Origin of the sequence: Mycolicibacterium canariasense (assembly GCF_002101555.1) — a bacterium.
Lineage (GTDB): Bacteria > Actinomycetota > Actinomycetes > Mycobacteriales > Mycobacteriaceae > Mycobacterium > Mycobacterium canariasense.
Genome location: NZ_LQOL01000087.1, coordinates 1 through 51557, shown reverse-complemented (window position 1 = coordinate 51557; position 51557 = coordinate 1). Strand labels below are relative to the sequence as shown.

General features: G+C 66.8%; 49 protein-coding genes and 1 pseudogene. 24 read left to right on the top strand and 26 right to left on the bottom strand.

Annotated features, from left to right (window positions below; genetic code table 11):
- Positions 1-149: 149 nt before the first annotated feature.
- Positions 150-965 carry a carbon-nitrogen hydrolase family protein gene (locus AWB94_RS30045; protein ID WP_084395346.1) on the top strand — a complete coding sequence of 272 codons (816 nt, stop codon included), beginning with the start codon at positions 150-152 and terminating at the stop codon, positions 963-965.
- A gap of 242 nt (positions 966-1207) precedes the next feature.
- Here AWB94_RS30045 and AWB94_RS30040 read toward each other — a convergent pair whose 3' ends face one another.
- Both AWB94_RS30040 and AWB94_RS30035 read right to left on the bottom strand, forming a co-directional pair.
- Positions 1208-1939 (bottom strand): creatininase family protein, encoded by a 732-nt coding sequence (locus AWB94_RS30040; RefSeq protein ID WP_062658370.1) that lies wholly within the window; start codon positions 1937-1939, stop codon positions 1208-1210.
- 141 nt (positions 1940-2080) lie between these two features.
- Positions 2081-3574 carry an amino acid permease gene (locus AWB94_RS30035; protein WP_165605367.1) on the bottom strand — a complete coding sequence of 498 codons (1494 nt, stop codon included), beginning with the start codon at positions 3572-3574 and terminating at the stop codon, positions 2081-2083.
- Between the two features lie 362 nt (positions 3575-3936).
- Between AWB94_RS30035 and AWB94_RS30030 the strand changes: the two genes are divergently transcribed.
- The 3 genes from AWB94_RS30030 (at position 3937) to AWB94_RS30020 (ending at position 8336) form a co-directional block, all read left to right on the top strand.
- A complete protein-coding gene (locus AWB94_RS30030; protein WP_062658372.1) occupies positions 3937-5349 on the top strand; it encodes a glutamine synthetase family protein in 1413 nt (470 codons plus the stop codon).
- Between the two features lie 55 nt (positions 5350-5404).
- Positions 5405-7267, top strand: a complete 1863-nt coding sequence (locus tag AWB94_RS30025) for a helix-turn-helix domain-containing protein (RefSeq protein ID WP_062658373.1) — start codon at positions 5405-5407, stop codon at positions 7265-7267.
- A gap of 169 nt (positions 7268-7436) precedes the next feature.
- On the top strand, positions 7437-8336 hold the full coding sequence (locus tag AWB94_RS30020) for an aminoglycoside phosphotransferase family protein (RefSeq protein WP_062658413.1): 900 nt from the start codon (positions 7437-7439) through the stop codon (positions 8334-8336).
- Between the two features lie 76 nt (positions 8337-8412).
- On the opposite strand, the gene AWB94_RS30015 is transcribed toward AWB94_RS30020, so the two are convergent.
- From AWB94_RS30015 to AWB94_RS29985, 7 genes are all read right to left on the bottom strand, one after another.
- Complete coding sequence (locus tag AWB94_RS30015; RefSeq protein WP_201029582.1) at positions 8413-9186, bottom strand: GNAT family N-acetyltransferase; 774 nt, start codon at positions 9184-9186, stop codon at positions 8413-8415.
- 343 nt (positions 9187-9529) lie between these two features.
- On the bottom strand, positions 9530-9865 hold the full coding sequence (locus AWB94_RS30010; protein WP_062658375.1) for an Imm51 family immunity protein: 336 nt from the start codon (positions 9863-9865) through the stop codon (positions 9530-9532).
- 114 nt (positions 9866-9979) lie between these two features.
- On the bottom strand, positions 9980-11122 hold the full coding sequence (locus tag AWB94_RS30005) for a leucine-rich repeat domain-containing protein (protein WP_062658376.1): 1143 nt from the start codon (positions 11120-11122) through the stop codon (positions 9980-9982).
- Positions 11123-11225: 103 nt separating this feature from the next.
- Positions 11226-13214, bottom strand: a complete 1989-nt coding sequence (locus AWB94_RS30000; protein WP_084395348.1) for a GIY-YIG nuclease family protein — start codon at positions 13212-13214, stop codon at positions 11226-11228.
- Positions 13215-13578: 364 nt separating this feature from the next.
- Positions 13579-14307, bottom strand: coding sequence for an MBL fold metallo-hydrolase (locus AWB94_RS29995; RefSeq protein ID WP_062658378.1), 729 nt, complete (start codon positions 14305-14307; stop codon positions 13579-13581).
- On the bottom strand, positions 14304-15215 hold the full coding sequence (locus AWB94_RS29990; RefSeq protein WP_064961350.1) for an alpha/beta fold hydrolase: 912 nt from the start codon (positions 15213-15215) through the stop codon (positions 14304-14306). Before AWB94_RS29990 ends, AWB94_RS29995 begins: the two co-directional genes overlap by 4 nt.
- Positions 15212-15895: an HD domain-containing protein gene (locus tag AWB94_RS29985; RefSeq protein WP_062658379.1), complete on the bottom strand. Its 684-nt coding sequence runs from the start codon at positions 15893-15895 to the stop codon at positions 15212-15214. Before AWB94_RS29985 ends, AWB94_RS29990 begins: the two co-directional genes overlap by 4 nt.
- A 100-nt stretch (positions 15896-15995) precedes the next feature.
- Here AWB94_RS29985 and AWB94_RS29980 point away from each other — a divergent pair, with 100 nt between their 5' ends.
- On the top strand, positions 15996-16955 hold the full coding sequence (locus AWB94_RS29980) for a GlxA family transcriptional regulator (protein ID WP_062658380.1): 960 nt from the start codon (positions 15996-15998) through the stop codon (positions 16953-16955).
- Positions 16956-17094: 139 nt separating this feature from the next.
- Here the strand turns inward: AWB94_RS29980 and AWB94_RS29975 are convergent, their stop codons facing one another.
- From AWB94_RS29975 to AWB94_RS29960, 4 genes are all read right to left on the bottom strand, one after another.
- Entirely contained in the window at positions 17095-17604 is a 510-nt protein-coding gene (locus AWB94_RS29975; protein WP_064961351.1) for an NUDIX domain-containing protein, read from the bottom strand.
- A gap of 9 nt (positions 17605-17613) precedes the next feature.
- Positions 17614-18147, bottom strand: coding sequence for an orotate phosphoribosyltransferase (pyrE, locus tag AWB94_RS29970; protein ID WP_062658414.1), 534 nt, complete (start codon positions 18145-18147; stop codon positions 17614-17616).
- 142 nt (positions 18148-18289) lie between these two features.
- Positions 18290-19417: an FAD-dependent oxidoreductase gene (locus tag AWB94_RS29965; protein ID WP_062658382.1), complete on the bottom strand. Its 1128-nt coding sequence runs from the start codon at positions 19415-19417 to the stop codon at positions 18290-18292.
- Between the two features lie 224 nt (positions 19418-19641).
- Positions 19642-20559, bottom strand: a complete 918-nt coding sequence (locus AWB94_RS29960) for an HAD family hydrolase (protein ID WP_165605368.1) — start codon at positions 20557-20559, stop codon at positions 19642-19644.
- Between the two features lie 202 nt (positions 20560-20761).
- Here AWB94_RS29960 and AWB94_RS29955 point away from each other — a divergent pair, with 202 nt between their 5' ends.
- On the top strand, positions 20762-22009 hold the full coding sequence (locus AWB94_RS29955; protein ID WP_062658383.1) for a KasA/KasB family beta-ketoacyl-ACP synthase: 1248 nt from the start codon (positions 20762-20764) through the stop codon (positions 22007-22009).
- A gap of 31 nt (positions 22010-22040) precedes the next feature.
- Here AWB94_RS29955 and AWB94_RS29950 read toward each other — a convergent pair whose 3' ends face one another.
- Positions 22041-23873: a fatty acyl-AMP ligase gene (locus tag AWB94_RS29950; protein ID WP_062658384.1), complete on the bottom strand. Its 1833-nt coding sequence runs from the start codon at positions 23871-23873 to the stop codon at positions 22041-22043.
- 383 nt (positions 23874-24256) lie between these two features.
- Here AWB94_RS29950 and AWB94_RS29945 point away from each other — a divergent pair, with 383 nt between their 5' ends.
- The gene (locus AWB94_RS29945) at positions 24257-24706 is read left to right on the top strand and encodes an STAS domain-containing protein (RefSeq protein WP_062658385.1); all 450 of its coding nucleotides are present in this window, start codon (positions 24257-24259) and stop codon (positions 24704-24706) included.
- Between the two features lie 7 nt (positions 24707-24713).
- On the opposite strand, the gene AWB94_RS29940 is transcribed toward AWB94_RS29945, so the two are convergent.
- The 4 genes and pseudogenes from AWB94_RS29940 to AWB94_RS29925 all read right to left on the bottom strand — a co-directional run.
- Positions 24714-25391, bottom strand: a complete 678-nt coding sequence (locus tag AWB94_RS29940; protein WP_234811936.1) for a PAS and ANTAR domain-containing protein — start codon at positions 25389-25391, stop codon at positions 24714-24716.
- Positions 25392-25477: 86 nt separating this feature from the next.
- Positions 25478-27319: a CheR family methyltransferase gene (locus AWB94_RS29935; RefSeq protein ID WP_062658386.1), complete on the bottom strand. Its 1842-nt coding sequence runs from the start codon at positions 27317-27319 to the stop codon at positions 25478-25480.
- A gap of 46 nt (positions 27320-27365) precedes the next feature.
- Positions 27366-28121: an STAS domain-containing protein gene (locus tag AWB94_RS29930; protein WP_062658387.1), complete on the bottom strand. Its 756-nt coding sequence runs from the start codon at positions 28119-28121 to the stop codon at positions 27366-27368.
- Between the two features lie 44 nt (positions 28122-28165).
- Positions 28166-28774, bottom strand: a pseudogene (locus AWB94_RS29925) (chemotaxis protein CheB); the annotation flags it as partial.
- 310 nt (positions 28775-29084) lie between these two features.
- On the opposite strand from AWB94_RS29925, the gene AWB94_RS29920 reads away from it, so the two are divergent.
- The 5 genes from AWB94_RS29920 (at position 29085) to katG (ending at position 33857) form a co-directional block, all read left to right on the top strand.
- Positions 29085-29990 (top strand): helix-turn-helix transcriptional regulator, encoded by a 906-nt coding sequence (locus tag AWB94_RS29920; RefSeq protein ID WP_062658389.1) that lies wholly within the window; start codon positions 29085-29087, stop codon positions 29988-29990.
- A gap of 15 nt (positions 29991-30005) precedes the next feature.
- Entirely contained in the window at positions 30006-30722 is a 717-nt protein-coding gene (locus AWB94_RS29915; RefSeq protein WP_062658390.1) for a GAF and ANTAR domain-containing protein, read from the top strand.
- Positions 30723-30793: 71 nt separating this feature from the next.
- Positions 30794-31075 carry a GlsB/YeaQ/YmgE family stress response membrane protein gene (locus AWB94_RS29910; RefSeq protein WP_024455462.1) on the top strand — a complete coding sequence of 94 codons (282 nt, stop codon included), beginning with the start codon at positions 30794-30796 and terminating at the stop codon, positions 31073-31075.
- 148 nt (positions 31076-31223) lie between these two features.
- Complete coding sequence (locus AWB94_RS29905) at positions 31224-31628, top strand: Fur family transcriptional regulator (protein ID WP_062658417.1); 405 nt, start codon at positions 31224-31226, stop codon at positions 31626-31628.
- Positions 31629-31667: 39 nt separating this feature from the next.
- Positions 31668-33857 carry a catalase/peroxidase HPI gene (gene katG, locus AWB94_RS29900; RefSeq protein ID WP_062658391.1) on the top strand — a complete coding sequence of 730 codons (2190 nt, stop codon included), beginning with the start codon at positions 31668-31670 and terminating at the stop codon, positions 33855-33857.
- Between the two features lie 84 nt (positions 33858-33941).
- Here the strand turns inward: katG and AWB94_RS29895 are convergent, their stop codons facing one another.
- The gene (locus AWB94_RS29895) at positions 33942-34820 is read right to left on the bottom strand and encodes an SDR family oxidoreductase (RefSeq protein WP_062658392.1); all 879 of its coding nucleotides are present in this window, start codon (positions 34818-34820) and stop codon (positions 33942-33944) included.
- Positions 34821-34903: 83 nt separating this feature from the next.
- On the opposite strand from AWB94_RS29895, the gene AWB94_RS29890 reads away from it, so the two are divergent.
- Both AWB94_RS29890 and AWB94_RS29885 read left to right on the top strand, forming a co-directional pair.
- Entirely contained in the window at positions 34904-35470 is a 567-nt protein-coding gene (locus tag AWB94_RS29890; protein ID WP_062658393.1) for a TetR family transcriptional regulator, read from the top strand.
- Positions 35471-35509: 39 nt separating this feature from the next.
- Positions 35510-35872 carry a hypothetical protein gene (locus tag AWB94_RS29885; RefSeq protein ID WP_064961352.1) on the top strand — a complete coding sequence of 121 codons (363 nt, stop codon included), beginning with the start codon at positions 35510-35512 and terminating at the stop codon, positions 35870-35872.
- Between the two features lie 81 nt (positions 35873-35953).
- Here AWB94_RS29885 and AWB94_RS29880 read toward each other — a convergent pair whose 3' ends face one another.
- Complete coding sequence (locus AWB94_RS29880; protein ID WP_062658395.1) at positions 35954-36892, bottom strand: DUF808 domain-containing protein; 939 nt, start codon at positions 36890-36892, stop codon at positions 35954-35956.
- A 98-nt stretch (positions 36893-36990) separates the two neighbouring features.
- Between AWB94_RS29880 and AWB94_RS29875 the strand changes: the two genes are divergently transcribed.
- From AWB94_RS29875 to AWB94_RS29865, 3 genes are read left to right on the top strand one after another with little or no spacing between them, the layout of a single operon-like run.
- Positions 36991-37608, top strand: coding sequence for a TetR family transcriptional regulator (locus tag AWB94_RS29875; protein ID WP_062658418.1), 618 nt, complete (start codon positions 36991-36993; stop codon positions 37606-37608).
- Positions 37605-38267 carry an enoyl-CoA hydratase-related protein gene (locus AWB94_RS29870; RefSeq protein WP_062658396.1) on the top strand — a complete coding sequence of 221 codons (663 nt, stop codon included), beginning with the start codon at positions 37605-37607 and terminating at the stop codon, positions 38265-38267. Before AWB94_RS29875 ends, AWB94_RS29870 begins: the two co-directional genes overlap by 4 nt.
- 49 nt (positions 38268-38316) lie before the next feature.
- Complete coding sequence (locus AWB94_RS29865; protein ID WP_062658397.1) at positions 38317-38817, top strand: pyridoxamine 5'-phosphate oxidase family protein; 501 nt, start codon at positions 38317-38319, stop codon at positions 38815-38817.
- Between the two features lie 3 nt (positions 38818-38820).
- Here the strand turns inward: AWB94_RS29865 and AWB94_RS29860 are convergent, their stop codons facing one another.
- Together AWB94_RS29860 and AWB94_RS29855 are read right to left on the bottom strand one after the other, a co-directional pair.
- Positions 38821-39078, bottom strand: a complete 258-nt coding sequence (locus tag AWB94_RS29860; RefSeq protein WP_062658398.1) for a GNAT family N-acetyltransferase — start codon at positions 39076-39078, stop codon at positions 38821-38823.
- Positions 39068-40024 (bottom strand): pirin family protein, encoded by a 957-nt coding sequence (locus AWB94_RS29855; protein ID WP_062658399.1) that lies wholly within the window; start codon positions 40022-40024, stop codon positions 39068-39070. The genes AWB94_RS29860 and AWB94_RS29855 overlap by 11 nt, the downstream gene beginning before the upstream one ends.
- A gap of 277 nt (positions 40025-40301) precedes the next feature.
- On the opposite strand from AWB94_RS29855, the gene AWB94_RS29850 reads away from it, so the two are divergent.
- A complete protein-coding gene (locus tag AWB94_RS29850; RefSeq protein WP_062658400.1) occupies positions 40302-40748 on the top strand; it encodes a hypothetical protein in 447 nt (148 codons plus the stop codon).
- Positions 40749-40846: 98 nt separating this feature from the next.
- Here AWB94_RS29850 and AWB94_RS29845 read toward each other — a convergent pair whose 3' ends face one another.
- A complete protein-coding gene (locus AWB94_RS29845) occupies positions 40847-41137 on the bottom strand; it encodes a WhiB family transcriptional regulator (protein ID WP_024455448.1) in 291 nt (96 codons plus the stop codon).
- A gap of 328 nt (positions 41138-41465) precedes the next feature.
- On the opposite strand from AWB94_RS29845, the gene AWB94_RS29840 reads away from it, so the two are divergent.
- A complete protein-coding gene (locus tag AWB94_RS29840; RefSeq protein ID WP_062658419.1) occupies positions 41466-42143 on the top strand; it encodes a helix-turn-helix domain-containing protein in 678 nt (225 codons plus the stop codon).
- Positions 42144-42150: 7 nt separating this feature from the next.
- Here the strand turns inward: AWB94_RS29840 and AWB94_RS29835 are convergent, their stop codons facing one another.
- Entirely contained in the window at positions 42151-43500 is a 1350-nt protein-coding gene (locus AWB94_RS29835) for a MinD/ParA family ATP-binding protein (protein ID WP_062658401.1), read from the bottom strand.
- Positions 43501-43843: 343 nt separating this feature from the next.
- Between AWB94_RS29835 and AWB94_RS29830 the strand changes: the two genes are divergently transcribed.
- From AWB94_RS29830 to eccD, 4 genes are read left to right on the top strand one after another with little or no spacing between them, the layout of a single operon-like run.
- Positions 43844-45046, top strand: a complete 1203-nt coding sequence (locus AWB94_RS29830) for an EspA/EspE family type VII secretion system effector (protein WP_131805367.1) — start codon at positions 43844-43846, stop codon at positions 45044-45046.
- A 6-nt stretch (positions 45047-45052) separates the two neighbouring features.
- Positions 45053-45373 carry a type VII secretion target gene (locus tag AWB94_RS29825; RefSeq protein ID WP_062658403.1) on the top strand — a complete coding sequence of 107 codons (321 nt, stop codon included), beginning with the start codon at positions 45053-45055 and terminating at the stop codon, positions 45371-45373.
- Positions 45373-47094, top strand: a complete 1722-nt coding sequence (locus tag AWB94_RS29820) for an ESX secretion-associated protein EspG (RefSeq protein ID WP_109762448.1) — start codon at positions 45373-45375, stop codon at positions 47092-47094. Before AWB94_RS29825 ends, AWB94_RS29820 begins: the two co-directional genes overlap by 1 nt.
- Positions 47091-48635 (top strand): type VII secretion integral membrane protein EccD, encoded by a 1545-nt coding sequence (gene eccD / locus AWB94_RS29815; RefSeq protein WP_084395351.1) that lies wholly within the window; start codon positions 47091-47093, stop codon positions 48633-48635. Before AWB94_RS29820 ends, eccD begins: the two co-directional genes overlap by 4 nt.
- Here eccD and AWB94_RS29810 read toward each other — a convergent pair.
- Both AWB94_RS29810 and AWB94_RS29805 read right to left on the bottom strand, forming a co-directional pair.
- On the bottom strand, positions 48632-49198 hold the full coding sequence (locus tag AWB94_RS29810; protein WP_062658405.1) for an orotate phosphoribosyltransferase: 567 nt from the start codon (positions 49196-49198) through the stop codon (positions 48632-48634). The genes eccD and AWB94_RS29810 overlap by 4 nt on opposite strands.
- 32 nt (positions 49199-49230) lie before the next feature.
- On the bottom strand, positions 49231-50076 hold the full coding sequence (locus AWB94_RS29805; RefSeq protein WP_234811934.1) for a HugZ family pyridoxamine 5'-phosphate oxidase: 846 nt from the start codon (positions 50074-50076) through the stop codon (positions 49231-49233).
- 63 nt (positions 50077-50139) lie between these two features.
- Here AWB94_RS29805 and AWB94_RS29800 point away from each other — a divergent pair, with 63 nt between their 5' ends.
- Complete coding sequence (locus AWB94_RS29800) at positions 50140-51354, top strand: maltokinase N-terminal cap-like domain-containing protein (protein WP_062658406.1); 1215 nt, start codon at positions 50140-50142, stop codon at positions 51352-51354.
- The last annotated feature ends 203 nt before the right edge of the window (positions 51355-51557 follow it).

Genomic DNA, 51557 nt, shown 5'->3' with positions numbered 1-51557 from the left:
ACTACGCTCAACGACAGAGACCAGCCGCCGGCTGAGTTCTCACATCAGGAAGTCTCCGGACTCGCCGGGGCGACTCACTATTAGAAACCCAACAACTCGCCTAGGGCGACGCCACGACCGACGCTCCAAAAGATGCAACACTGCAACGGGTGAAGATCGCCGCGTACCAGGGCCCATATCTGCCGTTCGGGTCAATGGACGCCGTGGAGCTGATAAGAGAGCAACTAACCCAGTGTGAGCGCGTCGGCGTCGAGCTCTTGTGCTGTCCAGAAGCAATTCTCGGCGGACTGGCTCACGAATCCGACGGCCAAAGTCCTCACGATGTTGCAGTGAGCGTTAAGGAACTTCGCCGACTGCTCGCGCCATTGACGTCGTCACCGGTCGCCACCGTCGTCGGCTTCACTGAACACGCCGACGACGGTCAGCTGTACAGCTCTGCGGCCTTCCTAGCCGATGGCGCGGTGCAGGCCATCTATCGTAAGGTCTATCCGGGCTACCGGACTGTCATCCGCGCCGGGACACAGTTGTCGGTCTTTACCTTCCGGGGCGCCGTCATGGGCATCATGATCTGCAACGACCTCTGGTACGTCGAACCGGCGCGGATCCTCGCCAGCAAGGGAGCAGCGGTCATTCTCGTTCCCACCAACAGTGGACATCTACGGAATGCACTGCTGGACAACCGGTTTCGGAACAGGAGTGAAACCCTTCCCGTAGCGCGAGCGGTCGACAACACGGTGTCGGTGGTCGTCGCCGACATCGCCGGTGAACAGCAGGGACGCGCCGCATTGGGCAGCAGCAGGATCATTGACCCCGACGGCGCACTGCTCTGTGCAGCCAATCCCCGTGAGGTCGGGCTTATCGCCGCCACCATCGATACCCACTCACGACCCTTCGATCGACGTGGCTGGGATGGTCACACCAACGCGGCTGTCCACCGCCAGTACACGTCCCTAGTCATCCGCTAAACGATGAGGTTGGGATCGACCCGAGGTCTAAGACCACCGTGTCCGCAGCCCGCGAATGCCGTGGAGAGTTTGTCGGTCCGCACGTTCATCGAAATCGCCGTGGAGTCTGCGCCACCAATCAATGCGGACCGGCCCGGAGCAGGCCCGTATTGCGCTGTCTGTGCCAGGAAAGAGTGGGGAAACTGGCGAGACCAAAACTGCGACCAGTGCTGCGGCCGGACGTGGCGCTTTCCCTCAACACCTCAACCCAGCGGCTCCGTCTCGGCGCGCGCACGAATCAACAGGTCGGCGATGCCGTCCACGATCGCGGTGAAGAGAGCCTCACCCGAGGGGGCAGACGCCTCGGTCGGACGTCCTACTACACCGCTGACAGTCACATCGGGCATCGCATACGTCAGCACCCGGCCGACCGTGCGGTCAACTTCGTCGACGGCGCGGTCCAGATGCACGAGCTCGGGAGACAGGTGCAGCACCATCGAGGTTTCGGCCTCGTTGGCGTGCGGATCGTCAGCGTCTCCTAGGTATCCTTGCGTCGCTCGCGGTGTGATGTCGTACAGCGAGACGAACCGGGTTCGCATTTCGGGCAACTCGTATCGAAGGGCAAGTAGGCTGCTCTGGCACGGCGGACCGTTCGTCGCATGGGAATTGACGACTACAAACTTTCGGAACCCCGATGCATAAACCCATCTGCCGATGTCGTTCAGCAGCTCGGTCATCGTCGACACCGATAGTGACAGTGTCCCCGGCCAGTGGTCGGTATGTCCCAATGAGCATCCGTAGGTGACCACGGGAAGGGCGACCGCGTCCGTGCGTTGGATGGCCGATGCGACCGCACGGTCAGCAAGCAGGGCGTCGGTCCCGGTGGGTAGATGCGGCCCGTGTTGTTCTACTGCGCCTACGGGTAGCACCGCGACTGCACCCGACTGCGCCGCTGCGCTGACTGCGTCGCGAGTAAGTTCTGACCACTGCGGCATAAGTTGTCCTTCGTGTTCATGCAGCCTCCGCACCCGCCAAGCCGCCAGCCGACGGTGGGTGTGGTGGCCGGATCCTGTGGATACTCAGGGAGGGGTCCAAGCAGTACCGAGTGCGGGAACCGGTCACCAAGCGAGGCCGGGTTAGTTGGGATGTCCTGCGACGCTGGCCGTCTCGATCCTGTTGATCGCTTGACGCCCCTCGCGTCCGGCGAACAAGTAGTAGACGCCGGCCAAGACCACGACGAGAAGGACAAATAGCACGCTGGAGTACTTGTTGTACCAAACATCTTCGCCGCGCGGCCATGCCAGATTGATCGTCAGCGCAGTTCCCAGGACAGCGGCGAGCACGTTGACCGGTAGCGAGAACGCTCCCAAGCTCCACACCGGGGTCCAACGGCCACGAAGCCGCTGGAACAGTTGAGCCCAGACGACCAGGATGTAGCAGAGGAAGAGCCCGGTCAGGCACGCCGTGGTGATCGCCGCCAACGCGTCGATGAAGACGATGATCGCACAGGCGATCACTCCGACCATAACCGTTGACACATGGGGGATCTGGGTTCTAGCAGGAACTTTGGCCAAGCTGGTGGAGAATGGTACGCGACGGTCGCGGGCCAACGAGAACACGATCCGCGCGGTGAGCGCCTGGTTTGTCATGGCGCACACGAACACGGCGATGATGATGATTGCGGCGATCAACTTGTAGAACGCGCCCCCGGTGTTGCCCTCGATGATTGCCTGCAGGGGATTCGCCGAGGCGACGATGTCGTCGACGTTCCCCGGGATGGCAAGCACCGTCGCGATCAAGAAGATGATACCTACGGCGAAGGTGGTCACTATCGACGAAATACCGGCGCGTGGGATGACTTTGGCAGCGTCTTTTGTCTCTTCCGCCATGTCGGTGGCCATCTCCAAACCGGTCCAGGCCCAGGAGCCGAACAGCATGGCAGCAGCGAACGCGGGGAGCATCGACGTGTCCGGCGGAAGCCCCTGTGACTCAACAAGAACCGTGACGGGCTGATTGCCGAAGCCGGCGATCAGCAAGACGATGATGAGGACGACCATTCCGCCGACCTCGGCGACGGCACCGATAGTCGCTACCGCTGAGGCGATCATGACACCAATAAGGTTCAACACCGTGCATGCCAGTATGAGGATGATTGCGGCCAACTGTTGCTGAGTAGGAGTCAACTCCACATCGAACAGCGAGGCAACGAAAGGAGATATGCCGTAAGCGACGGCGCTGACGAGCGCAATCTGAGACGCCGCGTACAACCACCCCGTGAGGTAACCGGTGCGCGGTCCGACCAGCCGGGCGGCCCACTGGTATAGCGCTCCGGCCAACGGCATTGTGGAGCCCAACTCGGCGAACATCAAGGTAACCAACAGCATGACGATGAAGCCGATCAGCCAGGTCCAGACAAGAAGACCCGTTCCCCCGGTGGTGATGCCGAACGCGAACAGCGTGAACACCGCGGTCGCAACGGATGACGTCGAGATGTTCACCGCAGTGGCACGCGCCAGACCCATGGTGCGCCGCAGCACCTCTTGGTAGCCGAACCCTTCGAGCTGATCGCGATCCTCGCGTTCAGCAGATTCATCACGCGAGGCACGCTCGCTCTCCGGAGTTACGCTCATAACCAACCTCATTTAGTCGCTCGATCGCCATCATGGTGTTGTCGTCATCGACAGCGGGCCGCGGGAGTCGTGGGCTACCGCGAGGCGGAGTTGGCCGGCGGAACAGATGCATCCCGCCGCCCGGTGAGCAACGTAGCGACTGCACGTCGTGCGCCACCAGAGGTGCCGGGAAAGTATGGGCAACATGCACGCTGCCAAGGACCCCACGCGGGGTTACCTTTGACCAACGGCCGGCAAGCTCGTGATCTTGGCTTATACGTGATCGCGTACCCACATGAGTTCACTTGATGGTGAGCCGGACGTGGGTTCAGCACACGACGACGTGACCCTTCCGCATGAGATCGACCAAAGGAACCGGAGCAATGACCAACACGCAGACCCACGTCGATCGAATGGACGGAAACCAAGTGGGTCGGCCAACCGACGCGCGTATTGAGCAAGTACGCGAGATGTTCGACCGGCACAAGATCCGTACCGTGCAGTTCGGGATTCCCGACATCGACGGGTTGATCCGAGGAAAGTTCGTTCCCGCAGAATTCTTCCTGGAATCGATCGCCCGGCGTGGATCCACAATTCCCAACATCATCTTCGGCTGGGACATGGAAGACACCCTCATGGACTGTTTCAGCTTCTCTGGCTGGCAGACTGGCTACTCCGATGTTGTGTTGATGCCCGATCTATCCACGATCAGGCCTATTCCGTGGGAGTCCGGGCAAGCCTTCGTCCTCTGCGACGTGGTCAATACCGATGGATCTGCAGTGGACGTCTCTCCGCGTACGATCCTCAAGCGGCAGGTCGAGCGCGCTGCGAAGCTCGGGTATAGCTTCACCGCCGGTTATGAACTCGAATTCTATTTGTACCGTGAGACTTCCGAATCCGCAGCCGAGAAGGGTTACCAGAACCTCCGCCCTGCGACACCGGGAATCGCGACGTTCAGTCTGCATCGGGCGGCCGCGCTCGAAGACGTGGTGGGCGCGATACGTGAGGGCATGCGAGCATGCGACATCCCAGTACTCGCCTCCAACACCGAGTATGGTGCCGGCCAGGTCGAGATCAACATCGAGCACAGCGATGTGTTGACCACCGCAGACCGTGTCGCCATCTACAAAAACGGTGTCCGGCGTATCGCCGAGCAGCATGGCCTGCTGGCGTCGTTCATGGCAAAGGTGGCCACCGAGTCGGCAGGCTCCAGCGCGCATATTCACCAAAGCGTGCAACACGCTTCTGATCCGAATCGTAACGCCATGTGGGGAGGGAGCGGCCCGTCACCGACCATGTGGCAGATCCTGGCTGGGCAGCTGGAATCGATGCGTGAGTTCACGATCCTCTACTGTCCTACCGTCAACAGCTACAAACGCCGAGTCCCAGGATCGTGGTCACCGGTATCGGCTGCGTGGGGTGAGGACAACCGCACCGCTGCACTGCGTGTCATCGCCAACGAAGAGGGCGCATGCCGTATGGAGAACCGCCTGCCGGGTGCCGACGCCAACCCTTACCTGGCCCTATCTGCATGCGTCGCAAGCGCTTTGCACGGGATTGAGAACAAGCTTGAGCCGCCGGCCGCCGTCGTCGGCAATGCATACGATCAACCAGGCACCGAACTCCCGAGTTCCCTGTCTGAAGCGATCAGGGAGTTCGAGAACGGGACGATCGCCCGGCAGGCCTTCGGCGACGTGTTCGTCGACCATTTCGCAGCGTCCCGGCGCTGGGAGCGTGACCGACACCGTCAAGCGGTGGGCGACTGGGAACTCAAGCGCTACTTCGAGCGGGTCTAGGCCAATGCATGCGGCTCGCAACCCCAGACCTCGGGTTGTAGGTATACGATCGGCCATGGCGCAGAATGCGATGGCCCAGATCGAGTTGCAGGCCCTGCAGAAGATCGCCCGAGTCATGGCCTCTTCACAGGACCTCGGTATGGTCCTGCAACTCATCGCCGAGGCAATCGCTGGTGATCGGTCAGACCGGGATGTCTACATCTACGTCTTCGACGCAGACACCAACGAACTGGTTCTGACTGGGGCTACCGAGAGCCCGGCTGCTCGTCAGGTCGGAATACTGCGCGTTGCCTACGGTGCGGGCGTGACCGGCTGGGTGGCGGCCTCTCGTCAGAGCTACCTGGTCGCCGACAAGCCAGGCAACGACCCGCATTTCCTGGCGTACCCGGACATCGGAGAAGAACGGTACGGCGCGATCTTCTCAGTGCCGATCGTGTCGCGAGAGGATGACCTCCTCGGGTGCATAACCGTGTGGGCCACCAGTGGGCACCGATTCGACGCCGCCGAAGTGCCCTTCGTGGAACGCGTCTCCGCACTTGTGGCCGGCACGTTCGAAACAGCCCTCCTACTCGAGACCCACCGTCACCAGACCCGGGTATCGGACGGCCTTGGCGAACTTGCGTCGATGGTCGCCTCTGGAACGCCTACCGCACCCACTCTTGAATTTGCCACCGAACTTGCCCGAATCGCGGTACGCGCCGACATCGCGGTCTCGCTCGTCACCGATCCGTCGGGGGCCGATCGTATGTATCTCGCCGTGCCGTCGCCGAACGAGCCGCACCCGCGCGGCCTTGCCCAGACCGCCCGCAAGATCCTGCTCGATATCGAGCAGGACATCCGCAACGGGAGGCTGAGCTGGCACGGTGCAACCGAGAAGGTTGGCCGTGCCCTCGACCGGATTGCCGGCGCGGTCGTGACCGCACCCGTGCGAGTCGGTTCTGACGACCTGGGGATGGTGGCGTGCTATCGCATCGAGGCTTCGCGGTTCACCACTCAGGAGGCCGCGACGGTGACAACGATCGCCAATCACGCGGCGATGGCCCTCAAACTCGCGCTGCTGTCCGACGAACTGTCGGAACGTAACAGCCTGAACTGGTTTCTGCGCGACTTGTCGTCGGGGCGAGTTGGCGCCGACGAATTGCGCAGGCGCGCAGCGGCGATCGGAATCGATGCTGGTACCGGCTATGTATTCGTAGTGGGAAGCGTTGCCGCCCAATCTGTCAGTGGTGTCGATGTAGGATCACTGTCTCTGGGCTCAAGCCTCAAAGATCTTCTCACGCAAATACAGGAGTTGCCGGTTGACACCCACTGGGCGATCACGCCGTATCAAACGGTTGCGGTGATCCCGTGGACCGGTGATGAAGACTCGATCGACGCCCTGCGGCTACCATTGCTCGAGGTTTGCGCGAGGGTCCGCGCCTCCACGGGTACTGCACTGACTTTCGGGGTGTCACGACCCGTGGCAGCCCTCGATGACTTTTGCGGTGCGCTTGCCGAAGCCCGAGAGGCTATGGCGATCGGCGCCAGCCTCAGCAACCCGAGCGGGGTGTTCACCCTCGATGACGTCGGCCACCACCTGCTGCTCAGCCGGGTCTCTGGTGTGGGTTCAGTCCGTGACCGCTATGCAACCGCGATCGCGCGTATCGCCGAGTACGACAGGGTCAAAGGTACCGAGTTGCTTGAGACGCTTGCTGTCTTCCTACACTTCCGCAGCCAGAGTGCCGCATCCCGCGAACTGTTCGTGCATCGCAATACGCTCAATCAACGACTCACTCGAGCAACCTCTTTGAGCGGTTTCGACGTGCTGGACTCCTCGGAGTGGTTTCCGCTTCAACTCGCGCTGAAAGTTCATCAGGCGCGCGTCGGCGTCACCCCGATCGATCGACGAAACTCCACCGAAAACCGACGAATACGGTGATCCGGCGCCGCCGGTCGGCGGATCGCGACGTGCCCCGGCAGGGATGAGGTGCCACTTCCCCAAGTCGAGTGACCACGGTGTCGACTGGGCCATCTTCTGTACCGCTTGAACTCCAAGATGAAAATGAGTTGTTCACGCGGCAACGGTGTGTCACGCTGCCGCGGTGGAGATGCATCCCGATCAACTGACGGTCTCGCCGTTGGTAGTCGGGAAACTCATCGCTGAACAGTTCCCGCAGTGGGCGGGTCTCCCCATCCAGTCGATATCAGGTGCTGGCACGGTCAACGCCGTATTCCGAGTCGGTGGGCACGTCGTGGCCCGGTTCCCGCTGGAACCTAGCGATGGCATCGAAGCAGTGCGCCATGAGCTCGAGCTTGAGGCGGCTGCAGCAGCCGAGCTCAGAGGGCGCACCCCTGTTGCGACCCCGGTCGCGCTCGGGATCGGTGAACCCGGCTTTGGCTATCCGCTGCCATGGTCTGTCTTCACCTGGCTACCAGGCCAACCCGCCACCGCAGATAGCTGCTCTCAATCCGATTCCTTCGCAACGGATCTGGGGGCGTTCATTCTGGCCGTGCGCGCTATCGACACCCGCGGCCGAACCTACGATGGCAACGGACGCGGTGGGGACTTGGGCTCCTACGACGGGTGGATCGAGCTGTGCCTCGCCAACTGCGAAGGCCTGCTCGACGTCGCGAACTTGCGCGCGATCTGGGATCAGGTGCGTGTCCTACCTCGCGGCAACACTCCGGACGTGATGAACCATGGCGACCTCATTCCTCCCAATATCCTCACCGCCGATGACCACCTCATCGGGGTTCTCGACGTCGGCGGCTTCAAGGCCGCCGACCCCGCGTTGGACCTCGTCAGCGCCTGGCACCTGCTCGATGCCCCTCGACGTGAACTGCTTCGAAACCACCTCGGCTGTGACGAAGACGAGTGGCAACGCGGACGCGGATGGGCGTTCCAGCAGGCCATGGGCGCTGTCTGGTACTACGTCGACAGCAACCCCGCCATGAGCACGAATTCCCGTCGCACCCTCGAACGAATCCAGGCCGACATCGAGGCCTAACAGCGCCGGCCTCTCGGCCAAGCGAGACAGCGACGGATCCACGTCTACCGCTGACGAACTCCCCGGCACGCCCGTATCAGCGACGGAACTCGTAGGGAACCGTGTCCGTAATGTGTGTGAAGCCATACCGTTCCAGGATCTGTCGAGAGTCCGAGGTTGAATCGCTGTAGATGAGGGTCTTCCCCTCTCGCAGTGCCGAACGTGCGCGTGCGGCGGTCAGGGCGCGGTAGATGCCTCTTCCGCGCCACTCCGGACGCGTCGCGCCACCCCAGATTCCGGCAAACACGGTGCCGGGGACCGGATTCAACCGTCCAGCGCTGATAACTTCTCCGGCGGTCTCGGCGATCCAATACTCCGTCTCGTGGTCGCCGTCGACCTCCGCGAGTAGCTGCTCAAGGTGCGGCGGTTCACCGAAAACTTCTGACTGCATCTGAGCCATGCGCCGTATGTCACGTTCGGAATTGATTCGGCGCAGAAGGACTCCCTCGGGGACCGGAACTTCCACGGCCAGTGACTCCGCTGTGCCCACCATCACCGACTCCGCCACGCCGGGCACGAAACCGTGCTCAGTCAGCGCCGCCTCCAGGTCGGGGGCGTCGTCGTGACTTCTCGTCTTCCACTCCACCTCCACGACTTCAGGGTCGGACTCGAAGTGGGTGAGGGCACTTGCTACGAGTGATCTCGTGGAAGCGCTATCGGCGCCGGAAAGATCGCGATAGGTGACAAATCCACGACCCTCAGCGAAAGTCGCCAACCACAAAGGCCCGATCCGGGACACCGTGTGGGCACCCAGCATCTCCGCGCCTGTACGCAGCGAACCGTCATAGGCCACAAGGAAATCACCTGTCACCCACCGCAACCTACGGGCACGTCAGGGGTATTGCCAGGCATTTACCGACCAGTCGACAACATCGAGACCCTCATCGCAGCCCAAATTCGGAGGGGTGAAGGCCGGTAATCATGCTCCTCTCCCGACCAAGGCCATGATGTCTGACTAGTGCGCTTGTCCAGCTGGAGGTCGGGGTGGCGGTGACCTGCTCCCGAAGGAACGGGACGAGCAACTTGCTGACGCGTTCTGGCGCCCGAGGTGTGGCCAGTGTCCTGCTCCGTCGATCAGGTGGACGCTGGCGTTGGGCAGTGACTCGCGGTTACGGTCTGCGAATTTCGCTTGCGATGTCTCTTGGTAACGGCCGTTACGCGAAGAGGTCGTTCCCCGCGGCGTCCATGAGTGTGGCGATGGTGTCGGGGTTGTTGACCGCGGGGAGCATGAGGGCGTGCAGCTGGATGAGGCTGTCGCGGTCTCCGTAAGCGGCGAATGTTCCGGCCTCGGGATCGAATTCGATGGCGTCGGCTAAGGCTGGTTGGTGCTGACGTATCAGGTATCGGGCGACCGCAGTCCAAAAATGGCCGTTGGGGATGTGGCCGGCATCGTCCACGACATCCTCGACGGGCAGATACTCATCTGCGTTGAGCAGCAGTACGTAGTCGACGTCTTCGCTGTCGCCCTTGAAGAGTTCGAATGGTTCCATGAGCTCGGCGCTCCTTGTCTCCGGTGGCGGATGGTCGCATCCGGTTTGAGTCGTATTCCGCTGCGGCGCAGGGGGTTTCGTCAGCTGCTCCAGACGGCCTCGGGGCGGCCTGGATCAGCTGGTGTGCGCTGAGGGCAGCCCGCCGGTGTGGTGGTAGAGGGCGGCACGATAGTTGATGTAGGCGCTGTCGTAGCGCTTGCCAGGAAAGGGTGGGTTGGGGAACTGTTCGGCGACAGCGGTATAGACGGCGGTGGATTCACCGGGGGTCAGCGATGTCAGTGTGGGGTGGCCCAGGAATGGTGCGAAGGACTGGTTGGTGAAGGCTTTGGAGTAGGCCCACAGCCAGGTGAGGTTAGGCGCGGCGGCGAGACCGCTGATATCGACCAACGATTTCATCGATTCGATCGCCACAACCTGTAGGTGGGTGAGCCGGGACAGGTCGGGCAGGGCCGTGATATTGGGCAGCCCGCTCAATTCCAGGGCCCGCAGTCCGGTGCAGTCACTCAGTACTGCGAGGTCGGTGTCGGTGAGCTGCCGCCACTGCCCGATGTCGAGGAACTGCAGTTGGGGCAGGGTGGCCAGCGCTGAGAGGTCTGGTGGTTTCCCGGACCCGAGGGTGACTCGCTGGATGTTTGGTAGCCCGGTCAGGATGTCGAGGGTCGGCATTGCGGTGTTGTTGACGCTGATCCAGCGCAGCTCGCGTAGTTCGGCGAGCACGTCGAAGTCTTTTCCTCGGCCGATCGCTAAGACCCGCAGGTGAGGAAACCGACGCAACACGCTCAGGGAATGTTTGCGCTGCGTGGACCACGCTAGCCACTGCAGCTGATCGGAGAGGCAGTGCAATCCCTCAATGCTGGTCGCTCGCTCCGCGAAATTCAGTGCGGTGATGAACGGGACATGCTGGAGGAAGTCCAGGTCGGTACGGGGAATGAACGTGGTGTTCAGCCCGGTGATGTCGTGGGCGGCCATGAACGCCCCCAGCTGTTCCCACTGCGCCTCGGACAGGTCCGCGCGGGAGTCCAGCCGGGCACTGCGTGTGATCCCGCCGATCGCGTTCTGGTTGATGGAGATGTCGCAGCCGGGGAAACCCAGCTCGGCATCGAATTCATCGCGCACCTCCCGACTGGCAGCCTGGATCTGCGCGCGGCGGGATGCCGCTGTTGTCGATGCCTTCTCGAACCAGGCCAGCAGCGCATCGGGGTCATCGATGATCGCGCTGAGATCGTCCCCGTCCCCGTAGATGTCGTTGAGGCTCATCAGTGAAACCTACCTACATGCGTTCCGGGCATGTCCCGCCCGCCACACGATGATTCGTGGCGGGGTGACGCGTCCCGGGTTCGTCGTGGCATCAGGGGACAGCTCAGCCTTTCGGTTTGGGATGGTTTTGGCGGCTTTTGCTTCTCTTGGGTTTCTTATTTCTCTTGTTGTCCGAGGACTTGTGTGAGCTGCCGTTGTTGCTCTCCGATGACGAGGACCGGCTGCTCTGCTGGTTGGCCTCGCGTGCGCTGCTTTGGGCGTCCTGGCGCTGCTGGTCGGTGCTCTGCCGGGTACTGGCCTGCTGGATTTGGCGTTGATCAGCCGGCGAGGATGGACGCTGGTACTGCTGCAAGTGCGCATCGCGGGCCGCGTCGTAGACGCCGGCATTCCGATTCGTATCGCGGTACACCTTCTTCCTGTTGAGACCGACGCCGTTGTAGTTCTCATTCGGATTGGTCTTCGTGGTGTAGGTGTTGTGCCGATCGATCTCGTGTTGTTCGAGCCCGTTGAGCGCATCGGGGTCATCGGTGCGGTGCAGCACGTAGGCGCGATCACCAGCAGCGGGGTCGTAGCGCGCCGTGCCGGGCTTTGTGCTGGGTTTGAGACTGTCGCTGATGTGCTGGTTGAGCCGCTCATCGACATGGATCGACTGCCCCACGTACTTCGGCTCACCCTTGGCGTTGTAGATGACGTACACCCCGCCTTTGGGTTCAGGAGTGATCGCGTTGCAACCACACGGGCCTGCTGTTTCCGGGGAGGTCGCGACCGGAAGATCCGACGTTTTCGCCGGTGGCGCGTTAGGCGCTTTGGGGGTGTCGACGCCGGGCAGCGGTGGTTTGGCTGCTGTTGGTGCGGCGGTGATGTCGTTGGCCAGTTGCGTGGGTGGGGTGGGGGCCTCAGTGGCGGTGTCGATGACCTTCTTGGCGGCGTTGGCCACGTCGTCGGCGTGGGTGGCCAGTTCTTCGGTGGCCTTCTCGGCGACCTCTTTGACCGCGGCCTTGGCCGCACCTTGCGGGGTGACCATGGAGGCCACGCCCAGCACGTTCGACACGACACCGAGGGCTTGGTTGTCGGGGTTGAGGGCGGCGGCGAAATCCACACCCGCGGAGGCGATGTTGACCCCTGCCGAGGCGATCATCGCCGCCCCAGCCGGCCCACCGACACCGGTCAGTGCCATCGCGACCCCACCGACGAGCATCGCTGATTCCAGGGGGTGGGCTTTGACGATCCGGCCTACTGTCTGTGCCCCGGACACCGTGGCCGATGCTGCGGTGGATACCGCGGTACCGACCGCGCTGGCCGCACTGGAGATGGTGGAGGTGATCGAGTCGAACAATCCTGCCGGCACCGGGCCGCCGAGATGCAAGGGTGGGTCCACATAGACCGGCCATGCGGTGTCGGGGCGGGGGTCGAACACCTCAGCCAACAGATACAGCTGCGGGGCGACCCTCTTCACCACATACGACGACGGCACCAGTTTGCCTGTCGCATCACGGGTCTCGGCGGGGGAGAACATGCCGACGGTTTCGGCGGTCGGGGTGGCGCGGTTGATGGTCAGGTAGCCGTTGGTGTGGGCCAGCATCACCGTGTCGGCGGGGGTGCGCACGAAGGTGGTGACCATCCGCACCCCAGCAGGGCCTGCGATGCGGGCCACGGTGCGGGTGCCGGTGCCGGTGTTTTCGGCCAGGAAGTCAAATCCGGCGCCGGTGTCGGGGTAGACCAGCTGCCCACCTGTGGTGGTCTGGGCGGCGCCCAAACCAGCCGGGAGGACCACCTGCACCGGCCCGGCCGCGGTGTTCGAGGTCAACCCGGCCACCGGATCGGCCGGCAAACCCGATGACCGCTGCGCAGGTGTCAACGCCGAGGCAGGGATGGCCGTCGTGGTTGATCCGGTGAATGCCGCTAGCGCGGCGTCGGCAAACCGCTGTGCCGGCGAGGTAACCGATGCGCTGGCAGTCTCTGAGCGGCCAGAGTCGGTCAACCAGTGCTGCCCGCCGACGGTCAACGCGACCGTGACGACCAGCGCCACCGCCACCGGCCACCACCGACGTACAGCCCACCACGACCGGTCACCCGGCAGAAAATCCCCCACGACCCAATTCCCCCTACGTCATCAACATCGCCCGCCAGCTACGACGGGCATCTGAAAGGGGTAGTCGGGAACCAACACCAAAACCGAACGGTGATCTAGCTCACAGCAATCAATCCGTGTTGGTTGAAGGTGTGTTCACCGGCGGATGCAAACCCGCAAAGCATGGCCTTAAACAGCGGAAACGCTGGGCGCATTTACCTGACCCGCGCGTCATCGCCGCATGTCAGGCAACATTTCGTGCGCTAGGTCGAAGCGCTTCACGTACCGTTCCGCTCGCTCGACCGAGCAACAACCACGCGGCCCACCGATCAAGCAGAAGGACGTCATGGCCCACTGAGTCACGATTCGTTCCGCGCTCGCTGGTTTAGGCCGATTGCTTGCGAGGTTTTGTTCGCCGAGTGCGCTGGCGGTCAAGCCAGCGTTGGACGTTGCCGGCGGACATCGGGCCGCCGTGTCCGATGTGCAGCGTGTGCGGACCCAGGTTCAACGCAGCCTGCAAGCTGTCGAGAGCCTGGTCGGGGTCGTCATGAAACGGAGGATTGGAGGGTCGGTACTGCAGCAGGCCCAGGAAGCCCCCGGTCAGCATGTCACCGGCGATCAGGTCACCCTGGTCGAGCAGAACTGACACCGATCCCGGGGTGTGTCCGGGCGTATGGATTATGCGACCGTCGATGCCGTGCTCGGCGAGCGCGTACGCACCTGTCAGCAGTAGATCTGGCTGCAGAGGTCGGGTGACTTCGTTCGGTGGGGGAGTGCGGGTGAAGATGTGCCCGAAGACACCGATGGGCTGGCGTTTTGAGCGGTCGGAGTGTCCCGCCTGATACGTGGCCAGGTCGGCTTCGTGCGCTGCAACCGGAACACTGGTGCGGGCCTGGAGTTCCGCAGCAGCGCCGAAGTGGTCTACATGGCCGTGGGTAACGATGATCATCGCGAGATCAGTGGGATCGACACCGGCGTCGGTAATGCCCTTCCAGATGCGGTCGCCGCTGCTGGGCATGCCGCAGTCGACCAGGATAGGACGTCGCCCAATCAATAGGTACGTGTTGACGAGGTGGTCACCGAGGACTGGAATCTTGACGATCTGCGTTGTCATTTGGCGTAGCTCCCGTGTGCATCAACGGTTTTCAGGTCAGCAGGTGTCCTCGCGGGCGACTTCATCGCTTCCGGGGCGAAGGTCCTCGGGTGAGCCGCTGCGTGCCGTGGACGGAGACTGACTCGATGGGAAGCCAATTGGTCGGCAAGCGCCCGGGGCGCTTCCAGGGGGACCAGATGACCAGAATCGACGAGAACGTATGTGCGCGCCGGCGCGACGAACGGCTCGAGATGCTCGCGTAGAACCCCGACAGGTTCCACGCGGTCCTTGCTGCCGGCGATCACGACGGTGTCGACGCAGATCCGCCCTGCTGCCGTGGTGATGTCCTCGGCAATACCGCGTAGGGGCCATTCCGTCCGGGCCGCCGCCGTACCGGCCAGGCTGTCTTCGATGACTGCTGCACGCAACGCGGCCGTCAGTGCGTGTGCGGTCAGAACGTGATCGACGGCGCTGGCCACTGTTTCCGGGTTGTCGTAGGCGTGGGCGAGCTGCCGCTGGAACTGCGGCGTGATCGTGGGCGGCGGTTCGGGCGGCGCGGGTGCGACCAGGACCAAACCCGTAACTGCCGTCAGGTTTTCGGCCGCGACGAGTTGGGCAACTTTTCCGCCCATCGAATGCCCAACGAGTACGACGGCGGTGTCGAGTGCATTCACGACGGCGATTGCGTCTTTGGCCAGCTGCGCCAGGTCGAACGGTCCGGGCAAGGCGTTGGAGCGTCCCCAGCCGCGGTGGTCGTAGGACGCCACTGGCGTGCGCGGGTCGAGGTGAGCAAGCACCGGTTCCCACGTCCGGGCGCTGCCTCCCCAGTAGTGCAGAAACAACAGCGTCGGCCCCTGGCCAGACCGATGGTGCACCGTCAGCGATCCACCTGCCACCGGCACCCGCAGTTCGTCGAATGCGGAAGTCATGACTGGCTCTCGCTCACCGCGACGGGATGGTCGTTCCAGCCGGCTGCCTCGACGAGGTCCGGCCAGGTCAGCGATGACTGTGCGGGATACATCAATTCGTGCAGATGCGCGGGGAAGCTCATCGGCGGAGCCTTGGCCGGATTCCGATGTGCCTGCTCGGCGAGGACGGAGGCGAGGGCGTAGCCAAGGTCGTGGCGTGGCCACGCGGCGTGCACGCGGTCGGCGAACCCGGCCGGCAACTGGTGACGGTGAGTGCCCACGATGTCGGTCCCGATGCCCAGTTGCGCCAAGGCGGCGATGGGTCCGAACCGGTGAGCCAGGCCGACGCTGGTGTGCAATGCGATCGCCGTCCATGCAGTGTCGATCGCTGCGGCGTCTACTCCGTGGTCGTCGAGGAACTTCGCGGCAGCGTCTGCGCCGTCGACCTCGAACCGTTGACCGGTGTTTGCGTACTCGGTGGCGCCGAGGTCGTGCAGAACGCACGTGAGGAAGAGCAGCTCGTCGTCGTGATCAGAACTCTCTTCGAGCGCTGACAGTTCGCGTGCGAACAGGTAGCTGCGGACGGCGTGGTTGTAGATGAATTCGGGGGAGACGTCGTACGTCAGCTGGCGGGCGGCAGCGGCGGTCGGAGAATCAGGTAGTCCAAATCGTGCGGTGAGGGCATCGTCGGGGGTGGTCATTGGTCTGGTCCTTCGTCGAATGAGCGATATCCATCAACTGTGCGGCGGCGGCAGCACTCGCACTAGTGGCCAGATAGACAGGTATCGTTAAGATCTGGCCATGATCGTTGGCGTGCTGGGTTGCGAGCAGGTGTTGGGCTTCGAGCTCATGGTTCCCGGGCAGGTCTTTGGGATGGCCAACGCATCGTTGGCGGAGACCGGTCAAGACGCGCGGTATGACGTGCGTGTCTGTGCCGCCGGAGGATCCACCACTACCACCCTGGAGTGGGGCGCCGTCGAGATCCGTACGCCGTTTGGCCTTGACGAGGTGGTGGCGGCGGACGTCGTGATCGTTCCCGGGAAGCAGGACTTCCTCGTACCACCTCACCCAGACGTGATCGCTGCCTTGCGTGCGGCCTACGCCGCCGGGGCTCGTATCGGATCCATTTGTGTTGGAGCATTCGTCCTTGCCGCCAGCGGATTGCTGGACGGACGGACTATCACCACACACTGGCAGTGGGCCGACTCGCTGGCACGGCGGTATCCCGCCGTCACGGTCGATCCCTCCGCGATGTTCGTCGACGACGGACGAATCTTGACCTCAGCGGGCGTGGCTGCGGGCCTCGATCTGTGTTTGCATCTCGTCAGGCAGGACGGTGGGCCCGGTCTGGCAGATCGAACCGCGCGGCGCCTCGTCTTGCCGAGTTGGCGCGAAGGTGGTCAGGCGCCCTACATCGAATCGACTCGGCCGGAAGATGATTCACTACAGGCAATCGTCGAGTGGATGGAGGAGAATGCACTCGAGCCACTGGACCTGGGCAGCATCGCTCGGCATGCGTCGACGAGCGTACGCAGCCTCAACCGTCATTTTCGAGCGCGTCTTGGTATCACGCCGACCCAGCTTCTGCTGCAGATGCGCATCGATCGCGCGCGCCGCTTACTGGAGTCCACCCACCTGCCGATGGACCGGATCGCCGAGCAATCCGGCTTCGCAACGCAGGCGTCGCTGCGCTACCACTTCGTCCGCAGCGTCGGTATCCCGCCCCAGACCTACCGCACCACTTACCACGAAAGTCGATGAGCGCGAACGGGTTACTGTCTGAAACCGTTCGCGCCCAACGACATTCGAACGACCAGCGCTGGGATGGCTCAGATTACTACTTCCGGCGAGGACGAATCCTCGCAGGTCAGGAGGCAACCACACTGGGGGGCAGTCCCAATCACAGGCCCACCCTTACCGGCGTCGGCGGCGGCCCGACGGTCAGCAGTGACGACAGAAGAGTGGGCAGAGCTCGTGGAGAGAAGAGGACGCCGTGGTGGTGGGCGGTCGTGATGTCGGCCAGCGACCACCATCGCTGGGTGAGTATGCCCTCAGCGTCGGGATGACCCGCTGCGTCGGTATCGACGCCACTCTCCGGTTCGAAGGCGGCGACTCGAATCAAGAAGTAGAAGTTGACGACGCCGGTGTAGCCGTGGGGCTGCATCTCGGACAGCTCCGCAGTCTGCACCCACACCAACTGAGCTCCATGACTGGGATCAAGGACAAAGCCGGTTTCTTCGAACAGTTCGCGACGCAGAGTATCGGCCGGTTCCTCGCCGGTCTCAATTCCCCCTCCGGGGCCAACCCACACGGACCGTCCGACACTGATGCGATGCTCCAGCAACAAGATTCGATTGTTCTCGTCAATCAAAAGGCCTCGACACGATCGACGAAGAGCCGGGTCATGCATCCACTAACGTTACCGTGGGCGGGCCGCGTCCAAATCCGTGCGAGTGAGTACAGCGTGAACGGCAAGGTCCACATCAACGAGGGCAGAGGGTGACCCGTCGCTGCGATCGATGGCGCACACGACAGACGTGACGTGCGCGCCCTGGGCGCGGAGCGACAACGCGGCCTGTCGAACCGCGCCTCCGGTCGTGATCACGTCTTCGATCAGCGTGACCGTTCGTCCGACGATGTCGACCACTCCCTCGGCTACGCGGCGGGTGCCGTACTCCTTCGCTTGCTTCCGGACGAAAAGTGCAGGTAAACCCGTCATTTGGCTGACCACGGTCGCCAGCGGGACTCCGCCCAGTTCCAGACCACCGACGAGGTCGGTCCCAGCCGGAAGTAAAGAGACCATCGCCGCCGCCACCCGATTGAGTAGCTTCGGGTCCGACTCGAAGAGGTACTTGTCGAAATACTCCTCCGACGTCAGCCCTGATCGCAGGGTGAACGTCCCCGACAGACGGCAAGCAGCGTCAATATCGGCGGCCAATTCACTTGTATTCACCGTGCCATCGTCGCACCGGCGGTGAGCGATACTCCAGTCCAACGCCCCCACGCCGTGAGAACCGCGGGCCGATACGCGTTACCCCAAGGACAGGATCCAAGCCGTTCTGCTGCCGCCTAGTTGGTCTGGCCCTTCTTACCGTCTACGTGAGCAGCCCGGCGAACAGGTCGACGGCACTGCGCGGCGCGTCAGGCCCGAAGAACTGCTGCAGGTTACTTGCACTCCGTTGGGCCACCTCAGCACTGCGCGGGAAGAGCGCGTCCTCATACGCAGACAGCGCTTCCTCGATATGACCAGGGTGCGCGACGATCTCCGCGGCCAGCGCCGCGCCGTCGAACATCGCGAGATTGGCACCCTCCCCGGCGAACGGTGACATCAGATGTGCAGCATCGCCGATCAACGTCACACCGGGTACCCGCTCCCAGCGATGCGTTATGGGTAACGCGTAGATGGGGCGCAGCACGGGATCGCTGATGTTGTCGAACGCCAGCGCGGTCAGCGCGGGAGCCCAGTTCTCGAAGCGCCGCTTGATCATTGCCCGCATGCCCGATGGGTCACCGGTGTCGACAGATGTCATCAGCTCGAGCGGTGCGTTGATGGCGACGTAGCCGCTGAGCGTGCCGTCGGCGTTGTGGTGGGCCAGGATGCCCTGCCCGGGCGCCACCGCCATGAGCGTGCCGCGCCCGATGAGTGCGGCGCCTTCGCGGGACAGCAGTTGCCCGGGAGCAGAACCAACCTTGACGAAGCAGGTGCCGGTGTAGACCGGAGCGACACTCGAGACGCTTCGTCGCACTTTCGACCAGGCGCCGTCAGCTCCCACGACGAGATCCGCGGTAATCGAGGATCCGCCGACGAAGTTCACCTGGGGGCGCCGCCCCGGAGTGGTGATCACGCCGATCGCCTTGCGTCCCCAGCGGATCGTGCCCTCAGGGAGCGAGGCAATCAACATGCTGCGCAGCTCGCCGCGGTCCACCTCGGGCCGGGTCCCCAGGGGGCTGCCCGGCCAGTCGAACACGATGGTGCCAGCGCGATCGGTAATGCGCTTGGCGTCGTGTCCCGGTCGGATGAGGGCTCGGAACCCGTCGAACACACCGGCGTCGCGCAATGCTGCCTGCCCTGTGTGGGAATGGATGTCGAGCAGGTCACCCTGGGTACGCGCTGCGGCCGATTCTTCAGCCTCGTACACGGTGGTGGTGACGCCTTGACGGTGCAACGTGCAGGCCAGTACCAGGCCTCCCAGCCCGGCTCCGACAATGGCTATCGATGACATTCAGCGCTCCTCTTTCACGGCTCGACAGGCATCGAGCCACTCATGAAAAGACGCTGGGCAGCTGAGATCGACGGCCTCAGCACCGTATCGACGACCGGTGACCGGCCGCTTTTCGCGACGCCATCACGATACCGGATTTTTCAGGCAGAGACGCGAACTGAACCGGCGCCTTCTTCAGAAGCGAGACACGATGGGCGCTTGAGTAATTCCGCTGCAGGAGGCCCTCACCGAAACCACTGCGACAGGGCGATGGCCAGTCCGTCCTCGATGCCTGGAGGACAGACTTGGTCGGCGGCCGCCCGCACCTGAGCCGGCGAGTGGCCCATGGCCACTCCGTGGGCCGCCCAGGCGAGCATTTCCAAGTCGTTGACGCCATCACCGACGGCCAGCGTCTCCGAAGCCAGTACTCCCAAATTCGCGCGCAGACGTTCCAGCATCGCCGCCTTGCTCACGCCTGCGGCAGTCAGATCAGCCAGCGGCTCATCTGAATAACAGCAGCACCGGACTCCGGGGATGTCTACGTTCGCCAAGGCAGCAGCCAAAGCCGATCCGCTACGCCCGGGCCAATGCACGGCCAGCCGCGTGGTGGACGCGGCCGCCAATTCGTCGTCACCAACCAACTCCACTAGCCCGAAATGCATGTCCGCGTCGTCAACCCGGTCGGTAGCCAGCACGCCCAAGCCGGGGCGCTCGGCCACGAAGACAGCACCCGGCAGTCGCGTGCGCAAAATTGCAATGGGGTCGCGTAGATCGAATATCACCTGCTCGACGACTCGCCCGGTGCCAGCGTCGATGAGAACCGCCCCATTGGAGCAGATGGCGAAGCCCGCACAGATATCGAGTTCACGTAGAAACGGCAGAGTCGCCGGAGAAAGCCGGCCTGTGCACAGCACCAAATGCGTTCCCGACCCGACGACGGCGCGCACAGCCGCTCGGGTGGCTGAGCTGATCGTTTCGTGTGCATCGGGATTGGTGTCCGACGCGCTGTGCAAAGTGCCGTCGATGTCAAGGGCCACCATCTGCGGGCGGCCCGAGGCAAAGATCACCGCTGCCAGCCTGGCGTCACTAACCCATGATGCTGCGCCGCCGGGCACCGTGTCATCTTCACACTCACCGGGCGAACCTGCCGCATCGTCCGTCAAGCGACGGATCTTCGTCCGACCGCCGCCAGAGCCTGGGTGCCACCTGTGGATCTGCGCTAACGTCAACTTCGACGTGCGATAGCGGGTGTCGAACCTGCCGAGGACGTAGATGCGGTCCAGCCCCGTGGCCGCTCCGTCGCAGCTCGGCATCCGCTGTGATCGGGTTTCGGTTCAGCCGACCCACCGGCCTGGGGAGAGCAACGTGGCGTTGAATGCAAACGTCCGATTTCACGATGTCGTGGTGACCGGCTTCGCCTCCACGACGGCGATCGCCGCCGACGCCGAGCAGACCTGGACGGCGTTGTTGGCCGGCGGCAGCGGTATCGAGAAGCTGGACTATCCGTTCATCGAGCAATTCGGGCTGCCGGTGCACATCGGCGGACCGTTGCGCGAAGACATCGCCAGCCAGGTCAACCGCGTGGAGGCCCGCAGGATGACCCGCGTGACCCAGATGGCGACGCTGCTGAGCCGCCGTGCCTGGACCCACGCGGGCGCCCCGGAGATCGACGCCCGCCGGCTGTCGGTGGCGATCGGTCAGGGCTATGGCACCACCCACGACATGGTCGAGTTGTACGACGACTGGCAGGTCCGCGGCATGCGCGCCGCTTCGCCCCTGACCGTTCAGATGCACATGCCCAACGCGGCCGCGGCGGCCGTGGGGCTGGAACGGAAGGCGAAGGCCGGTGTCATCACCCCGATGGTGGGTGATGCCTCGGGTACGGCGGCCATCGGGGAAGGCTGGCGCCTGCTGGCGCTCGGCGAGGCGGACATGGCGATCTGCGGGGGAGTGGAAAGCGGTATCGAGGCAACGCCGTTGGCGGCCTTCATTAACGCCGGGTGGCTCTCGACCCGCAACGACGATCCGGAGGGGGCGTGTCGGCCCTTCGACCGCGATCGGGACGGGACGGTGCTCAGCGAGGGCGGTGCGCTGCTGGTGATCGAGACCGAGGAACACGCGAAATCCCGTGGGGCGCAGATCTTTGCACGCGTCTTGGGCTATGGCCTCAGCTTCGATCCGTCCGAGCAGGGCACCTCCGACCCGACGGGTGAATCAGAGGGCGAGGCGATCCAGCGCGCGCTGCGCTCGGCCGGCTTGGCGCCCGCCGATGTCGACCACGTCAACGCACACGCGACGGGCACCCGGGACGGCGACCGATCGGAAGCCGCCGCCATCCGATCGGTGTTCGGAGCCCATCATCCGGCCGTCTACGCCCCGAAGGCGGCGTTCGGGCAGTCCATGGGCGCCGCCGGCGCCATCGAGGCGATCGTGACGGTACAGACCTTGCGCGACAGCGTGATTCCGCCGACGCGCAACCTGCACCAGCTCGACCCGGAATTCGATCTGGACGTCGTCTCCGGGGAGCCGCGCCGGGGTGACTATCGCTGTGCGGTCAGCACGTCGTTCGGCATCGGTGCCGTGAACGCCGCAGTGGTGTTCGGCCGGTACTGAGCCCGGTCGTTGCGATACTCCCGCAGGCGATTCAGCGGTCGAACTTACCGGCCAGATACTCGGCGCGGCATGCGTTGCGGGCCAGCTTGCCCGATGTGGTGCGCGGGATGACCCCGGCGGCGACCATCCGGATGTCGGCCGCGCGGACCTGGTGTCGCCGTGCCACCGCGGCCCGGATCGCGTCGACGATGGGCCCGGGTTCGGCGCGTCCCGACCCGGCGGCGCGCTCGGCGACGACGACCAACTCCTCACCGGACACCCCGGGCACCGAGAACGCCGCGACATAGCCGGAACGCACCGCGGGTGAGGAGGCGCTGACCGTGGTCTCGATATCGGTGGGGTAGTGGTTGCGGCCGTCCACGATGATCATGTCCTTGATCCGGCCGGTGAGGTACAGCTCCCCGTCCAGATAGACACCGAGATCGCCAGTGGCAAGCCACAATCCGTTGTCCACCACACCGTCGGCGTGGCTGCCGTCGCGCAGGCGGGTCTGCAGCTTGTTGCCGAACACGCGCAGGGTCTCATCGGCCCGGCCGAAGTAGCCGCGCCCGACGTTGTTGCCGTGCAACCAGATCTCGCCGACCACACCGTCGGGCTGCTCCTCGCCGTCGGCGTTGGCGATCACCGCCCACTGGTTGGGGATCGGCTGCCCGCACGAGACATGCGCGACGGCACCTTCGGCGTCGGCGTCGACCACCACCGCGCGGCCTTCGTTGAGCTCACCGCGGTCCAGGTACACCGCGGCGGCCGCGGCCGACGGCGCGATGCTGGCCACCGACAGGGTTGCCTCGGCCATGCCGTAGGACGGTTTGATCGCCGTCACCGGCAGCCCGTACGGGGCGAAGGCCGCCGTGAACTTCTCGATCGAGGACATGGTCACCGGCTCGGAGCCGTTGAGCAGTGTCACCACGTTGGAAAGGTCCAGCTCGTCGCCTTGCGGCGGCAGCCCTCGCTCGGCGGCCAGCTCGAACGCGAAGTTGGGCGCGGCGGCCAGGGTGCGCCCGTGGGCCGACTCGCTGCCCAGGGCCTTGATCCATCGATACGGGCGGCGGACGAAGGCCATCGGGTCCATCAAGGTGATGTGCGCGCCGCACAACGCCGGGAACATGATCATGATCAGGCCCATGTCGTGATACAGCGGCAGCCAGCTCACGCTGCGGATGCTCATGTCCAGATCGCCGGCCAGGATCATCTGCAGCACGTTGGTACAGACATTGCGGTGGGTGATCTCCACGCCGGCCGGGGTGCGGGTGGATCCCGAGGTGTACTGCAGGTAGGCGATGTCGTCGGTCTCCAGCTCGACCGGGGTGAAGGTGTGGGCGACGGCATCGGGTACCGCGTCCACGGCGATCATCCGGGGCCGCTCGGCGGCCGGCAGCGTGCGCAGGAAGTTGCGCACCGCCTCGGAGCCGGCGGTGGTGGTCAGCACGACGGTGGGTTTCGCGTCGGCCAGGACGGCGGCCAGCCGCTCGGCATGCCCGGCCAGGCTCGGCGCGAACAGCGGCACCGCGACGTTGCCGGCATGGATCGCCGCGAAGAACGCCGCCACGTAGTCGACGCCCTGCGGGGCGAGGATGGCGACGCGGTCGCCGCGTGCGGTGACCTGCTGCAGCCGCGCGCCCACCGCACCGACCTTCGCCCAAAGCGCGTTCCAGCTGAGCTCGACAACCCGGCCGTCGGCGTCCTGGGAGTAGTCGAGGAACCGGTACGACGGGGCGTCCCCGTAGATGGCGCGGTTGCGGTCCAGGAAGGAGGTCAGCGTGACGCCGTCGGGTATGACGATGGTGCCGTCGGCGCGCACGTAACCCTCAATGCTCGCCGCGGCGTTTTCAACGATGTTGCCACTCAAGGCTTCCCGACCCATAGCACAAATATAGTAGCAGCGCTAACTATTCGGAGAATCGTGGAGTCATGGGAGTTCTCACTCCGATGCTCATCTGTGACATGTACCGCATGCGCAGCCAGACTACCGGCGCGCGGTTTCGTTTGTCGGACACGTCGGGGCCGGGCGGTCGAGGCGTGCCGGGCAGGCAAACGATCGAATGGTGCGGGATCGGTATGCCTACCAGCTCAGCGCCCGAACCCGCGGATGTCCGCAAACCGAACACTGACCACGGACATTAGCGATCTGTGGTCCACGTCACTACCATGGGGGCGGTTGAGCCAACAGCTTGCTTGAGAGCACTCGACGTGCGGACCGGCGGCTGAGTCACGGCCCGGGCGTCGCCGAAAGTCAGGGAGTGGCACATGGCACTGACGCGAACAACGGACAACGGACGCCGCCGCGGCCCCGTCCGCGCGGACACCGTCCTCACCATCGACACCCAGTGGTACGACCCCGCCGTGACGGTGGTGACCGTCGGCGGTGTCGTCGACGCCGCCAACGTCGACGGCCTGATCGACACGGTGCTGGACCGGGCGATGCTGTGCTGTTCGATGATCGTGGACATGCGGGGTGTCCGGTACCTTGCGGTCTCCGGGTTCGAGGCGCTGCGCCTGCTCGACGCCCGCTGCGCGCTCGCCGACACCCGGTGGACGGTGATTCCGTCTCCGGCGGTCCGGCGTTTGCTGCGCCGCTTCGACCCGACCGGCCAGGTGCCCACCACCGCGTCCCTCGAGCAAGCGTTCGCCGCGGCCGAACTGCATGTGCCCATCGTTCAGTTCGCCGGCGCGGACGATGACAACAGAACCGCCTGAGTCGACCTCAGTTCTGCGCGGCAGATTCGTCGGTGATCGCACCGGCCCGCCGCGGCCGGCCGGCGGCAGTGAGCCAATCGTCGAAAACCGTTGCGGCGGTGTCGGTCAGCAGCGGGGCGCCGAAGGCCTCGGCCTGCTCCACCAGCCGCGCGGCGAGGTCGCGCAACTTGACGTTGGAGTTCTGCGACACCGTGGTCAACACGCGGAAGGCCTGCTCCGGCGTCAGCCCGTAACGGAGCATCAGCATGCCGACGGCCTGATTGATGGCCGCCCGGCGGCGGGTGATCACCGCAAGTTCGGCGGTGACCTCCTGCTGGATGTCGGCCTGGAAGCCATCGGTGATGTCCACATAGAAACCGGCAGTGCCGGCGTGGGTGCCGTCCGGCCCGACGATCCGGTCACCGACGACCACGACCAGCCTGGTGCGGCCTGCCGTATCCACGATGCGGTGCCTGCTGCTGAACGCGGCCCCGTGCCGGCGCACGTTCTCCAACAACTCGGCCACGGTCGTGCGATCGTCGGGATGCTTGTGCGCCAGCATCAATTCGGTCGTCGGCGTCACGGTGCCCGGTTGATATCCGTGCATCACCGCCACCTCGTCGGACCACTCCCAGGTGTCGGAAGCGGCGAGGTAACGAAAGCTGCCCGCATGGGGCATCCGGTTTGCCGGCCCGTCGTCGACCACGGCTCACGGTAAAACGGACAGCGGCTCCGAGACGAACCAGGCGCGACGGCTTTTCGCTCCGCGGATAGCGCCGTACGCCGGGCGCACTACTCGAGGACATCCATGAGCAGCAGCGCGCCGCGCACACCGTCCCCCGCCGTGCGGAACGGTGAGCATGTCACCCGCACGCGGGTAGGCCGCCCGCGCCGGTTGATCGCGTCCAGGACCACCTCACCCGTACTGTCCGGGTCCACGAATGCGGTGCCGACCAACGGTCGCACCTCGTGCACCGGCAGCCCGATGTCCAGGGCAGTCAACACCACGCCGGCCGTCTCGTCGGCGCGCACACCCCAGAGCTCCTCGCAGCCGCGGTTCCACACCACGACACGCATCTCGCGGTCCACCACCACCACGCCGAGCCGGATCGAGTTGACCATGGCCTCCATGAACGTGCGGGCGTCGTCCAGCTCCAGGCTGCGCTCACGCAGCGTGTCGTTGATGGTGTGCAGCTCATCGTTGATGGACTGCAGCTCCTCGTTCATGGTCTCGAGTTCTTCGTTGGTCGACTGCAGCTCCTCGTTCGTGGTTTCCAGTTCTTCGACGGTGGACTGCAGTTCTTCGTTGGTGGTCTCGAGTTCTTCGTTGGTGGACTGCAGCTCCTCATAGGCGGTTTCCAGCTGCCGGTTGGTCTGCACCACCGTGTCCAACAAGGCCCGCGTCGCGGTCACGTCGAAGAACACCACCGAGACACCCAACAACCCGTTGTCGGCGTCGACCAGCGGGTTCACGTGGATCTCGAACCACACGGTGTCCGTCCCGGGGCGCTGCCACTCGACATCCTGGATCCGGGCCGAGCGCCGGTCGACCTTGGCTTGCTCGATATATGTCTGGAGCTCCACCGGACGGTACGCGACTTCCAGATCCCGCAGCAGACGGCCGACATCGCGGCCCGACAGCCCGAAGAAGGTTTCGGCCTGCTGGTTGATCATGGCGACCGTGTCATCGCCGGTGACCACGATCTGGGGCACCGGGCTGGCTCGAAAAGCCAGATCCCGCACCGTTGTCAGCCCCTTCAGTTCGCCGTGCCGCTCGTAGAGCGCGGCCGCCGGATCGAACCGCTCCGGTCCCTGGTGTGAGCCGACGGACTTACGGAAGATGCGGTTCTTCAGGTCGAACGGGGTGAAGCGGTCACTGTGGCTCATCAGCATCTCGGCGTGACCGAGGAACAGCGTGCCCTTGGGGGCCAGCGCAAAGTGCAGGCGGGCGAGCACATTGCGCTGCGTCTCCGCGTTCAGGTACATCAGTGTGTTGCGGCACACCAGCAGGTCGACCCGGGAGATGGGGGCGTCGCGGACCAGATCGTTGCGGCCGAAGATCACGGCGCGGCGCAGGTCCTTGTGGAATACGTAGTGGCCGTTGACCTGATCGAAGTATTTGACCAGCAGATCCGGCGGTACCGACTCGATCGCCCGCACTTGGTAAGAGGCAGCCCGGGCCTCGCTGAGTGCGTGCTCGTCGACATCGGTGGCGTAGATCTTGACTCGCTGGCGGAAGGCCTGGTGACCGAGCGCCTCGGCCAGCAGCATGGCCAGGGTGTAAGCCTCCTGACCGGAGGCACAGCCTGCGCTCCACACGCGGATGAGGTCGTCGGGCCCCCGCTCGGCGAGCAGCTGTGGGATGACGTCCTCCTGCAGGCGCTGCCAGGCCTGCGGGTCGCGGAAAAAGGCCGTCACGTTGATCAAGATGGTGTTGAACAATGCCGCGAACTCGTCGGAACTCGCCTGCAGCACATCGAGATACTCGTCGAACGTGGACGAGCCGGCCTGATCCATCCGGTGTCTGACCCGGCGCATCAGGGAGGCGCGTTTGTAACCGGTGAAGTCGAAGCCGCGGGAATCGCGCAGGTAGCGAAGCAGGGCCTCGAACGAGTCGTCGGTACGGGCTTCCATCGGCGTGCCGTTCGGTCGGTTGGCTGTACCGGAACACTACCCGCGGCTACAACACGTTCTCGGGACCTATGACGGCCCACACCGTCTTCCCGGACAGGGTCGGGATGGAACCCCAGGTTCGGCTCAGCGCCGCTACCACCGCCAACCCGGACACCGGACTGGTCCCGGCGCGCGGGTGCTCCGTGCGCTGCGCCGGGGTCGGGCTAGCGTCCTCGACGGCCACGGTGATCCGGTCACCGTCACATTCCAAGATGAGCGCCGGCTCCGAATCGGTGTGCAGCAGTACGTTTTCCACCAATTCCGAGGCGATGGTCGCGGCCAACGGGATCATGGCTGCGCGAGACCAGGACGTCAGCCAGGCCTCGACAAGTCGGCGGGCCCGCGCTGAGCTGCTCATGACCGCCGGCAGCTGAGCCCTGGCCCGCTGCCTGCGCCGGTGCTCGTCGGCATCGTAGGCGGTGCGGGCACCGTGCACCGTGCGGTACACCGGTACGTAGCGGGTGATCCCGTTGCGCCGCAGCGTGTCGCGGACATCGGTGTCGGCGCAGACGAGCACGATCGGGATGTCCGGCCAGGTGCTGACATGCCAGCGGGCGCTGGTGAACACCGACCACGCGGACTCGGCGGGCACCCGCAGCGCGTCGACGTCGACGATCACGACGGGCGGCTCGTCCAGGGCTGCCTTGATGACGACATCGCGCAACTCGCGGTAGGTGGATCCGTCCAACGTTCCGGCGCAGGCCAGCGTGTAGTCACCGCGCCCACCGGCGGTGGGTCCGTGGATGCGCAGCGATCCGGTCATCGGTCCGGAGGCGGGTCGAGGCGGATGCGCTGCACCGTGCTGTGGTCGGGGCCGATGGCCGGTCGGCCGATGTCGCGGTGGGATGACTGAGCGAGCAATGCGCCGATGTCGCCGGCGTCGGCCTGGTGGTCGAGGGCGCCGGCGGCCAGCGCGGTGGCCGGCATGGCCGGGAAGGCAGCGTCGTCCGGCGATTGGGCGATGGTGGTGCCGCCGCGTGACCGGATCGCCTTGAGCCCCAGGACGCCGTCGTCGAGCACCCCGGACAACAGAACCCCGATGGCGTCGACGCCGAATTCCAGTGCAGCCGAACGGAACAACGCGTTGATGGCGGGTCGGTGGCCGTTCTCGGCAGGGCCGCGGCCGAGCACCGTCAGATGGTCGTGCACCAACAGGTGCCGGCCGGGAGTGCAGACGTGGATGCATCGCGGGAGAAGCGGACCGCCGTCGGTGGCGGTGACGGCCGGTAGTGGACCGGCCCGGTCCAGGATGCGCGCCAGCACGCTCGGTGCGCCCGCCGGCATGTGCAGCACCACCAGGACCGCGAACGGGAGGTCGGCGGGTAGCTTGGCGGCCATCTGGGTCAGCGCCTCGACGCCACCGGCCGAGGCGCCCACCGCTACCACGCCCTGCAGTTGGCCGTGGTCGGCGATCATGCGCACCCGCTCCTTGCGACAGTGTCCATACTCTCGTTCCCGGTTTGCCGGCGTGACGGCGAAATGCCTGTCCCGCGAACCGGTCCAACCACGGCGTACCCGGTGCTGCGGAGGCAAAACCAGACGCGCCGCAGTGGGCGGTATGCTGACTCGGTCCGGCTGAGCAAAAGCCGTCCCGGTTCCGTTCGCCTCGCGCGGGCGCAGGACCGGTGTCAACTGGCCCAGACTTGTCAGAGCGGACTGAAACGTGAACGGGATTTCCGGCGTCAGTGCCATCGGAGCGGCACCGCCGCCTACGGGCAGGCGGACGGTGCCGACCTTGATCGCCGCCGAGCAGGTCCAGATCCACGACATCCACGACGGTTCCCTGCGTGTCGAGGGTCCGCCCCCCGGGCACGGGTTGCGGCATCAGCGCAGTACCGCTCCCGGGTTCGCCGTCGACGAGATCACCGTGCAGCGCCGCGCCCGTATCGTTGCCGCGCCCCGGGCCGGGGTGATGATCGGGAACCTGCTCGACGGTGCCGGCCGACTATCCGGCGGTGCCGCGGTACAGCTCGGCCGGCCGATGCTCGGGCATGCCGGTCGGGGCTGGTCGTTACAGGTGGATACCGGCACGGTGCAGGTGATCACCGTAGAGGAATGGTTGCTGCAGCGGACGGCGGACGAGCACCTCTCCCGGCGCGGGGAAATACTGCGCGCACTGGAGGCCGCCCCGGCCACGCCGGCGCTCACCGAAGCCTGGACGCGCACGGTCAACTACGTCGTCGAGATGCTGGTCGGGGGTGGTCCGCATCCGGTGGTGGACGCCTCGGGCCGGGCCCTGGCGGCGGCGGCACTCTCCTGTTTCGCGCCGGCCGATTCGGCCGACGTACCCGCGCTGCACGATCCCGGTCTGCCGATGCCGTTGCGGCGCGCACTGTATTTCATCGCCGAGAATGCGCGTGACGAGATCGGCGTGCAGGAGATCGCCGGAGCGGTGCACCTGTCACCGCGCGCCGTGCAGTACCTGTTCCGCAAGCACCTCGGCGAGACGCCGACCGAACACCTGCGCCGATTCCGGCTGCAGCGAGCCCATCTCGACCTGACGGCCGCCCATCGGGGTAGCACGACGGTGTCCGAGGTGGCCCGGCGGTGGGGATTCAGCCATACCGGACGCTTCGCGGTGCTCTATCGCGAGACTTACGGTGTCAGTCCGCACGTGACGTTGCGCGGTTAGTGAAAGGGTGTGCAGATGACGCACAGCTACGACGACGCGCTGGCTGCTGCCATGGCCGATCTGGCGGGTAACGCCGTGGACGGGCGCAAGCCGGTCGCCGAGACGCTGTCGGAGCTGACCGAGGCCGCGGTCGCCATGATCGACGGCGTCGACTGTGCCGGCATCCTGCTCATCGAAAATGGCGAGTTCAACTCGGTGGCAGCAACTTCGGATATCGCCAGGACGCTGGACCGCGCGCAACGCGAAACCGGCGAGGGGCCCTGCGTGGACGCCGCCGAGCGTGACGTCATCGTGCGGTGCAACGACCTGCGCCACGACGGGCGGTGGCCGCGATTCAGCGAGATCGCGCTGTCGGCCGGGGTGCGCAGCGTGATGTCGTTCCGGCTGTACACCGTGGGCGTCGACAGCGGCGCGCTGAACCTCTTCGGGTTCGGTACGGGGTCGTTCACGGCCGAACCGGAGGCCCTGGGCGCCATGCTCGCCACTCATGCGGCCGTCGCCCTGGTGGCGGTCAATCGACAGCAACAGTTCGAGTCGGCCCTGGCCAGCCGGGACCTGATCGGCCAGGCCAAAGGCATTCTCATGGAACGTTTCGACGTCGACGCCATGCGCGCCTTCGAACTGTTGCGCCGGGTGTCGCAGGAGTCCAACACCCCGGTGAAGGAGATCGCCGCGCGTTTGACCGAGCGCAAGCCACTCGACGGCGACGGGTCCGCCGGCGGACCGGTTTGAAGTCCGCTTCCAGCGGGCAATCCCGATGTACGCGCGCCACCGGGGTGCACCGTACGAACAGGAGTAGGACCATGATCGGGACCATCATCAGCGCTCTCGTCGTGGGGCTGATCATCGGCGTCCTGGCTCGGCTTGTCATGCCGGGCAGGCAGGACATCGGCATCCTCATGACGATCGTGCTCGGCGCCTTGGGCTCACTCATCGGCAGCTGGCTCACCTATCAGTTCGGTTACAGCAACGCCAACGGCGGTTGGGAGGTCATCCCGTTCGTTGTCGGAGTGGCCGTCGCGGCCGGCCTGATCGCGGTGTACGTGGCGATCCGCGGAGGTTCGTCGCACCGCATGACGCACTGAGACCCGAGTTCGACCCGAAAGCCCCGGCCGATGGCCGGGGCTTTCGCTTTGCCCACACGTCATCGAACACACACCAACCTTTTTCTTGACTAATTCCAGATAACGGGTGAGACTCGTCAGCGTGGGTACGGCAGAGGAATTCCAGCAGATGCTGCGGGAAGCCGCTCTGCGCGTAACCCGTCCTCGGGTGGCGGTGCTGACCGCCGTGCACGGTCATCCACACGCCGACACCGACACGGTGATCCGTGCGGTGCGGGCGGACCTGCCGGATGTATCGCATCAGACGGTGTACGACGCGCTCAATGCCCTGACCGCGGCGGGTCTGGTGCGCCGAATCCAGCCTTCCGGTTCCGTGGCTCGTTACGAGTCCCGGGTCGGGGACAACCACCACCACGTGGTGTGCCGAGTGTGTGGTGTGATCGCCGACGTCGATTGCGCGGTCGGCGAGGCACCCTGCCTGACGGCGTCCGACGATCTCGGCTTCGCAATCGAGCAGGCCGAGGTCATCTACTGGGGCGTGTGCCCCGATTGTGCTCTGGCACAGCCAGTTTGATCATCTCCACCCAGTCCGACAGCCCCGGAAAGGATCGACATGTCCGAAACGTCCCCACCCATCGGTGAAGCCCAGACGGAGCCCGTCGAAAGCGGTTGTCCGATGCGCATCAAGCCGCCCGTCGAGGGCGGCAGCAACCGGGACTGGTGGCCCAATGCGGTGAATCTGAAGATCCTGCAGAAGGATCCCGACGTCATCAACCCCCTCGATCCCGACTTCGACTACGCCGCAGCCGTGCAGACGCTGGACTTCGACCAGCTCGCCGCCGACGTCGACGCCGTGATGACCGACTCGCAGGACTGGTGGCCCGCCGACTTCGGGCACTACGGCCCGTTCTTCATCCGGATGTCCTGGCACGCCGCAGGCACCTACCGCGTCGCAGACGGCCGCGGTGGTGGCGGCAAGGGCATGCAGCGCTTCGCGCCGCTGAACAGCTGGCCCGACAACGTCAGCCTGGACAAGGCCCGCCGCCTGCTCTGGCCGGTCAAGAAGAAGTACGGCAAGAAGCTGTCCTGGTCCGACCTGCTCGTGTACGCGGGCAACCGCGCCCTGGAGCACATGGGCTTCAAGACCGCCGGCTTCGCGTTCGGGCGCCCGGACTACTGGGAGCCCGAGGAGGACATCTACTGGGGCGCCGAGCACGAGTGGCTGGGCTCGCAGGACCGCTACGCCGGTGCGGGCAAGGACCGGACCAAGCTGGAGAACCCGCTGGGTGCCAGCCACATGGGTCTGATCTATGTGAATCCCGAAGGCCCGGAAGGTAACCCGGACCCGGTCGCCGCGGCCATCGACATCCGCGAAACCTTCGGCCGGATGGCGATGAACGACGAGGAGACCGCCGCACTGATCGTCGGCGGCCACACCTTCGGCAAGACGCACGGCGCCACCGAGGTGGAGAACGGCGTGGAGCCCGAGGCCGCACCGCTGGAGATGCAGGGCCTGGGCTGGGCCAACTCGGGTGTCGGTAACGAGACCGTCAGCAGCGGCCTCGAGGTGACCTGGACCCACACCCCCACCAAGTGGGACAACTCCTTCCTGGAGATCCTCTACGGCAACGAATGGGAGCTGTTCAAGAGCCCCGCGGGTGCCAACCAGTGGCGGCCCAAGGACGGCGGCTGGGCCAACTCGGTACCGATGGCCCAGGGCAACGGCAAGACGCACCCGGCCATGCTGACGACCGACCTCTCGATGCGGATGGATCCGATCTACGGCGCCATCACCCGGCGCTGGCTGGACCACCCGGAGGAGCTGGCCGACGCGTTCGCCAAGGCGTGGTTCAAGTTGTTGCATCGCGACCTCGGCCCGGTGAAGCGTTACCTCGGTCCGCTGGTGCCCAAGGAGACCTGGCTCTGGCAGGACATCGTGCCGGAGGGCACGCCGCTGAGCGACGCCGACGTCGCGACGCTGAAGACGGCCATCGCCGAATCCGGCTTGACGGTGCAGCAGTTGGTGTCGACGGCCTGGAAGGCGGCCGCGTCGTACCGGCACAGCGATATGCGCGGCGGCGCCAACGGCGGCCGCATCCGGCTGCAGCCGCAGTTGGGTTGGGAGGCCAACGAGACCGAGGAACTGTCGCTGGTGATCGGCAAGCTGGAGGAGATCCAGGCATCCGCCGGGGTGCCCGTGTCGTTCGCGGACCTGGTGGTGCTCGGCGGTGTGGTGGGTCTCGAAAAGGCCATCAAGGCAGCCGGATTCGATGTCGCAGTGCCCTTCACCTCGGGTCGTGGTGATGCGACCCAGGAGCAGACCGACGTCGAGTCGTTCTCCTACCTGGAGCCCAAGGCCGACGGATTCCGCAACTACGCGGGCAAGGGTTTGCCGTTGCCGCCGGAGTACGTGCTCATCGACCGGGCCAATCAGTTGAACCTGTCCGGTCCGGAGATGACCGTGCTGATCGGCGGGCTGCGGGTGCTGGGCGCCAACTACCAGGGCAGCGATCTCGGTGTGCTGACCGACAAGCCCGGCCAGCTGACCACCGACTTCTTCGTCAACCTGCTGGACATGAGCACCAAGTGGGCGCCGTCCCCGGCCGACGACGGCACCTACGTCGGCACCGACCGGGCCACCGGTACGCAGAAGTGGACCGCCAGCCGTGTCGACCTGCTGTTCGGGTCGAACTCGCAACTGCGGGCCCTGGTGGAGGTGTACGCCGAGGACGACGCCAAGGAGAAGTTCGTCAAGGACTTCGTCGCCGCGTGGACCAAGGTGGCCAACGCGGATCTGTTCTGACGGCAGCCCTCTCGAGCCAGGCCGGTCCCCGCACGTGCCGAATGTCGGCACGTGCGACGGGACCGGCCTGGTCCGTTCTCCGGGTCAGCCGAAGTAGTGGCCCTGGGCCAGATCCTCGAGCAGTCCGACCTCGGTCGGCTTCCAGCCCAAGTTCTTTCGGGTCTGGGTGCTGGAGGCGGCCATGTCCAAGGCGAAGAAGGCGCCGAGCCAGCCGAAGTGCTCGGGCTGTCCGGACCGCACCGGCAGGCCGAGCCCGGCGCCGATCGACTCGGCGATGACACGGCTGGCGATGCCCTCCTCGGCCACCCCGTGCAGGATGCTGCCGGCCGGTGCGCCCGTCGGCTGCTCGAGGGCGAGCCGGAACAGCCGAGCGGCGTCCAGGCGGTGCACCGCCGACCACCGGTTGGCGCCGTCGCCCGGGTAGGCGGCAACGCCGGTTTCGCGGGCGATCTCGATGAGTCGCGGTACGAAGCCATGGTCGCCCTTCCCGTGCACGGTCGGGGACAGCCGGATCGCGACGACCCGAACTCCGCGTTCGGCGTACCCGAGCGCGGCCGCCTCGGACTGTCGGGGCGCGCCGGGGACCGCGGCGTCCGATTCGGTGATGAGATCGCCGGCGCCCAGCGCCGCGAGCCCGGAGGTGACCAGCAGTGGCCGGTTCGATCCGGAGAGTGCCTCTCCGAAGGCGGCGATGGCTTGTCGATCGAGCTCACCGGCGCGGGCATAGTCGGTGAAATCATGATGGAACGCCAGGTGTGCCACCGCGTCGGCGGTGTCGGCGGCCGCCCGCAGGCCAGCCGGATCCGCGAGATCGCCGCGATGGGGCACGGCGCCCGCGGCGCTGATGGCCTCGGCCGATTCCGGTGAGCGGGCCAGCCCGGTCACCTCGTGGCCGGCGGCCAGGAGTTCGGCGACCACGGCCGATCCGATGAATCCGGATGCCCCGGTGACGAAGACATGCATGCGAACCTCCAGTGATGTCAGTAGCTGTCATCACTGGTAACCCCATGACAGTCGCTGTCATTCCCGCGGGCTAGGATTCGGGCGTGAGCCGGTGGCAGCCCGATGCCAGGGGCCGTCTGGAAAAGGCGGCCCTGGAGCTCTATGCCGCCCAGGGGTTCGACGCGACGACGGTTGCCGAGATCGCCGACCGCGCCGGCCTGACCGAGCGCACCTTCTTCCGCCATTTCACCGACAAACGCGAGGTGCTGTTCTCCGGGCAGGCAACCCTCACGGCGTCGATGGTCGCCGCGGTGGCTGAGGCGGCGCCGGAGGCCTCCCTGATCGATGTGGTGAGTGCGGCAGTGCGCGCGGCCGGCGCGATCATCGGTGCACGGCGGGACAGCGCCCGCCGGCGCCAGGCGGTGATCGACGCGAATCCCGGCCTGCGGGAACGGGAACTGATCAAGCTCGCGACGCTGGCAACCGCGCTCACCGATGCGCTGCGGGCACGCGGATTGGACGACCGCGCGGCACGGCTCACCGCCGAGGTGGGCGTCGCGCTGTTCAAGGTGGCGTTCGAACAGTGGATCCGAGCCGACGGGGATGCTCGGTTCGACGATGTTCTCGAGGACTCGATCGCCGAACTGAGAGTCGTGACTGCCGCCGGTTAAGTTGTTCCCCCGCAGGCGAAATCGGAATACCATGGATGGGTGTCATTCCCGGTGTGGGCCGGCGAATGGGGAGTCGCTCCGCACCGGGCGTACGGGCGGCCGCAGACGCTGAGCAGACGGCAGGCGCGGCACTGGAGTCGGCAGTTCTCCGGTGTCGGCGTCACCATCACGGCGGGCCGGCTCCGGGATCTGGTCGCGGGCACCGCCGCATCCGATGCCGAGGTGACCGATATCCGCTTCGCCCTCACCGCGCTCGATATCGAACAACAGCGGCACCAGGCGACGATGCGGCGGGCCCGGGCCGAAGTGGTGCACCTGCTGATCTTCATCGCGGTCGCGTTGCTGGCGCTCAACGCGCTGCTGTGCCTGGCCTACCTGATGCTCAGCGCGGTGCCGTACTGACGGCGACGGTCGTCGCCGCACCAGCCCCAGCGCCCCGCGCCGCCGATCACCCGGCCGAGCGCTGGGAACGCCTGCGGCGGTTCAGTCGTGCTTCTTCTTGCCGAACGGCAGAACGTGGATGACGCCCACCACGATGGCGCCGACGACGAACCCCACCACCGCCGATGCGGCGGTGTTGGTCAGCCAGGCCAGCAGCCCGCCGATGCCCTGGACGGCGTGATGCACGAAGTCCTCGGCGTGGTGCACCAAGCCGTAGGGCGCGTGCCAGCCGAGGGTATCGGTACCGGTCAGCAGGATGTGCCCACCCACCCACAACATCGCCACCGTGCCGACCGTCGAGAGCACCGCCAGCACCTTGGGCATCCCGGAGACCAGACCGCGGCCCACCTTCTGCGCGAGGCGGCCCTGCCGCTGCGCCAGGCTCAGGCCCACATCGTCCATCTTCACGATGACCCCGACGACGCCGTACACCGCCGCGGTGATCACCAGCGCGACGATCACCAGGATGATCAGTCGCGGCACGAACGGCTGGTGTGCCACCTCGTTGAGCGCGATCACCATGATCTCGGCCGACAGGATGAAGTCCGTGCGGATGGCCCCGGCCGTCATCTGCTTCTCGTCGACCGCTCCGGCGGCGCTGGCTTGGTCCTCGGCGCTGCCGTGGTGCAGGAAACGGCCGAGCACCTTCTCGGCGCCCTCGAAGCACAGATAGGTGGCACCGATCATCAGGATCGGGGTGAGCAGCCACGGCGCGAACTGGCTGAGCAGCAGCGCCGCCGGGAGGATGAAGATCAGCTTGTTGCGCAGCGAACCGATCGCGATCCGCTTGATCATCGGCAACTCGCGATCGGCGGTGATGCCGTGCACGTACTGCGGAGTCACCGCGGTGTCGTCGATGACCACGCCGGCTGCCTTCGCGGTCGCCTTGCCGGTGGCGGCGCCGATGTCGTCGATCGACGCGGCCGCCAGCCGCGCCAATGCGGCGATGTCGTCGAGCAGTCCGAACAGGCCAGCACTCATGACGTTCCCCGCATACTCCGCAGGCTACCGGTTGCCCAGCAGACCCACAGCCCCGTGCCGGAACCATAACAGAGCATATGCTCTGTTATGGTGGCGTCGTGCCCCGCCCCCGCGTGTACGACCCGGACTCCGTGCTGGACGCCGTCGAGACCCTGGCCGTCGAACGCGGTCCGGCCGCGGTCACGGTGCGCGCGGTGGCCGCGGCCGCGGGTATCTCCAATGGGGCTCTGTACCACAGCTTTTCGTCCCGCTCGGAGTTGCTGGGCCGGGCCTGGTTACGCGCCGGTGAGCGATTCCTGCGGGTGCAGGATGCCCTGATCGAACGGGCCGCGGACCCGACGGAGGCCGTGGTCGCCGCCGCCGGGGCGCCCGGGGTGCTGTCCGACCGGCACCCGGCGTCCTGCCGGTTGGTGCTCGCCGTGCGGCGGGAGGACATCCTGGATGCCGAGATGCCCGACGAGCTGGCGCGTCGTCTGCTCGAGCTGCAGGACCGGTTGGTCGCCACCATGGTGCGGCTGGCCGACGGGCTCTGGCAGCGGCGGGACCGGGCCGCCGCGGACACCATCACCGAGTGCGTCGTCGACCTGCCGACCGCGATCCTGCTGACCCGAGACCGGCTGGCCAGCGCCACCGCCCGCCGGCACCTGAGCGCTGCGGTGCGCGCCGTGCTCGACATCGGACCCCCACCCATCACACGCAAAGGACGTCAGCCATGACCACTCTCGAGTACACCGACAACATCGCGGTGCTCAATCTCGGTGACGGCGAAAACCGTTTCAGCCCAGACTTTCTCGAGACTGTCAACGCACATCTGGACACCGTGCTCGCCGACGGTGCCGCCGGCCTGCTCACCACGGCAGCCGGCAAGTTCTACACCAACGGTCTGGACCTGGACTGGTTGATGGCCAACGGCGACCGCACCCAGTGGTACGTCGGGCAGGTGCAGGACCTGCTGGCCCGGGTACTCACGCTGCCCATCCCGACCGCGGCCGCCATCGTCGGGCACGCCTTCGGCGCCGGCGCGATGCTGGCCATGGCACACGACTTCCGGGTGATGCGCGCCGACCGCGGGTTCTTCTGCTTCCCCGAGGCCGATATCCGGATCCCCTTCACCGACGGCATGGCGGCACTGATCCAGGCCAAGCTCACCCCGCAGGCAGCCGTCGCGTCGATGACCACCGGACGCCGGTTCGGCGGTGCGGACGCGCAGAGCTATGCGATCGTCGATGCCACCGCGGGCGAGGGCGCGGTCGACGGCGCCGCGCTGGACATCCTGCGGCCGCTGGCCGGCAAGGACCGGGGCACCTTGGGTGCCATCAAACAGACGATGTTCGGTGCCGCCGCACAAACGCTGCGGGCCACGGCGATGCGCTGAGCCCCACCCGGTGCCGGGTTCCCGATCGCAGTCCTGCTAAGGATTGATCATGGGAGAGAATCAGCGCGCCAAGATCGTGATGGGCGACGACGAGATCGCCGAGTTCATCGAGCGCAGCCGCACCGCCACGATGGCGACCGTGCTGCCCAACGGCCGGCCCCACCTGGTGGCCATGTGGTACGCCGTCCTCGACGGCGAGATCTGGTTCGAGACCAAGGCCAAGTCGCAGAAGGCGGTGAACCTGCGCCGCGATCCGACCATCACCGTGATGATCGAGGACGGGCTGACCTACGGCACGTTGCGCGGGGTGTCCATCGACGGCACCGCCGAGATCATCAACGACCCGGAAACCAACCTGCGCGTCGGCATCAGCGTGTGGGAGCGCTACACCGGCCCGTACACCGACGACATGAAACCCTTTGTGGACCAGATGATGAACAACCGCATCTGTGTCCGCGTGCGGGAGTCGCGGCGGCGCAGTTGGGATCACCGCAAGCTGGGCATGCCCGACATGCCGGTCAGCGGCAGCACCGCACAGTATCTGACCTGACGCTCAAGGGTTCTTCGCCAGGTAGTGGGTGACCATCGAGCAATACGACTCGATCTGCAATCCCGCCGCGCGGGTGGCCGCCACGGTCTCGGCTACCAGCTGGGTGCCCAGCCCGCGGCCGCCGTACGCGGGATCGATCTCGGTGTGGGTGAACACCCGTACCCCGTCGCGGTCGTAAAAGTCGATGAGCCCGACCCGCTGACCGTCCAGCGCGATGGTGAACCGGTTGTCGCCGGGCGTCACGTGTGCTTCAGCGCTCACGAGGTTTGAGCCTAATCCCGGGGAGTACGGGCGCGGGTAGTCGACCGACCGCACCGCGGTAGCCCTGCACCGCGCCGAACCGGTCGGCGGCCGACTGCCAGGCCTCCCGGTAGGCGACGATGTCCTCATGGCTGCGGCCGACGAAGTTCCACCACATCACCAGCCGTTCCGGAAACGGGGGACCGCCGAGCAGGATGAGTCGCGCCGGCGCGTCGCCGCGGTTGACGATCTCCAGGCGCTCACAGCCCGGCGATTGATAGCAGAGGTCGGCCACGGCCAGTGGGGTGCCGGCCACCTCGACGTCGCCCCGGTCGAGCAGGGCGCCGTGTTCGAAGGTGGGATCGACGTCCAGCGCGAGCGTTGCCCGTGGCGCCACGTCGAGCTGGGCGCCGAGCAGCGGGGTGAAGGTGTGCACCGGCGAACGCTGTCCGACGAGGGCTCCGAGGAACACCCGCACCGTGGCGCCGTCGATCGCCACCGCCGGGGGTGCGTAGTGCGCGAAATCGCGCGCCCCGTCCCGCGCGGACTCCGGTAGCGCGACCCAGAGCTGAACCCCGTGCAGCACGGTGGTGGCCGGGGTCGACACTTCGGAATGGCAGATGCCCGCACCGGCCGTCATCAGATTGAGTTCGCCGGGCCGGACCATGGCGTGTACCCCGGCGCTGTCGCGATGTTCGATCTCACCACTGAAAAGCCAACTGACGGTTTGTAATCCGGTGTGCGGGTGCGGCGGGACGTCCATCCCTGGACCGCCGCGCACTTCTTGGGGGCCGTAGTGGTCGGCGAAACACCACGCACCCACCATGGAGCGTTCCTTGGCGGGCAGGGTGCGGCGCACCAGCATGGCCCGCGGGCCGCCCAGTGGGACTTCGCGAGCCTGCAGCACCCCGGTGAATCGCGATGGGCCGCAGTCCAGTTCACGCGGGGCGATGTCGGTGTTGCTCACGGTTCAACAGTAGTCCCGGCGGGTGTGCGGGGTTGAGAAGTTTGGGGACGGCACCGGCATGTCGCCTCTCGGCAAGTGGTCGCTCGAAGCGACAGTTCTGATGTGGTACCCGGGGCATGACCGGCACCGTCGGACGGTTCAACGGCATCGGCCCGCCGGCTATTCCGGGTGGGGCCCGGTGAGGAGCATCACCAGGGCAGGACCTCCCGGCGCGGTGACGGCACCGTTAAAATTACCGGCAAGTAACCAGCGGGGGTCAGGACATATGAGGCGACGGATGATTCTGGCTTCGGCCGGCCTGGGCGTCGCGCTGACAACGCTGGCCGCCGGTATCGCCGCCGCCGACACCACCGTCATGCCGTTCACCAGCACGGTGCGTGCCTGCGATTACACGCCCGCCGAACGGACCTGGGCCACCGGTTACGCCCGCCCGCTGGCGCACCTGCACACCGACGGCAACACCCTGGCCGTCGACGTCGAACTGCTCACCGCCCGTCCCGACACCCAGTACTTCGTGCGGGTGTTCCAGATGCCGCGGGCCTCCAACGACTGTGCCGTCGCGCCGGTGCCGCTGCAGACCGACGGCGCCGGCAACGCCTACGCGACCATCCGCTCGGCCATCGACCCGGGCGCCACCGGAGCCTGGGTTTCCATCGAGCGGCCCAGTGACCACTCGCAGCAGCCGGCCGAGGCGTACACCTCGGATTTCATCGCCAAGATCTGAAGCCAAGATCTGAAGCCAAGATCTGCGGCCGAGATCTGAGGCCGAGAAGGCCGCTCCCGCTACCGGCCCCTCGAATACGGCAGCGGGAGCGACCGGTCTCAGGCCGACTCGAGATAGAGCCGGCGGGCGCGGACGGGATAGCCGTTGCGTTCGGCGAGCGAGCGCAGCTGCCGCAGGGCGAAGGTGCGGCCCCGTCCGCTCTCCGGGATGACGATGCCGGCCCACAGCCCTTCGGCGCGCGGCAGTTCGCAGGCCTCCCTGGCACAGGCCCAACGCCGTGGGCACATGCGGCAGATCGTCTTGGCATCTTCGTCGGCCGCCGAAGTCCAGCGTTCGGGGTCCCGGGTGCAGTCGCCGACGGGCAGACCGTCCGCGCCGATTGCGTTCATGGTGTCTCCTCTGTCGGCGGCGTGTCTGCCGCAATGCAGACGAATGTAGAGCACTAACCGTAGCAATGCAACAGTTTGGTGAGGCCGTTGATCACCCCGGTAGGGCGCTGCGCGAGGTTTTGCTGGTGATTTCCGGCGATGGCGGCGCGAATCGTACGCAAAAGCGACGCAGCGCTACGGTTTGAGTCGTTGTGGGCAACGGCGATGCGTAGCGGTTAGATATAGCGATGCCGTGGTTTCGCTACTATTGCGGCACCGATGCGGCACCGAATCAGGGTCCAGGGAGGTCTTACGCGTGGTCGAGCCCGGCCCTGGCGATGACCCCGGCATGGTGCGCGCCGGCGCCGCCGCGGCCGCGCGCCGGCGCGAACTCAACGTCAGCCAGCGCAGTCTGGCGGCCGACGGCGTCATCAACGCCGGCGCCCTGATCGCGTTCGAGAAGGGTCGCAGCTGGCCGCGGGAATCGACCAGGGCGAAGCTCGAGGCGGTGCTGAAATGGCCGCCGGGAACCATCGAGCGACTACGCCGCGGGGACGCCGTCGACTCCGGCCCCGAGCGCCGCGCCGGCGCCGACGAGGTTCCGCTGATCGCACAGGCCGTCGTCGCGGCGGCGAACACGTTCGGGTCCACCATCGAGGCGCTGCCGGCCACCGACCATCCGGATTTCGTCACGCGGGCCACCGGGGTGCTGGCGGATCTGCGTCAGCTCGAGGCGGTGGCCGCCCGCGCGGCCCGCATCCAGGTGACACCCCCGCTGATCCGGGCGCTGGGCACGGTGCGCAGCCTGATGGACGAACTCACGCTGCGGGCGGCGTCCGCGCCGGACGCCACCCTGGGGCAGCGGCTGTACGCCACCCGCCGACGGGCGAACCTCACCATCGCCGAGACCGCCCAAGCCGCTGGTGTGCCCGAGGACGTCGTCACCCGGATCGAAGCCGAGCAGCAGGTGCCCGGCGATGACGCCGTCGCGGTGGAACGGCTTGTCGCCGCGATCGATTGGGACTGACCGCCGGTCAGAAACGCTCGCGATTGCGGTCGTCGGTGCGGGGGAAGTGCGCGGCCAGCGCGGCGGCGATCTCGACGAACCTGCGCCGGGTCTGCGGTGCCATCTCCCTGGTGCCGGAGATCACGCCCCCCGGCCGGATCCGGCCGTCGAACGGCACCTCCACCACCGTCTGCCCCTGCCCGGCGAACTGTTGGGCAAGGATGGTGCGGGTGCGTTTGTCCGAATGCCCGTCGGAGTCGTTGAGCACCACGACGGTGCGTTGCAACAATCCGGTCAGCCCGCGGCTGGCCAGCCAGTCCATGGTCTGCCCGGCGGCCGCCGCGCCGTCGACCCACGGGGAGGACACCACGATCAGGGCGTCCAGGTCCCGCAGCACCTCCTGGGTCACCGGGGAGTCCATGGTGGAACTGCAGTCCACGATCGAGATGGAGAAATACCGGTCCAGCCGTGAGGTGGCCTCCCGGTAGATGGCCGGGTCGAGAATCCGCCGCCGCGCCGGGCTGGACTCGCCTGCCAGGACGAACAACCCGGCGGCGTTGTTGCCCACCCGGTTGCGGATGTCGGCGAAGGTGTCCAGGTGCTGGTCGGCGGCCAGCTCCCAGTAGGAGCCGACCGCGCGCGGGTCCACCCGGGCGCCCAGCTTGCCGAACGCGGTGTCCGCGTCGATGGCGACCACCCGGTCGTCGGGCCGCAGTTCGGCGAAAACCGAACCGACACTTGCCGATACGGTCGTCTTGCCGACACCGCCCTTGCCCATCACGCCGATCTTGTAATGCCCGCGCAGTACCCCGCGGATACCGGCTTCGAGCTCGGCCGCGCGGATCTCGTCGGGGGAGGGCCCGGGATTCACCAGTCCGAAGGTGAGCCGGTACACCATGCGACGCCAGCCGCTCGTCGGCGGTGCAGGTCGGTTCGGGACCAGCTCCCGGACGGGAATGCGATCGGCATAGGACTGCGGGCCCGGTGGTAGGTGGCCGGGCGGCGGCCAGGGGGAGCCGGGTTGCGGATGGCCTTGACGTACGGGCTGGTGCACCGGCTGGCCGGGCGGTGGGGGGCCCGGTCGCGGCGGGGGTGAGGCCGGCTGCGGGGGCCAGTCGTGGCGCACCGCGGCGATCGGCCCGGTGTCACCGAGGGCGTCGGTGCGGTGGTGCTGGACCGGTGGGTGCAGGGAGCCCGCCGGCCGGGGTTGCTCGACGGGGTCCTCCCGCTGGGGCGGCACGAAATCGACCGGCGGGCGTGCCGGAACGGGTGCGGGCGGGGCCGGCTGCTGCACCGCTTTGGTGGGCGGCTCGTAATCGGCTTCCTCCGGCCCGGTCCAACCGAGCTCCTGACGCAGGGCGTCGTCGCGGTCGCTCACCGCGGTCCTCCTCCCGAGCTGTCTTCCGCACCAGTATCAACCACGGGCGTCGGCGGGCCGGGTGTCCGCACACCGCCAGCAAACTACCCACCGGCGGTCGGTGGCGACCTACAAGGGGGCCGCGATACCGGCGGGGCTATCGGTGCATGCGCGACGGACGGACCGCAAAGGCACCCTGTACTGCAGGAACGCGGTGTGCCGGCCCCCGAAATTGGTGCGCTCGAGGGTGCGACGGCGCTGTTAGGGTCGATTTCGGTGGCAGGGTCAGCCACCGAATCGAGGTGGACCGGAATGGGGTTGGCAAAGTGAGATTCGGGCGTGCCGGATGGCCGGGGGGTGCACGGTGAGCAAGCGACCCGCGCCACCCGGCCCGCCGACGACGGCCCCGTCGCGGGCCGGGGACATCGGCGAGTTCGTGCTCGATGCGGCCGGCTCGACCATCCTCGTCGCCGGCCAACGGTTACTCGCCCGCATGCGCCAGACCCTCGGCGAGGGAACCCCGGACGACGGGGAGGCGTTCGGTATGGCCGGCAAGCAGTTCCGAGCCGTCGACACGGTGCTGGGGTCGGCGATGCCGGCGGGCGACTGGACCGGAGCGGGTTCGGACGCCTACACGCGGCAGAATCTCGATCAACGCGGGCGCACGGAGTCCATCGCCGACGCCGATCACGAGGTGCACCGGGTGCTGGCCGGTGAGGCGTATCAGGTGACGTATCACCGCGAGAAGATCGACGAGCTCTGCGACTGGCTGGGTGAGCTGTCGCAGTACACCCAATGGCTGGGGTTGGTGCCGCGGTACGGGGAGGCGGCCAAGATCGTGGTCGAATCCGCGGCGGTCCAGACGGCCCTGGAGTCCGCCGAGTGCGAGCTGAAGAACATGCGTACGGAGGCCGCGGTGAACGCGATGCGGCTGCGTGACCTGGTGGACCGTTATCAGGCCATCGCCGCCACCGCGCAGTTGCCCGGTACCGAATACGGGGGTCCGCCCGAATCGGTCGGACCGGACCACGAAAACCCGGTGCTCGGGGAGGCCGGCTTCGGTGGCATGGGCGGCAAGCTCGGTGCGCCGGCACGGATGCGACCGGCCGGCGGGTCGGGCGCGGACGGCGCCGGAGGCCCGCCGGCCCCCGAAGGCCCGGAAGCGGCCGAAGACGCCCGGGCCGCCGGAGCGACCGCGCAGGTGCAGGATCAGCCGAATCCGGCGGCCGGACTGGCGGGCCTGGTCGGTGTCGCCGGGGTGGGGCCGGCACTGGCGGCCGCGTTGACCACGCCGCTGACCGCCCTGGCGGCCCCGGCCGGCGGGGCGGTGGCGGCGGTCGTCCAAGCCGCCGTGCAGGGCGCCGCCGCACGCCAGGAACCCGATGCGGCCGGCGATGACGAGGGCGATCCGACCGAACCGGCGGGCCCCGACGCCGCGGTGCCCGAGCAGCTGACGAAGCCGGCTGCGGAAGACGGTGGTACCGGGGGCTCCGGCACCGCTACGGTGAACGCAGGCGATACGCGCGTACCGGAGGCTGCCGCGCGACCATCTGCCACGGGGAGGTAGGGGAACGTGTCCGACGATCTGCACGTCGTGAGTGCGCGGCTGCACGCGCTGGCAGCCGCCCAGCAGCTGGCCGGCCATCGGCTCACCACGGCCACCGCGCTGCCCGAGCCGACGCCGGCCGCGGTGGACGTCACCCACGGCCCCGCCGCGTCGGCGACCGTGGGCGCACTGGTGGCCGTGAAGGCCGCCCGGGCCGAAGCCGGCCTGCGGATGGCGGTGGTCTCGCAAGGCATGAGCGAGCGGCTCCGCGATTCCGCCGCCCGGTACGACCACACCGACCGGGCCGCGGCCGATTTCCTGGAGCAGCAGTTGCCGGGGGTGCAGTGATGACCGGCTCGTACCCACTGCACGGTGAACCCACCCATTACGACGATGTCGTCGCCGTCGAGGTCACCATCGACGGCATGCTGGTGATCGCCGACCGGCTCAATCTGGTGGATTTCCCGATCGCGCTCGGCATCCGGCCGAACATTCCGCAGCCGGAGCTGCGCGACGTCGTGTGGGAGCAGGTCGCGCGCGACCTCACCGCGCAGGGCATCCTCGACGTGTTCGGCGCCCCGCACCCGGAGGTGGCCGCGATGACCGACACCCTGGCACGCCCCGATCGCACGCTGGAGGGCCGGTGGTGGCGACGCGACGTCGGTGAGAAGATGGTGCGATTCGTGGTGTGTCGCAAGCTCTTCCATTCCGCCGGCCCCGCCGACGGTGAGGCCAGCAGCGACACCGAGGGTACGGCTCCGGCCGCCGCCCCGCCGATGCCGATCCACGCGTCTGCGCCCAGGTCGACAGAGGTCACCCCGCCCTCGATGCCGATCGCACCCACGCAGACCCAGACGTCGGGTGTGCCGGCCCCGCGCGAGGCGGAGATCACCCAGCAGATGCGGCCGGCGCAGCACTCCGGCCCGCAGCGGGCCCAGAACGGCATGCTGCGCACGCCGCCGCCCGCCCAGGCCGCCGGCGCCCGGCACGAGCAGCAGCGGCCGGCTCCGGCTCCGCCGCCGCGGGCCGCCGCCCCGGCGCCCAGTCAGCATTTCGCCGAGACACCCGAACCGGTGTGGTCGCAGAGTCAACCCATCCCGGCCCAGCCGGCGCCGACCTCGGCCGCCACCATGGGCAATCACCGCGCCATCGACGCACTGTCGCACGTGGGGGTGCGCACCGCGGTCAAGATGCCGTCCCAGCGCGGCTGGCGGCACTGGTTGTACCTGTGCACCCGGATCAACCTCGGGCTGTCGCCCGACGAGGTCTACGAGATGGACCTGCATGCGCGAATCCGCCGCAATGCCAGGGACTCCTACCAGATCGGTGTGTTCGGGCTCAAGGGCGGCGTCGGCAAGACCGCCGTGACGGTGGCACTCGGTTCGTCGCTCAGCCGGGTGCGCGGTGACCGGATTCTCGCGATCGACGCGGACCCCGACGGCGGTAACCTCGCCGACCGGGCCGGCCGACAGTCGGCGGCGACGATCTCGGACCTGTTGTCCGACAAGGAGTTGGCGCGTTACAACGACATCCGCGCCTATACCAGCATGAACGGCGCGAACCTCGAGGTGCTGTCGTCGGAGGAGTACAGCGCCGCCCGGCGTGAATTCAACGACGAGGATTGGCAGGGCGCGGTCGGCATCGTCTCGCGCTACTACAACCTGGTGCTGGCCGACTGCGGTGCCGGCCTGTTCCAGCCGGCCTCGCGTGCCGTGCTGTCCACGGTTTCCGGCCTGGTGATCGTCGCGAGCGCCTCCATCGACGGTGCCCGCCAAGCCGCCGTCACCATGGACTGGCTTCGGCAAAATGGCTACCAGGATCTGCTCGGCCGGTCCTGTGTGGTCATCAATCACGTGACACCGGGCAAGACCAATATCGACGTCGAAGACTTGGTGCAGCAGTTCGAACGGCACGTCGCGCCCGGGCGGGTGGTGGTCCTGCCGTGGGACAAGCACATCGCCGCCGGCACCGAGATCCAACTGGAGCTGCTCGGCAAGGAGTTCCAGCGCCGGGTCCTCGAACTTGCCGCCGCGCTGTCCGACGACTTCGACCGCCTCGAACGTCGTTGACCGCCACGTCAGCCGGCCCCGCTGCGCCCGCGTCCGCATCGTCGAGTGTGACGCCGGGTCGTCCGTCGACCACCCGCGTCACCATCCTGACCGGGCGGCGGATGACGGACCTGGTGCTGCCGGCCGCCGCCCCGATCGAGACGTACATCGACGAAACCGTCGCGGTGCTCGCCGACCTGCTCGACGACACCCCCGCCGACGTGCTGGCCGGATTCGACTTCAAGACGCAGGGCGAATGGGCGTTCGCGCGCCCGGGCGCCCCGCCGCTGAAGGGAACCGAATCGCTCGATGACGCGGGTGTGGTGGACGGATCGCTGCTGACGTTGGTGTCGGTCAGCCGGACCGAGCGCTACCGGCCGCTGGTCGAGGACGTCATCGACGCCATCGCGGTGCTCGACGAGTCACCGGTGTTCGACCGCACCGCCCTCAATCGCTTTGTCGGCCTTGCGCTTCCGGTCGTCTCGACCGTCGTCGTCATCACGGTACTGGTGGCGTGGACGCAATCCGGGCACGGCTGGTGGTGGTCGGTGGCGTTGGGCGTGCTCGGGTTGGGCCTGCTCGGCGGAAGCCTGCTGTCGAAGAACCGCTTCGGCAACCTCGACACGGCCGAAAGTCTGCTGGTGGCGGCCCTGCCCGCGCTGGCGGGCGCGGTCGCGCTGGCGGTGCCGCTGCCCAGGGATGCCGATGGGCTCGGGGCGCCGCAGATCGCCGGCGCCGCCGGCGTGGTCCTGCTGTACGCGTTGGCCACCCGGGGCGGTCCGCGCCGGCGTGCCGAACTGGCATCCTTCCTCGCGGTGGGTTCGACCGCGCTGACCGCGGCGGCCATCGCCTACGGATACGGCGCGCAGGAATGGGTTCCCGCCGGCGCCATCGCCTTCGGGCTCATCGTGGTCACCAACGCGGCCAAGATGACCGTCGCCGTGGCCCGGATCGCGCTGCCGCCCATCCCGGCGCCGGGCGAGACGGTGGCCAACGACGAGTTGCTGGACCCGGTGTCCAGCCCGGACGCCGCCGACGAGGAGAGTCCGACCTGGCAGGCGATCATCGCGTCGGTCCCCGAATCGGCGGCCCGGCTCAGTGAGCGCAGCCACCTGTCCAAGCAACTGCTCAACGGCTTCCTCACCGCCGGTGCGGTGGTCTTGGCGGCCGGTGCCATCGCGGTGGTGCAGCAGGGCCATTTCTTCATCCACAGCCTGATCGTGGCCGGCCTGGTGGCCGCGGTGAGCGGGTTCCGGTCCCGGCTGTACGCCGAACGATGGTGTGCCTGGGCGTTGTTGGCGGTCGCGGTGGTGGTACCGACGGGTGTGATGATCCGGCTGTGCCTGTGGGACCCGCATTCGGCGTGGCTGGCGCTCGCCATCTACGTGGCGGTCGCCGCGGTCGCCCTGATCATCATCGGCGCCACCGACAACGTGCACCGCGTCTCGCCGGTCACCAAACGCATCCTGGAGCTGCTCGACGGTGCCGCGATCGCCGCGGTGATCCCGCTGTTGCTGTGGATCGCGGGCGTGTACGACCTGCTGCGCAATCTGCGCTTCTAGACCGCCAACACCGGGTCGATGCCCAGATCCTGGTAGGTGACCAGCGCCACGAACGGCACCCCGAGGCCGCCGAACATTTCGGCCGCCACGTCACCGCGGTCCACCATCGGGATCACGCCGGTCACCGTGACGCCGGCCTCCAGCACCCGGTCGTACGCCTTCTTGGTGGAGCCGCCGGTGCTGATCACGTCATCGACCAACAGCACCCGGTCCCCGGGTGAGAGTCGGGTGCCCTCGATCCACTGCTCGCGGCCGCGCTGCTTCTGCTCCTTGCGCACCGAGAACCAGGCCTTGCCGGTCACCATCGCGATGCCGTGCGCCAGCGGATCAGCGCCCATGGTCAGGCCGCCGACGGCGTCGAACTCGATCCCGTTGAGTGCGGCCAGGTCGGCCACCGCGCGACTGACGGTGGTGAGCCGCTCGCCGTTGTCGATGGCGTATTTGCCGTCGATGTAGTCGTGGCTCAGCTGCCCGCTCACCAGCCGGAACGGCTCTTCGCGGCGCTCGTGGGCGCGGGTGCGGATCAGCTCGAAGGCTGCCTGCCAGGTGTCCGGTCGCTGCATACCCGAATCGTATTGCACCCTGATCAGGCCGATCAGCCCTGCCGGGCGCTGCGGGTGAGTTCCACTGCCGCCGCACGCAATTCGCCGATGGCATTGATCGGCTCGGGATAACCGGCCCGGGTGTAGGCCATCCCGCGGGGAGTGAGCACCCGAAGGTCGAGGCCGTAACGGTCGGCGCCGGTGCAGGTGGCGGCGGTGGCGTCGGGGTAACCGCCGAGGGCCTGGGCGATGGCCGTCAGCGCGTCGGCATGGTCGGCGTTGAGGTGCGCGACGGCGCCGGCCGCGTGCGGGGACACCGGATCGGGTTGGGCCGCGGCGTAGTCCGCTGCGCTGGTGGAATCCATCCGACCGTAACCGCCGACCCAACGCACCCGCCGCACCTGAAGCACCCACAGCGTGAAATCGCTGTAGTCGATGTAGTACTTCGCCGCGGGCACGGCGTCCAGGTGCGCCTGCCGGGCGGCCGCCAGTTCGGTGCCGGTGGGTCGGGTGACCACCCCGGCCAGGGTGATCCGTCCCGACGCCAGCGGATCCTCCGGCCGATCGGGCGCCACGATCGCGATGCTGGCGCGCTGGTCGCCGGCCAGGTTGCGGCCATGCTCGGCGAGGTTGGACACGCACAGCACCGGCGCGCCGCCGACCAACCCGTAGGTGACGAAGGATGCCCACGGGTCACCCTCGGCGGTCAGGGTGGCCAGCGTGCCCGCGTTGGTGGACGCGGCGATGGTGCGGGCCTCCTCGGCCGCCGACGGCCTGCTGGCGTTGACGACGGGTATCAGCGCCGGCGGGATGGTCGGGGCATCGCCTGGGTCGCCGTGGTCACGCAGGGTAGAGCCGGGGGCGAGCGAAGCGACGGGGGATAGGTCAGCGTCAGCCACGTCGGCACCATACCCAGAACCGGCGGGTGTGTACGAACAACGGCGGTCGGGTACGAACGAGGAGTGAATCTTCCGTTCGACACCTGGCTGCCGCGGCAGCGGTGGTACTCGGGTCGCGGCCGGGAACTGCGCGCGGTCGAGGCCGAGCACGTCGTCGCCCTCGCACCGGACCTCGATCTGACGCTGCTCACGGCCGGCTACACCGACGGGTCCGCCGAGCAGTACCAGGTGCCGGTGCGATGGGGAAGCGGTGACGGCGCGGCGCGGATCGGATCCGACGGTGAACGCGACGGCTACGACGCGATGGCCGATCCCGTCGCGGCCGGTGTCCTGCTGGAGCTGATCGCGTCGTCGGCATCGGTCGGCCCGGTCACCTTCGTCCGCGAACCCGGCGCCGAGCTCCCGGCCGACCGGGTGGGCCGCCGGCTCGGCGCCGAACAATCCAACACCAGCGTGGTGTTCGCAGATCAAGCCATTCTCAAGGTGTTCCGCCGGGTCATCCCCGGTATCAACCCGGATATCGAACTGACCCGTGCGCTGAGCGGTAACCCGCATGTGACGCCGTTGCTGGGCAGTTACGAATTGGTCGCCGGCGCCGACCCGTACGCACTCGGCATGCTGACCACCTTCGCCGCCGGCTCGACCGACGGCTGGGACCTGGCGTTGGCTGCCGCCCGCGAGGGGGCGGATTTCACGGCCGAGTCACGCAGTCTCGGCGAGGCGGTCGGCACCGTGCACGCCGCGCTGGCGGCCACGCTGGGCACCGAGGCCGCGCCGTTTCCCGTCGACACCTGGGTTCGGCGGCTGCATGCCACGGCCGCCGCGGTGCCGCAGCTGCGCGAGTTCATCCCGCGGATCGAGGGGCGCTACCGCGCGCTCACCGATACGCCGTCGACCGTGCAGCGCATCCACGGCGACCTGCACCTCGGGCAGGTGCTGCGCACACCCACCACGTGGCTGATCATCGATTTCGAGGGCGAGCCCGGGCAGCCGCTGGCCGAGCGCCGGCGCCCGGACGCTGCCCTGCGCGATATCGCGGGAATGCTCCGGTCCTATGACTACGCCGCACGGGGTGCGCGGGACTGGGTGGACGCCCAGTGCGCCACCTTCTGCGCGGGCTATGCCGCCGTCACCGGCGCGGACCCGCGCGAGCAGGCCGCGGTGTTGGCGGCGTATGAGCTCGACAAGGCGGTTTACGAGGTGGGCTACGAGGCCCGCTACCGCCCGGATTGGCTGCCGATCCCGCTGGGGGCCGTCACCAGGCTGGCGGCCGGGTAGCCGCGCACAGCTGGTTCACGACGGGCCCACAGGTCCGCTCACGGTCGGGATGGCTGACTGTTCGGTGTGATCAACCTGCGCGACCGCGCCGTCCTTGCCGCGCTGCTGGTGGCGACGGCGGTGTTGTATCTGTGGCATATCACGGTCAATGGGATGGGCAATCAGTTCTATGCCGCGGCGGCGCAGGCCGGGTCGCAGGACTG

Coding starts and splice junctions, on each gene's coding strand:
- AWB94_RS30040 (WP_062658370.1), bottom strand. CDS start 1,939: ATGCCGCAGTGGTCAGAACTTACTCGCGACGCAGTCAGCGCAGCGGCG.
- AWB94_RS30035 (WP_165605367.1), bottom strand. CDS start 3,574: ATGAGCGTAACTCCGGAGAGCGAGCGTGCCTCGCGTGATGAATCTGCT.
- AWB94_RS30030 (WP_062658372.1), top strand. CDS start 3,937: ATGACCAACACGCAGACCCACGTCGATCGAATGGACGGAAACCAAGTG.
- AWB94_RS30025 (WP_062658373.1), top strand. CDS start 5,405: ATGGCGCAGAATGCGATGGCCCAGATCGAGTTGCAGGCCCTGCAGAAG.
- AWB94_RS30020 (WP_062658413.1), top strand. CDS start 7,437: ATGCATCCCGATCAACTGACGGTCTCGCCGTTGGTAGTCGGGAAACTC.
- AWB94_RS30010 (WP_062658375.1), bottom strand. CDS start 9,865: ATGGAACCATTCGAACTCTTCAAGGGCGACAGCGAAGACGTCGACTAC.
- AWB94_RS30005 (WP_062658376.1), bottom strand. CDS start 11,122: ATGAGCCTCAACGACATCTACGGGGACGGGGACGATCTCAGCGCGATC.
- AWB94_RS29995 (WP_062658378.1), bottom strand. CDS start 14,307: ATGACAACGCAGATCGTCAAGATTCCAGTCCTCGGTGACCACCTCGTC.
- AWB94_RS29990 (WP_064961350.1), bottom strand. CDS start 15,215: ATGACTTCCGCATTCGACGAACTGCGGGTGCCGGTGGCAGGTGGATCG.
- AWB94_RS29985 (WP_062658379.1), bottom strand. CDS start 15,895: ATGACCACCCCCGACGATGCCCTCACCGCACGATTTGGACTACCTGAT.
- AWB94_RS29980 (WP_062658380.1), top strand. CDS start 15,996: ATGATCGTTGGCGTGCTGGGTTGCGAGCAGGTGTTGGGCTTCGAGCTC.
- AWB94_RS29975 (WP_064961351.1), bottom strand. CDS start 17,604: ATGCATGACCCGGCTCTTCGTCGATCGTGTCGAGGCCTTTTGATTGAC.
- AWB94_RS29965 (WP_062658382.1), bottom strand. CDS start 19,417: ATGTCATCGATAGCCATTGTCGGAGCCGGGCTGGGAGGCCTGGTACTG.
- AWB94_RS29950 (WP_062658384.1), bottom strand. CDS start 23,873: ATGGGTCGGGAAGCCTTGAGTGGCAACATCGTTGAAAACGCCGCGGCG.
- AWB94_RS29945 (WP_062658385.1), top strand. CDS start 24,257: ATGGCACTGACGCGAACAACGGACAACGGACGCCGCCGCGGCCCCGTC.
- AWB94_RS29935 (WP_062658386.1), bottom strand. CDS start 27,319: ATGGAAGCCCGTACCGACGACTCGTTCGAGGCCCTGCTTCGCTACCTG.
- AWB94_RS29930 (WP_062658387.1), bottom strand. CDS start 28,121: ATGACCGGATCGCTGCGCATCCACGGACCCACCGCCGGTGGGCGCGGT.
- AWB94_RS29915 (WP_062658390.1), top strand. CDS start 30,006: ATGACGCACAGCTACGACGACGCGCTGGCTGCTGCCATGGCCGATCTG.
- AWB94_RS29910 (WP_024455462.1), top strand. CDS start 30,794: ATGATCGGGACCATCATCAGCGCTCTCGTCGTGGGGCTGATCATCGGC.
- AWB94_RS29905 (WP_062658417.1), top strand. CDS start 31,224: ATGCTGCGGGAAGCCGCTCTGCGCGTAACCCGTCCTCGGGTGGCGGTG.
- katG (WP_062658391.1), top strand. CDS start 31,668: ATGTCCGAAACGTCCCCACCCATCGGTGAAGCCCAGACGGAGCCCGTC.
- AWB94_RS29895 (WP_062658392.1), bottom strand. CDS start 34,820: ATGCATGTCTTCGTCACCGGGGCATCCGGATTCATCGGATCGGCCGTG.
- AWB94_RS29880 (WP_062658395.1), bottom strand. CDS start 36,892: ATGAGTGCTGGCCTGTTCGGACTGCTCGACGACATCGCCGCATTGGCG.
- AWB94_RS29870 (WP_062658396.1), top strand. CDS start 37,605: ATGACCACTCTCGAGTACACCGACAACATCGCGGTGCTCAATCTCGGT.
- AWB94_RS29865 (WP_062658397.1), top strand. CDS start 38,317: ATGGGAGAGAATCAGCGCGCCAAGATCGTGATGGGCGACGACGAGATC.
- AWB94_RS29850 (WP_062658400.1), top strand. CDS start 40,302: ATGATTCTGGCTTCGGCCGGCCTGGGCGTCGCGCTGACAACGCTGGCC.
- AWB94_RS29845 (WP_024455448.1), bottom strand. CDS start 41,137: ATGAACGCAATCGGCGCGGACGGTCTGCCCGTCGGCGACTGCACCCGG.
- AWB94_RS29840 (WP_062658419.1), top strand. CDS start 41,466: ATGGTGCGCGCCGGCGCCGCCGCGGCCGCGCGCCGGCGCGAACTCAAC.
- AWB94_RS29820 (WP_109762448.1), top strand. CDS start 45,373: ATGACCGGCTCGTACCCACTGCACGGTGAACCCACCCATTACGACGAT.
- AWB94_RS29810 (WP_062658405.1), bottom strand. CDS start 49,198: ATGCAGCGACCGGACACCTGGCAGGCAGCCTTCGAGCTGATCCGCACC.